Origin of the sequence: Geomobilimonas luticola, assembly GCF_018476905.1 — a bacterium.
Lineage (GTDB): Bacteria > Desulfobacterota > Desulfuromonadia > Geobacterales > Geobacteraceae > Geomobilimonas > Geomobilimonas luticola.
Window position 1 is genome coordinate 1 of record NZ_JAHCVK010000002.1, and the last position, 56,411, is coordinate 56,411.

Annotated in this window: 52 protein-coding genes and 1 riboswitch (1 of these 53 running past the window's edge); of the genes, 33 read left to right on the forward strand and 19 right to left on the reverse strand. The window is 58.6% G+C overall.

Going from position 1 to position 56,411, the window contains the following annotated elements; translation table 11 throughout:
• Nucleotides 1-470 precede the first annotated feature (470 nt).
• The 4 genes from KI810_RS06700 (at nt 471) to KI810_RS06715 (ending at nt 3,043) form a co-directional block, all read left to right on the forward strand.
• Nucleotides 471-710, forward strand: a complete 240-nt coding sequence (locus KI810_RS06700; protein ID WP_214174749.1) for a helix-turn-helix domain-containing protein — start codon at nt 471-473, stop codon at nt 708-710.
• A complete protein-coding gene (locus KI810_RS06705; RefSeq protein WP_214174750.1) occupies nt 707-1,912 on the forward strand; it encodes a type II toxin-antitoxin system HipA family toxin in 1,206 nt (401 codons plus the stop codon). Before KI810_RS06700 ends, KI810_RS06705 begins: the two co-directional genes overlap by 4 nt.
• Nucleotides 1,913-2,214: 302 nt before the next feature.
• Nucleotides 2,215-2,553 (forward strand): nucleotidyl transferase AbiEii/AbiGii toxin family protein, encoded by a 339-nt coding sequence (locus KI810_RS06710; RefSeq protein WP_246525349.1) that lies wholly within the window; start codon nt 2,215-2,217, stop codon nt 2,551-2,553.
• Complete coding sequence (locus KI810_RS06715) at nt 2,501-3,043, forward strand: YaeQ family protein (RefSeq protein ID WP_214174751.1); 543 nt, start codon at nt 2,501-2,503, stop codon at nt 3,041-3,043. The genes KI810_RS06710 and KI810_RS06715 overlap by 53 nt, the downstream gene beginning before the upstream one ends.
• A 147-nt stretch (nt 3,044-3,190) precedes the next feature.
• Here KI810_RS06715 and KI810_RS06720 read toward each other — a convergent pair whose 3' ends face one another.
• Entirely contained in the window at nt 3,191-3,790 is a 600-nt protein-coding gene (locus KI810_RS06720; RefSeq protein WP_214174752.1) for a TetR/AcrR family transcriptional regulator, read from the reverse strand.
• A 237-nt stretch (nt 3,791-4,027) separates the two neighbouring features.
• Between KI810_RS06720 and scpC the strand changes: the two genes are divergently transcribed.
• From scpC to gltX, 3 genes are all read left to right on the forward strand, one after another.
• Nucleotides 4,028-5,590 (forward strand): succinyl-CoA:acetate CoA-transferase ScpC, encoded by a 1,563-nt coding sequence (gene scpC / locus KI810_RS06725; RefSeq protein WP_214174753.1) that lies wholly within the window; start codon nt 4,028-4,030, stop codon nt 5,588-5,590.
• A gap of 196 nt (nt 5,591-5,786) precedes the next feature.
• Complete coding sequence (locus KI810_RS06730) at nt 5,787-5,954, forward strand: DNA gyrase inhibitor YacG (RefSeq protein WP_425513895.1); 168 nt, start codon at nt 5,787-5,789, stop codon at nt 5,952-5,954.
• Nucleotides 5,955-6,003: 49 nt separating this feature from the next.
• Nucleotides 6,004-7,404 (forward strand): glutamate--tRNA ligase, encoded by a 1,401-nt coding sequence (gene gltX / locus KI810_RS06735; protein WP_214174754.1) that lies wholly within the window; start codon nt 6,004-6,006, stop codon nt 7,402-7,404.
• A gap of 63 nt (nt 7,405-7,467) precedes the next feature.
• On the opposite strand, the gene KI810_RS06740 is transcribed toward gltX, so the two are convergent.
• Together KI810_RS06740 and KI810_RS06745 are read right to left on the reverse strand one after the other, a co-directional pair.
• Nucleotides 7,468-8,301, reverse strand: a complete 834-nt coding sequence (locus KI810_RS06740) for a response regulator (RefSeq protein ID WP_214174755.1) — start codon at nt 8,299-8,301, stop codon at nt 7,468-7,470.
• Between the two features lie 134 nt (nt 8,302-8,435).
• Entirely contained in the window at nt 8,436-9,653 is a 1,218-nt protein-coding gene (locus KI810_RS06745) for an ammonium transporter (protein ID WP_214174756.1), read from the reverse strand.
• Between the two features lie 268 nt (nt 9,654-9,921).
• On the opposite strand from KI810_RS06745, the gene KI810_RS06750 reads away from it, so the two are divergent.
• From KI810_RS06750 to KI810_RS06795, 10 genes are all read left to right on the forward strand, one after another.
• Complete coding sequence (locus KI810_RS06750; RefSeq protein ID WP_214174757.1) at nt 9,922-11,058, forward strand: acetoin utilization protein AcuC; 1,137 nt, start codon at nt 9,922-9,924, stop codon at nt 11,056-11,058.
• Nucleotides 11,051-11,899, forward strand: coding sequence for a hypothetical protein (locus tag KI810_RS06755; protein ID WP_214174758.1), 849 nt, complete (start codon nt 11,051-11,053; stop codon nt 11,897-11,899). The genes KI810_RS06750 and KI810_RS06755 overlap by 8 nt, the downstream gene beginning before the upstream one ends.
• Before the next feature lies 1 nt (nt 11,900).
• On the forward strand, nt 11,901-12,857 hold the full coding sequence (locus KI810_RS06760; RefSeq protein WP_214174759.1) for a tetratricopeptide repeat protein: 957 nt from the start codon (nt 11,901-11,903) through the stop codon (nt 12,855-12,857).
• 290 nt (nt 12,858-13,147) lie between these two features.
• Entirely contained in the window at nt 13,148-13,597 is a 450-nt protein-coding gene (locus tag KI810_RS06765; protein WP_214174760.1) for a hypothetical protein, read from the forward strand.
• Nucleotides 13,598-13,681: 84 nt separating this feature from the next.
• A complete protein-coding gene (locus tag KI810_RS06770; protein ID WP_246525351.1) occupies nt 13,682-14,557 on the forward strand; it encodes an ABC transporter ATP-binding protein in 876 nt (291 codons plus the stop codon).
• A gap of 108 nt (nt 14,558-14,665) precedes the next feature.
• Nucleotides 14,666-15,655 carry a DmsE family decaheme c-type cytochrome gene (locus tag KI810_RS06775; protein ID WP_214175171.1) on the forward strand — a complete coding sequence of 330 codons (990 nt, stop codon included), beginning with the start codon at nt 14,666-14,668 and terminating at the stop codon, nt 15,653-15,655.
• 35 nt (nt 15,656-15,690) lie between these two features.
• Complete coding sequence (locus KI810_RS06780; RefSeq protein ID WP_343213476.1) at nt 15,691-17,820, forward strand: hypothetical protein; 2,130 nt, start codon at nt 15,691-15,693, stop codon at nt 17,818-17,820.
• A 29-nt stretch (nt 17,821-17,849) separates the two neighbouring features.
• The gene (locus tag KI810_RS06785) at nt 17,850-18,794 is read left to right on the forward strand and encodes an ABC transporter substrate-binding protein (protein ID WP_343213477.1); all 945 of its coding nucleotides are present in this window, start codon (nt 17,850-17,852) and stop codon (nt 18,792-18,794) included.
• Between the two features lie 63 nt (nt 18,795-18,857).
• Nucleotides 18,858-19,241, forward strand: a complete 384-nt coding sequence (locus tag KI810_RS06790) for a response regulator (RefSeq protein WP_214174761.1) — start codon at nt 18,858-18,860, stop codon at nt 19,239-19,241.
• Nucleotides 19,242-19,280: 39 nt separating this feature from the next.
• On the forward strand, nt 19,281-19,673 hold the full coding sequence (locus KI810_RS06795; RefSeq protein ID WP_214174762.1) for a hypothetical protein: 393 nt from the start codon (nt 19,281-19,283) through the stop codon (nt 19,671-19,673).
• A gap of 10 nt (nt 19,674-19,683) precedes the next feature.
• Here the strand turns inward: KI810_RS06795 and KI810_RS06800 are convergent, their stop codons facing one another.
• Nucleotides 19,684-20,223, reverse strand: a complete 540-nt coding sequence (locus tag KI810_RS06800) for a YfcE family phosphodiesterase (RefSeq protein WP_246525353.1) — start codon at nt 20,221-20,223, stop codon at nt 19,684-19,686.
• 34 nt (nt 20,224-20,257) lie between these two features.
• Here KI810_RS06800 and sppA point away from each other — a divergent pair, with 34 nt between their 5' ends.
• Entirely contained in the window at nt 20,258-21,151 is an 894-nt protein-coding gene (sppA, locus tag KI810_RS06805) for a signal peptide peptidase SppA (RefSeq protein ID WP_214174763.1), read from the forward strand.
• Between the two features lie 59 nt (nt 21,152-21,210).
• Nucleotides 21,211-21,513: a ribosome assembly RNA-binding protein YhbY gene (gene yhbY / locus KI810_RS06810; protein ID WP_214175175.1), complete on the forward strand. Its 303-nt coding sequence runs from the start codon at nt 21,211-21,213 to the stop codon at nt 21,511-21,513.
• Between the two features lie 100 nt (nt 21,514-21,613).
• On the opposite strand, the gene KI810_RS06815 is transcribed toward yhbY, so the two are convergent.
• The 9 genes from KI810_RS06815 to KI810_RS06855 all read right to left on the reverse strand — a co-directional run bounded on the left by KI810_RS06815 (nt 21,614) and on the right by KI810_RS06855 (nt 36,514).
• Nucleotides 21,614-22,789, reverse strand: a complete 1,176-nt coding sequence (locus KI810_RS06815; protein WP_214174764.1) for a DUF3466 family protein — start codon at nt 22,787-22,789, stop codon at nt 21,614-21,616.
• Between the two features lie 71 nt (nt 22,790-22,860).
• Nucleotides 22,861-24,999: a cytochrome-c peroxidase gene (locus KI810_RS06820; RefSeq protein WP_214174765.1), complete on the reverse strand. Its 2,139-nt coding sequence runs from the start codon at nt 24,997-24,999 to the stop codon at nt 22,861-22,863.
• 15 nt (nt 25,000-25,014) lie between these two features.
• Nucleotides 25,015-26,325, reverse strand: coding sequence for a multicopper oxidase domain-containing protein (locus KI810_RS06825; RefSeq protein WP_214174766.1), 1,311 nt, complete (start codon nt 26,323-26,325; stop codon nt 25,015-25,017).
• Between the two features lie 41 nt (nt 26,326-26,366).
• Entirely contained in the window at nt 26,367-27,770 is a 1,404-nt protein-coding gene (locus KI810_RS06830; RefSeq protein ID WP_214175176.1) for a multicopper oxidase domain-containing protein, read from the reverse strand.
• 57 nt (nt 27,771-27,827) lie between these two features.
• Complete coding sequence (locus KI810_RS06835; RefSeq protein ID WP_214174767.1) at nt 27,828-29,822, reverse strand: Ig-like domain-containing protein; 1,995 nt, start codon at nt 29,820-29,822, stop codon at nt 27,828-27,830.
• Between the two features lie 377 nt (nt 29,823-30,199).
• The gene (locus KI810_RS06840) at nt 30,200-31,378 is read right to left on the reverse strand and encodes a hypothetical protein (protein ID WP_214174768.1); all 1,179 of its coding nucleotides are present in this window, start codon (nt 31,376-31,378) and stop codon (nt 30,200-30,202) included.
• A gap of 29 nt (nt 31,379-31,407) precedes the next feature.
• A complete protein-coding gene (locus tag KI810_RS06845; RefSeq protein WP_214174769.1) occupies nt 31,408-33,087 on the reverse strand; it encodes a hypothetical protein in 1,680 nt (559 codons plus the stop codon).
• A 344-nt stretch (nt 33,088-33,431) separates the two neighbouring features.
• Nucleotides 33,432-34,856 (reverse strand): sigma-54-dependent transcriptional regulator, encoded by a 1,425-nt coding sequence (locus KI810_RS06850; protein ID WP_214174770.1) that lies wholly within the window; start codon nt 34,854-34,856, stop codon nt 33,432-33,434.
• The gene (locus KI810_RS06855; RefSeq protein ID WP_246525355.1) at nt 34,853-36,514 is read right to left on the reverse strand and encodes a PAS domain-containing sensor histidine kinase; all 1,662 of its coding nucleotides are present in this window, start codon (nt 36,512-36,514) and stop codon (nt 34,853-34,855) included. Before KI810_RS06855 ends, KI810_RS06850 begins: the two co-directional genes overlap by 4 nt.
• A 210-nt stretch (nt 36,515-36,724) precedes the next feature.
• Between KI810_RS06855 and KI810_RS06860 the strand changes: the two genes are divergently transcribed.
• The gene (locus KI810_RS06860; RefSeq protein ID WP_214174771.1) at nt 36,725-37,078 is read left to right on the forward strand and encodes a hypothetical protein; all 354 of its coding nucleotides are present in this window, start codon (nt 36,725-36,727) and stop codon (nt 37,076-37,078) included.
• Between the two features lie 125 nt (nt 37,079-37,203).
• Here KI810_RS06860 and KI810_RS06865 read toward each other — a convergent pair whose 3' ends face one another.
• The gene (locus KI810_RS06865; RefSeq protein WP_214174772.1) at nt 37,204-37,773 is read right to left on the reverse strand and encodes a YXWGXW repeat-containing protein; all 570 of its coding nucleotides are present in this window, start codon (nt 37,771-37,773) and stop codon (nt 37,204-37,206) included.
• Between the two features lie 104 nt (nt 37,774-37,877).
• Nucleotides 37,878-37,954, reverse strand: a riboswitch (cyclic di-GMP riboswitch).
• Between the two features lie 162 nt (nt 37,955-38,116).
• Here KI810_RS06865 and KI810_RS06870 point away from each other — a divergent pair.
• Nucleotides 38,117-38,305 carry a ferredoxin gene (locus KI810_RS06870; protein ID WP_214174773.1) on the forward strand — a complete coding sequence of 63 codons (189 nt, stop codon included), beginning with the start codon at nt 38,117-38,119 and terminating at the stop codon, nt 38,303-38,305.
• Between the two features lie 39 nt (nt 38,306-38,344).
• Here KI810_RS06870 and KI810_RS06875 read toward each other — a convergent pair whose 3' ends face one another.
• Nucleotides 38,345-39,493 (reverse strand): deoxyguanosinetriphosphate triphosphohydrolase, encoded by a 1,149-nt coding sequence (locus KI810_RS06875; protein WP_246525357.1) that lies wholly within the window; start codon nt 39,491-39,493, stop codon nt 38,345-38,347.
• Nucleotides 39,494-39,663: 170 nt separating this feature from the next.
• On the opposite strand from KI810_RS06875, the gene KI810_RS06880 reads away from it, so the two are divergent.
• The 10 genes from KI810_RS06880 to KI810_RS06925 all read left to right on the forward strand — a co-directional run bounded on the left by KI810_RS06880 (nt 39,664) and on the right by KI810_RS06925 (nt 49,220).
• The gene (locus tag KI810_RS06880; RefSeq protein ID WP_214174775.1) at nt 39,664-40,758 is read left to right on the forward strand and encodes a class II fructose-bisphosphate aldolase; all 1,095 of its coding nucleotides are present in this window, start codon (nt 39,664-39,666) and stop codon (nt 40,756-40,758) included.
• Nucleotides 40,746-41,306, forward strand: a complete 561-nt coding sequence (gene rsmD / locus KI810_RS06885) for a 16S rRNA (guanine(966)-N(2))-methyltransferase RsmD (RefSeq protein WP_214174776.1) — start codon at nt 40,746-40,748, stop codon at nt 41,304-41,306. Before KI810_RS06880 ends, rsmD begins: the two co-directional genes overlap by 13 nt.
• 62 nt (nt 41,307-41,368) lie before the next feature.
• Nucleotides 41,369-41,854, forward strand: coding sequence for a pantetheine-phosphate adenylyltransferase (gene coaD, locus KI810_RS06890; RefSeq protein WP_214174777.1), 486 nt, complete (start codon nt 41,369-41,371; stop codon nt 41,852-41,854).
• Between the two features lie 24 nt (nt 41,855-41,878).
• Entirely contained in the window at nt 41,879-43,183 is a 1,305-nt protein-coding gene (locus tag KI810_RS06895) for an aminotransferase class I/II-fold pyridoxal phosphate-dependent enzyme (RefSeq protein ID WP_214174778.1), read from the forward strand.
• 74 nt (nt 43,184-43,257) lie between these two features.
• Nucleotides 43,258-43,455, forward strand: coding sequence for a DUF1858 domain-containing protein (locus tag KI810_RS06900; RefSeq protein WP_214174779.1), 198 nt, complete (start codon nt 43,258-43,260; stop codon nt 43,453-43,455).
• 467 nt (nt 43,456-43,922) lie between these two features.
• The gene (locus KI810_RS06905; protein ID WP_214174780.1) at nt 43,923-45,452 is read left to right on the forward strand and encodes a glutamate synthase-related protein; all 1,530 of its coding nucleotides are present in this window, start codon (nt 43,923-43,925) and stop codon (nt 45,450-45,452) included.
• A gap of 60 nt (nt 45,453-45,512) precedes the next feature.
• Nucleotides 45,513-45,962 (forward strand): 4Fe-4S dicluster domain-containing protein, encoded by a 450-nt coding sequence (locus KI810_RS06910; protein WP_214174781.1) that lies wholly within the window; start codon nt 45,513-45,515, stop codon nt 45,960-45,962.
• Entirely contained in the window at nt 45,959-47,236 is a 1,278-nt protein-coding gene (locus KI810_RS06915; RefSeq protein ID WP_214174782.1) for an NAD(P)/FAD-dependent oxidoreductase, read from the forward strand. Before KI810_RS06910 ends, KI810_RS06915 begins: the two co-directional genes overlap by 4 nt.
• Nucleotides 47,237-47,269: 33 nt before the next feature.
• Nucleotides 47,270-48,391, forward strand: a complete 1,122-nt coding sequence (locus tag KI810_RS06920; RefSeq protein WP_214174783.1) for a class II glutamine amidotransferase — start codon at nt 47,270-47,272, stop codon at nt 48,389-48,391.
• 82 nt (nt 48,392-48,473) lie between these two features.
• Nucleotides 48,474-49,220: a GltB/FmdC/FwdC-like GXGXG domain-containing protein gene (locus tag KI810_RS06925; RefSeq protein WP_214174784.1), complete on the forward strand. Its 747-nt coding sequence runs from the start codon at nt 48,474-48,476 to the stop codon at nt 49,218-49,220.
• A gap of 96 nt (nt 49,221-49,316) precedes the next feature.
• Here the strand turns inward: KI810_RS06925 and KI810_RS06930 are convergent, their stop codons facing one another.
• From KI810_RS06930 to KI810_RS06940, 3 genes are read right to left on the reverse strand one after another with little or no spacing between them, the layout of a single operon-like run.
• Entirely contained in the window at nt 49,317-49,634 is a 318-nt protein-coding gene (locus tag KI810_RS06930; RefSeq protein ID WP_214174785.1) for an Hpt domain-containing protein, read from the reverse strand.
• Nucleotides 49,631-52,459, reverse strand: a complete 2,829-nt coding sequence (locus KI810_RS06935) for a response regulator (protein ID WP_214174786.1) — start codon at nt 52,457-52,459, stop codon at nt 49,631-49,633. Before KI810_RS06935 ends, KI810_RS06930 begins: the two co-directional genes overlap by 4 nt.
• 1 nt (nt 52,460) lies before the next feature.
• Nucleotides 52,461-53,396: a substrate-binding domain-containing protein gene (locus KI810_RS06940; protein WP_214174787.1), complete on the reverse strand. Its 936-nt coding sequence runs from the start codon at nt 53,394-53,396 to the stop codon at nt 52,461-52,463.
• 253 nt (nt 53,397-53,649) lie between these two features.
• Between KI810_RS06940 and lepA the strand changes: the two genes are divergently transcribed.
• On the forward strand, nt 53,650-55,452 hold the full coding sequence (lepA, locus tag KI810_RS06945; RefSeq protein WP_214174788.1) for a translation elongation factor 4: 1,803 nt from the start codon (nt 53,650-53,652) through the stop codon (nt 55,450-55,452).
• 32 nt (nt 55,453-55,484) lie between these two features.
• Entirely contained in the window at nt 55,485-56,150 is a 666-nt protein-coding gene (gene lepB / locus KI810_RS06950) for a signal peptidase I (protein ID WP_214174789.1), read from the forward strand.
• A gap of 123 nt (nt 56,151-56,273) precedes the next feature.
• On the opposite strand, the gene KI810_RS06955 is transcribed toward lepB, so the two are convergent.
• Nucleotides 56,274-56,411, reverse strand: the end of a protein-coding gene (locus tag KI810_RS06955) for an OmpA family protein (protein ID WP_214174790.1). 483 nt of this gene lie beyond the right edge of the window; 138 of the gene's 621 nt are visible here — the last part of the coding sequence; the start codon falls outside the window, past its right edge; the stop codon is at nt 56,274-56,276.

Sequence of the window (56,411 nt, forward strand, 5' to 3'; positions counted from 1 at the left end):
CAACATGTTTAAATAATTAATTAAATTAACAGCTTACTGAATCTGCTAGAGGCCTTCGAATCCCGTTTCCCGCTCCATTAAAAACAAGGACTTAGTCGATTACGGCTAGGTCTTTTTTATTTTGTTGTAGCAATATTGTAGCATTTGGTTGGAAATATACTCCATGAATTGTCATATAGATCAGTATGGATCTGTGCAACAATCCAAGTGATTTTTTATGGCTCGGATCTCTCGAACGTACTGGGCAACAACACTAAGAATTACTCGCTTCGGCCCCGCATTTGTCTCACTTGTTTCCTTTGTATCCGTTTTTGTATCCGTTTCAAGTAAAAAGCAGATAAAAACAGCTAGATAGATGTCGGTTGTTTTTGTCACTTGCGTGCGGAATGAAAAGTTACACCTTAAAAACAGTATTATATGCAATACATTTTATTATTGATTGAGTTAATTGTATCGTATATAATGCATTCATGCTTTTCGATATAGGTGAAGAAATACGCAACGAGCGCAAGCGCCGGAAGATATCCCAGGAAAAGATGGCGAAGGACCTGGAGATGAGCCGCGCCACGATCAGCCAGATCGAATCGGGAACCGTTCAGGAAATTGGTGTCCGCAAGCTGATCAGGATACTGGAATATCTCGATCTGGAACTCCGGGTGCGACCTGCGGGGGCACCGCCGACGCTGGATGAGCTGAGGGACGAGAAATGAGTGCGAATACCTTGGCCGTATGGTCTGGAGACTACCGGGCCGGTCTTCTGGACCGGACTCTGGATCAGCGCCAGTATGTCTTTGCCTACGATCAGGCCGCAGAGTCACCCGATGCCCAGGTATCGCTCACCATGCCGGTACGCCTGGAAAGCTGGCTGAGCCGGGATCTCCACCCGGTTTTCCAGATGAACCTGCCGGAAGGGGCGCTGCTTGAGGCTGTCCGGCGCGCCATTGCCAAGCTCGCCGGTGAAGACGATTTGACCATTCTTCGCGTCATCGGCGGCAATCAGATCGGCCGGAACCGCTTTTCCCTGCCGGAAGATACGTCTGCCGGTATTGTTGAATCTGCCGAATCGCTGGATGAGCTGTTGTCCTACCCGGACACCGAGGAGTTGTTTCACGACCTGATAGCGAAATATGCCCTCCGGTCCGGAGTTTCCGGTGTACAGCCGAAGGTCATGCTGGACGCTACCGAACGTGGAACTGCTGCCGTTGGCGGTTACATCGTGAAATCCTGGGGAGCCGACTATCCGCAACTGGGGGCGAATGAATTCTTCTCCATGACCGCAGCCAAGCGGGCCGGTTTGCCGGGGCCGGAATTCCATCTCTCGGAAAATGGCGGACTGTTCGTGATGAAGCGGTTTGATCTTACCGTATCGGGCGGAAATTCCCTTGGCTTCGAGGACATGTGTTCCCTGCAGGCATTGGGTACCGTCCAGAAGTACGGCAGTACCTACGAACGGGTAGCGCGGTCGATCAAGGATTTCGTGTCGGGAGAATTCCTGCAGGCGGCCCGGGAGCAGTTTTTCGCTTCACTCGTACTTTCCTGCATGATCAGGAATGGCGATGCCCATCTGAAGAATTTCGGGGTGCTGTACGAGCGGCCCGGGCAACCGGTCCGGCTGGCGCCGGTGTATGATATGGTGACAACCGTAGCCTACATTCCCCGGGATGTCCCAGCGCTCTCCCTGGCAGGCACCAAGAAGTGGTGGTCCAGGAAGATCCTGGAGAAGTTTGCCTTGGCCCACCTGGCTTTGCCGGTGGGGAAAGTCGGGCAGATCTTCGAAGAGGTTGCCGAGGGCGTGACCGATACTCGCGGGATGTTGTCTCCGTATATGGAGGAGCACCCGGAGTTCCGGGACGTGGGCAGCCGTATGCTCGCAGCCTGGGATGAGGGAGTTACGGATACCTTGTCACCATGAAGTGAAACGACTTTCCTTTAGGCATCAATCTCAATCTTTAGTCCCCTTCTGCGCGGTGCCCTTTTCAACTAAAATCTGTTTTACTACATAGTATGTCTAATAAACATGGTCATACTGTGTTGAAATGCATTATATTGCCATCAGTGAGGAGATGGTGCTCATGACGAATGCCCAGTTGCTCAATAGCATTCCCTATGAAGAGTTTGATTGTCAGACTCTGCTTGATGCTGTTCACGAGTATGCCCGGCCACGGATGAAGATTTCCGCCATGCTGGGCAGCCGGTGGGACGTTTTCCTATCGCATGATTTCGCTGGAAAGCATTCCGTACCGGCATGGACCGGGTAGAGCTTTGGTCAAGGCCTTGCGGGAGATCATCCAGGAAGTGGCGTTGCTCGGACTCTGGCGCGCCAAGTTCTTCGAGCACGCCGCCTTTTACGGTGGGACAGCCCTGCGTATCCTGTACGGACTCGACCGATTCTCCGAGAGTTTGGATTTTTCGCTGCTGGAGCCGTCAGACGATTTCAATCTGGCGCGGTTCACGGCATCGCTTGAAGATGTATCAGAAATTTGGGAGAAAATGTTCAGTCATGGCACTACCATCCACAGTCTACAAGGCATCTGTCCAGCTCTCCGACGTTGACCGCGGCGTTTATGAATCGCTACAGGCGACGGTCGCCCAGCATCCGTCGGAAACGGCGGAGCGGCTGGTCGCCCGGGTGCTGGCCTACGCCCTCTTCAGTGAACCGGAACTGGCCTTCACCAAGGGGCTCAGCGCCACCGACGAACCGGACCTGTGGGTAATCGGTCCCGACGGGCGGACCCGGTTATGGGTCGAGGTCGGCCTGCCCGACCCGGAGCGGATCGTCAAGGCGGGCCGCCATGCTGAGCGGGTTGCCCTGCTCCCCTGCGGCAAGGGGCTTGCCGTATGGGAGCAGCAGCACCTGTCCAGGCTGGCAAGGGTGGCCAATCTCACCGTCGTCAGCATCGACCAGGCGTTCATCAACGTTCTGGCAGCACAGCTGGAACGCTCCATCGTCTGGGGGGTCACCATTACGGAAGGCATTCTCTACCTGACCATCGGCGGAGAGACCCGGGAAACTGCCATTCAGGTAAAGATGGGGAGCCGGTGAACAGATAGGGGATATACATGGCAGACGTGCACAGCATTGCCGCTGGTACTTAATCTTTCGGCGGCGTCCGGCATCCGTTGCGAACGGGAGATCTCGATGCCATGCACGAACTTCTCAAGGGAACCAGCTCCGGCGGGGTTTGGGTGGCTAGGGGGGAGAAGCGAGTATCCCCCGGGTGAATATGTCAACGTACTGCCGTATCAGTTCCTCGTCCTTTTCGGTGGAATGGCTGATCAGTTCCTCCGTGGCGAGGGTGCTGAGGAAGAAGTAGTTGACCATGCCGGCAAGAGCGAGGACGGCGTTGGCGGCATGGAGTTCCTGCCGGAACTGCCGGCGGTTGATTCCGTCCTCCACGACCTCGATCAGGATCCGGATGACCTTGGCGATGGAGGGGCGGACGATGGTGGCGAACCAGGGGGTGGGGTTGGTGAGTTCGCTCGTGTAGAATCGAAGGAGGTACGGGTTGTCGCGATGGCGCCGGATGGTCCAGCGAACATATCCCTCGATCACCTCCAGCGGCTCGGCCCCCTGTTTCCTGATTTCCTCGATCTGGTCGAAGCAGGCGAACTGTTCCTGCAGCACGGCGGAGTAAAGTCCTTCCTTACCCCCGAAATAGTAGGAGATCATGGATATGTTCGCCTCCGCTGCCTGGGAGAGCTCACGGACGCTGACGCCGTAGAGCCCCCGCGCGGCAAACAGCCGTATTCCAACCTCCATCAACCTGCTCCGGCAGTCCCCTTTGGTCATTCCCTTTCCCCTCCCTGAAGGTAGCTGCAAACCTACCCAATGTTGTTTCCCAAATCAAGTTTTTTGAACCTTCACCGATAGAACCTCCATCCACGTGCCCCTTTTGAGCCGCCAACACTGGAATGCACCAATTTTACAGGGAAATGGTATTGCAAACTCCGGAACGTGGTGTTAGTATACACCTCGTTCAAACGTTTGTTTGAAAAAAATCGCTATACCGAAGGAGGATCGGGGCAGATGTCGGAATTGCACAAAAGAATCAGAAGAAAGAGCCTGCACGACAAAATCAGACCGGTGGAGGATGTGATCCCGTTATTCAAGCATGGGATGAGTCTCGGCTGGTCCGGATTCACCCCCGCCGGGTACCCCAAGGCGGTCCCCATTGCCCTTGCCGACCATGTGGAGAAGAACGGCCTCCAGGGGAAACTGAAGTTCAATCTTTTCATCGGCGCATCCGTTGGCGTCGAGACCGAAGACCGCTGGGCGTCGCTGGACATGATCGATCGTCGCTGGCCCTACCAGACCGGCAAGAATATCCAGGCGGGGATCAACGAGGGGCGCATCCGGATGGGGGACCGGCATCTTTCCATGTTCGCCCAGGACCTGGGGTACGGCTTTTACACCAAGGACAACGGCGGACGGCTGGACATCGCGATCATCGAATGCTCGGCCGTCACCGAGGAGGGTGGGCTGGTACTGACCGCGTCCTGCGGGGCGGTGCCGGAAATCGTCCAGATTGCCGACAAGATCATCATCGAGCTTAATACGTCCATCCCGAGCTACGAGGGGCTCCACGACATCATCGAACCGGTCAGCCCTCCCAACCGGCTCCCCTATCTCATCAGCCGCGTCGACGACCGGGCCGGCTCCCCCTACGTGCGTATCGACACGGACAAGGTCGTTGCCATCGTCGAATCGAAGCTGCCGGACAACGGCCGCTCCTTCAGCGAGCAGGACGATACCTCGGAAGCCATCGCCAGCAACATCGTCGATTTCTTCAAGTTCGAAGTGGACAACGGCCGCCTGCCGAAGAGCCTGCTGCCGCTCCAGTCGGGTGTGGGGTCGATCGCCAATGCGGTCATCGGCGGCCTGGCAAAGGGACCGTTCAGCGGATTGAATGTCTGGACCGAGGTGCTTCAGGACACGATGCTCGATTTCTTCGATTCGGGGAAACTCGATTTTGCCTCCACGGTTTCGCTCTCCTTTTCCGTGGAAGGGTTCAAGCGCTTTTACGGAAACTGGGAAAAGTACAGCGGCAAGGTGCTCATGCGCCCCCTCTCCATCGCCAACCATCCGGAGCCGATCCGCCGTCTCGGCTGCATCGCCATGAACACCCCGGTGGAGTTCGATATCTACGCCCATGCCAACTCGACACTGGTCGGCGGCACCCGGATGATCAACGGCATCGGGGGGTCGGGCGACTTCCTGCGCAACGCCTACCTCTCCATCATGCACACCCCGTCCGCCCGCCCGACCAAGACCGACCCGACCGGGATTACCTGCGTGGTGCCCCATGTGCCCCACGTGGATCACACGGAACACGACCTGGATGTCCTCGTGACAGAGCAGGGGCTTGCCGACCTGCGCGGCCTTGCACCACGGGACCGGGCACAGCTGATTATCGACAAGTGCGCCCACCCCGATTACAAGCCGCTCCTCCAGGAGTACTTCGATATGGCCAAGAAGGATTGTCTTGCCAGGAAGGCGGGACATGAGCCCCAGTTGCTCGACCGGGTGTTCAAGATGCAGGTGAACCTGGCAAAGAACGGCACGATGAAGATCGACAACTGGGATATCTGATCCCGGCCCGTCATTCCGCAGGAAGCCGGAAGGGTGCGTTCCATCCAGAAAGGTATTGATTTACACCCGTGATGGATGGTAAAGTTTCGGTCGCTTCCGGCTCTTTCCCTTTCTTTCATCCCCGTACAACGAACCCCCCGGACGCTGCGGCGCCCGGGGGGTTTTCTTTGAGGTGCCGCACATGGTAATGCCCAAAATGGTGAAATGCCCCCACTGCGGGAGGGATGGGGAGTGGACGGACAACCCGTTCCGCCCGTTCTGCTCCGAGAGGTGCAGGATGACCGACCTAGGGGGATGGCTTTCCGAAGAGTATCGCATCGCGGGGGATGAGCGCCCATCTGGAGAAGATCAGGAAGAGGAATGACTTGATTCCGTGTAATCCGTGGACAGCACTGTCCATGAAGGAGTATCAAATGTCCGACGTACGACTCCGTTTTGCCCCCAGCCCCACCGGCTACCTCCATGTGGGGGGTGCCCGCACCGCACTGTTCAATTGGCTTCTCGCCCGGAAGGAGGGGGGGAAGTTCATTCTCCGCATCGAGGATACGGACGTTGCCCGTTCGACCCAGGAGTCGGTGGACGCCATCCTTGACGGGATGCGCTGGCTCGGACTCGACTGGGACGAGGGACCATTCTACCAGTCGGACAATTTTCCGCTCTACAAGGAGTTCGTCGAGAAGTTGCTTGCGGCGGGCAAGGCCTACAAGTGCTACTGCACCGCGGAAGAGCTCGAGGCGAAGCGTGAGCGGGCGCTCCAGGAGGGGCGAAAGCCGAAGTACGACGGTACCTGTCGGGAACTGGCCGGCGAACAGCCTGACAAGCCGTACGTGGTCCGTTTCCGGGCACCCCAGGAAGGGGTGACCGCCTTCGACGACCTGATCAAGGGACGGATATCCTTCAACAACGAAGAGCTTGACGACCTGATCATCCAGCGGAGCGACGGCACCCCAACCTACAACTTCGTCGTGGTGGTCGACGATGCCAGCATGGGTATCACCACCGTCATCCGGGGGGACGACCATGTGAACAATACCCCCCGCCAGATACTCCTCTACGAGGCTCTCGGCTGTCCGGTCCCCCGCTTCGCCCATGTTCCCATGATCCTGGGGGCCGACAAGACGCGCCTTTCCAAGCGCCACGGGGCAACGAGCGTCATGGCCTACCGTGACATGGGATTCCTCCCCGAGGCGATGGTCAACTACCTGGTGCGGCTCGGGTGGAGCTACGGTGACGAGGAGATCTTCAGCCGAGATGAGCTGGTTGAGAAGTTTTCCATCGAAAATGTTGGCCGTTCTGCGGGGGTGTTCAATCCGGACAAGCTCCTCTGGCTCAATGCCCACTACATTAAAACCGGCGACCCCATACGGTTGGCGGGGCTGCTTCTTCCCTTCCTCGCGGAGCGGGGAGTGGACCCGACTGCCGGCCCCGATCTGGCGGCGGTGGTGAAGACCCTCCAGGAGCGGGCCAGGACCATGCTGGAGTTGGCGGATGGAGCGGTTTTCTACTACCGGCAGGAGTTCGACTACGACGAGCAGGCGGCGGCCAAGTTCCTGAAGCCTGAGGTGGCGACTCTCTACGAGGCGCTTCTGGCGAAACTGGCGGCCCTTCCCCACTTTTCCCACGACGGAATCGAGGTCGCCTTCAAGGAGTTCTGTGAAGAACAGGGGATCAAGATGGGGCAGATCGGTCCGCCGGTGCGGATAGCCCTCTGCGGCGGTACGACGTCACCGAGTATCTATGAGGTGATGGAGGTGCTGGGGGAGGCGGAAACGAGGCGGCGTCTGGAACGGGCCCTGGCAAAACTTCGCGGGTAAGTTGGCAGGAGTGGATGGTCGGATCGAGAAGGGCCGCTGGATATACCCAGCGGCCCTTTTTTGTCATTTGAACTTTTTCAGGAGATCCAGCGCCCGCTTTACCCGGGACACGACCCGGATCGGCTGGACCGGCTTCGGGATGAAGTCGATGAAGCCGGTTTCCAGGGCCTTCTGTTCGTCCTCGCCGGAAGCCTTGGAGGTGAGGAGGATCATGGGGATGTCTTCCACGGCGGGATTTCCCTTGATGGCCCGCATGAGGCCATAACCATCCATGCGCGGCATGACCGAATCGCAGATTATCAGGTCCGGCCTGTTGGTCAGGGCCATTTTCAGTCCGTCCAGGCCGTCGTGGGCGACCTCTACCTCGTACCCTTCTTTCTGCAGCGCTACCTGGATGATGGTGGCGATGGGCTGGGAGTCGTCGATAACGAGAATCCTGGTCTTGCTCTCGCCGGTTTCTTTACCCCGCAGATAGTGCTTCTTGAGGGCCTCTCCCACTTCCTGGCGGGTTGCCAGGACCGGAAAGATCTTTTTTCCCGATTTTTTGGCGAGGAAGTCGAAGGTATCGTTGTCGAAGGGGTCCGTGACTGCGATGGCCAGCATGCCGTCCTTTTCCTTGATGGGGAAGAGTTGCTTCTGCACGGCCAGGTCCTCCGGCACCAGGTCGAGCAGGTCCTGGGAGAAGGAGGCGCCGCTGAACCCCTTGACGGTCTTGAAGCCGAACTGCTGGGCAAGGGCATCCACCAGTTCCTCGTCGGTGATGACCCCCATCTCCTCTAGCACGAGGCCGAGGCGCTTGCCGCTCCCCTTCTGTCGGTCCAGGGCACGCTCCAGGGTTTTGACGGTGATGATCCCCGCCTCCACCAGCAGGTCTCCAAGCTGTTTCTTTACAGTCATAAGAAACCCCTAATTTAATTAAGCAATTTTACTGTCAGTGGTCACAATATAAGATAATTCAGCGCATTTGTTAAGGAGAAAATGCAAAAAGGCCCCGCAGGACCTTTTTGCTGTAAGTCGGCCATCAGTCGAGACTAACGGACGTGCTCTTCCGGATAGGCCCCAATGCTGTGAATCGACAGGTCCGCGCCGGCAAATTCCTCGTCTTCGTTCAGGCGGATACCGACGGTCTTGGAGAGAACGCCGTAAACGATGAAGCTGCTTGCCAGGGCAAAGATGATGGCGGCCAGACTCCCCAGAAGCTGGGAGACGAAGGATACGCCACCCATCCCTCCCAGTCCCTTGAGGCCGAAAATCCCCGCCGCGATCCCGCCCCAGGAACCGATGATGCCGTGGAGCGGCCAGACACCGAGTACGTCGTCGATGCGCAGTTTCTCCTGCTCGATATGGAAACCGTACACGAAGATCACCGCCGCGATGCAGCCGGTGGCAAATGCTCCAAGGGGATGCATGATGTCGCTCCCGGCGCAGACAGCGATGAGTCCGGCCAGGGCACCGTTGTGGACGAAGCCGGGATCGTTCTTCCCCGCCACGAGGGCGGCCAGCACGCCGCCGATCATGGCCATGAGCGAGTTGACTGCCACCAGCCCCGATATCTTGTCCAGGTGGCCGGCACTCATGACGTTGAAGCCGAACCACCCCACCGCCAGAATCCAGGAGCCGAGAGCGAGGAAGGGGATGTTGCTGACCGGGATGGGGTGGGATTTGGTCCGCACATAGCGTCCCATGCGCGGGCCAAGGATCAGCACCGCCGGCAGGGCGAGCCAGCCGCCGATGGAGTGTACCACCACCGAACCGGCATAGTCGTGGAATTCGGCGCCACCCACCGACTTGAAGAAATCCTGGAGGAGGGAGGCGTTCTTACCCCAGATGAGGGATTCGAAGAGCGGGTAGGTGATGGCGGCAAAGATGGCGCCCGCCGCCACCTGTGGCCAGAACTTGGCCCGTTCGGCAATGCCGCCGGAGATGATGGCGGGGATACAGGCGGCGAAGCAGAGGAGGAAGAAGTAGTGGACCAGGTCGTACCCCTGGTTGGCCATGATGTCGCCGGCCGGTTTGAGGAACGAGATGCCGTAGGCGAGGGGGAATCCGATGAGGAAATAGAGGATGGTGGAAACCGACCAGTCGGTGATGATTTTGACAAAGGCGTTGACCTGGTTCTTTTTGCGGACCGTCCCCACCTCGAGGAAAGCGAAGCCTGCGTGCATGGCGAACACCATGACCGCACCCAGCATGAGAAACAGCACGTCGGTGCTGCTTTGCAGCGTTGTCACCGTTGACATTGCATCCATTGACATACCTCCCTGGTATAAGAGCGCGCACCCGCCGTTGGGTGATCTCGTGCAGAACATAGCAACCTTTTTGCCAACAGTATAACCTGCTGAAATGCTGTGGGAAAAATTGCGGATGGCATGATTGCATGGGCATAATTGCCCGTTTATTCGGCATGTCTGCCACATTATGAAGCTGTACGATGCGGAATTAGGTGTTGACGGTAATCGGGTAACGATGTAAATTCACTGATATTAAGGGTTTTCAACCTGTTCATGGGCTTTCGCGATGAAAACCGCTCTCATATATTCCAAAGATTTCAGCACGTATTGCTTCGGTGTGGACCACCCGTTCAAACTCCAGCGGTACCGGCTCGCTTTCGAACTCATGCGGGCCTACGGGCTGACAGACGGTGCAGGGAAGGTGGTGGGCGAGTATCCGGTCGTTGGCGACGAGGACCTCCTCTCCTTCCACGCTCCCGATTACCTGGCGCGGCTCAAGGAATTCAATGCGGCCAGCGAGCCCCGGGCGGATTTCCTGTATGGCCTGGGGGATGTGGAAAACCCCGTTTTCCCCGGTTTTTTCGATTGGGCATGCCTGGGAACGGCGGGAACGGTCGAGGCCGTACGACTGGTCACGGAGGAGGGGTTCGACTGCGCGTTCAATCTGGCGGGGGGGTGGCACCATGCCCACCGGAGCAGGGCGTCCGGCTTTTCTTACGTGAATGATGCGGTGGTGGCCATCAACAGGCTTGTGGCCAAGGGAAAGCGGGTTGCCTACCTGGATATCGACGCTCACCACGGGGACGGTGTGCAGGAGGCATTTTACGATACCGACCGGGTCCTCACCATTTCGCTCCATGAGAGCGGCATCTATTTCTTCCCGGGAACCGGTTTTGAAAACGAGACGGGGACCGGGAGGGGTAAGGGGTATGCGGTCAATGTTCCGTTACTCGGGCATACCGACGACGCCCTTTTCATGAAAGCGTTCGATGAAGTGGCCTTTCCCCTCATTGCCGCCTACGACCCGGATGTGCTCGTCACCCAGATCGGCGCCGACACGTTCCGTACCGATCCCCTGACGCGTCTGGAAATCACAACCCACAGCTATTCCTACATCATGCGGAAGCTCAAGGCGCTGCGAATCCCCTGGGCGGCCGTGGGGGGCGGGGGGTACGACATGATCAACGTGGCACGGGCCTGGACCATCGCTTGGGCGTGCATGAACGGTGTCGAACTGTCGCCGCGACTGCCGGCCTCCTTCGTAGAGCTCATTGCCCCCCTGGGTTATGGGAACCGGATGCTCCTCGACGCCATGCACTGGTCGCCGGAGGACGACCGTAACCGGGCCCTCGATGCGGTGGAAAAGAGCATTGCCGCCATCCGCGCGACGGTTTTCCCCGTCATCATCGGCTGTCATGGCTAGGCTCCCCGGCAATTCGCCGTTGACCAGCGCCGACGGGGTCCCCCTGTTCCGCCTGGCCGATATCAACGCCCTGCCGGCAGCGGAAAAGGATCGCATTTACGGCGGGCTCATCCCCTCCCGTTTGTTCGAACTGTTTTCTATCTCCCCCCGTACGCTCTGCGGCCCCGACGGAGAGAGAAAGGTCACGGTGATCGCCCCGACGGGGTTCTCGTTCATGCGCATGGAGGTGCGACTCCACCCCGATGATCGGGACACGGTGTTTTTTCTCGACATTGCCGAAACACATTACCGGCAGATGGATCTGGCGTTCTGCATCATCAGCGATCCCCGTGCCCCCCGATTCGACGTGGATGTGGACAGCGCCGGGCGGAACAATTATTTTGCCACCCACGGCCGAAATCTTGCCGAGGAAGAGCAGGCCATGGCAGCCGGGCTCTTTCCCAACCAGACCCGCCGGGGATTGCGGATGTTCGGGGAATTCTTCACCCTGTTCGAACGGTTCGTGGACTCCCTCGGGATGGAAATGATCGTGGCGGAGCCCCTGACCTACGACAACGCCGTTCGCTACGAGAAGTACGGGTTCGACTACCTGACGGGGCGGCGCCTCATGGAGGCGATCGACAGGTCGTTTCAGCCGGGAGGTGAACTTACCCGTCGCCTCGACGGGTCCACGCCGTTTCGCCAGCCAGGGCAGGAAAAGACCGTTCGCGGCCGGAGCTGGGCCATACACGACGGCATCATGGACGAGCCCTGGGATGATGTCCGCATCTATAAAATGGTCGGCGAGTGTGCCGGCATTGACACCTTTCCCGGAAGGGAGAACGAGAAGGAGATGTTGTGAAATGAACAGTTCGAAACCTGCACCCGTCAAGGGGATTACGTTTTTTACGCCGCCACCCGGAACAGTGGTCAGCGGTCTGGACGGAAACGTGCGGATAACCTGCGGCGAGTTTCCCCTGCCGCTCCTCGATGAGGATTTTGCCTCGATGGACGGTGAGGGACCGACTTACGACATGGTGGGACGGGGAGTCTACCACGTCCTGCGGGCTGACCCCGACTGTCTCCATGGAGCCCGTTATGCCGAAATGCTCCGGGATGCCTATCCCCATTACCTGGCCGAGCTTGCCACCCATATCGTCATGCTCGACAAGAAGGACGTGGAGATATCCTATCTCGACCGCAAGATCAACTACCTGAAGATATTCGCGCTGCTGGAACCGGACAATGGGCAGTTGCAGTATTCCATCGGAACGACCTACATGGAGAAGGGGCTGCGGCTGTCCGCCCTCCATCTGGCCACGGTGACGATCTACCGGGCGGAGCGGTTCCTGAAACGGGCACTCGAACTGGCGCCGACGGATGTCAATGTCCTGCACAAGCTGGGGGAGTTCTCGTACCTTGTCGGTCGCTACGACGATGCCGTCCGTATCTGGTCCGATGTCCTCGGGCGACTGGATGATCCTTCCGCAAAGCTGTCCAGAAGCCGTCTGGAGCGTGTGACGGCTGGCGTTACGCCACGGATTCCCGTGGTCGATTATCTGGAGGCGGTACGGGTGGCACTGGAATGCCTGGAGCGTCAGGAGGCCCAGGAAGCCGCCGCGATCCTCCTGGATGTGCTGGATGATGCGGTCTTTTGCCAGGAATTTCCCCTGGCTGAAATCCCCTATTTTCTCGGACTCTGTTACCGGGAGATGTCCATGCCGGCGTATGCCGAGGAGTACCTGCAGGAAGCGCTCAAGCTCGATCCGGAGCATGCCGACGCCCGCCGTGTTCTGGAAGAAATCGGGCAGCACTCCTGAGTACGAGGCGGCATGTGCGGACATTCTTTGTGTGAGGAGCGGTCATGTTCGGTTTCAGTGTCGCGGACTGGATTTTTATCGGCGGAGTGCTGGTGGTGATAGGTGTCTGTGTGGCCATCAGCGACATGCGGAAAAAGAAGCCATGAAGGGCAGGTTTGCACGGCGTTGCTGATGGAGAGGGATACCAGGCGGGGCAGGGGATGTTACTGCGCTGTAAATCTTCCCTTGTGTCGCCGTCTGTCTGCTGATAGACTGTTCATGATTCTTATGTAATAAGCCAGGGGCAGGGAATGATCACTGTGGATGAACACGACGACGAGGTGCGCCGGCCCCTGGGAATCACCCTCCTGGCCGGCCTCTACCTGTTCTTTTTCATCCTTTCCGCCTCCACGTTCGGGCACCCGTTCCCTTTTTTCGGCCACATTCATACCGGTTTTGCTGCCAAAGCCCTCGTGCTGGCGGACAGCCTCGTCTGTCTCTACCTTTTCCTGGGGGTTTACAAGCGTCAACTGCTCACCTGGTATTTTCTCATAGCCTACAATCTCTTCGAGATAGCCAACACGATCTTCAACCTGTCGTTCATCTCGACCGCCGAACTGGAACAGCTGGTGGGAGAAAGGGTGGACCAGGAGGCACTGGTCATCAATAACGTTGCCGCTGCCTTGGCCATTCTGCTTCTTACCCAGTACATATACCGGCACAGAAGTCTCTTCACGAACCGGCAGAAATATCTCTTCTGAGATCTGTGGCAGTCAGGCTGTTGCCCTTTGGGTGAAGTTTCTGCTATACTATCCGCCCCCGGGTAAAAAAATAAGGATTACGGCATGTTTCCGAAGATGTTGAAAGACGACAATCTGCTCGATGGCGGGATTTTCCACAAGCTGATGCATGGCCTTACCGGCTCGATTTTTCAGGATGACGGCTGCGAGTGCAGGGTGAACCTGAATGATACCCGTGGCGTAAGCATCAGAATAGAACATCTGAACAAGTACTACGGGAACAACCATGTCCTCAAGGATGTGGACCTGGAAATATTTGCCGGCGAGACGTTTTCCATCATTGGTCCGTCCGGCACCGGCAAAAGCGTTCTGCTGAAGCATGTCGTCAAGCTGGAAACTCCCGACAGCGGCGAGATATACATAGACGACGTGGCGGTATTCTCCAGTTCGAAAGAGTCGGAGCGGGATTATCGCTACAGCATGGTTTTTCAGTCGTCGGCCCTTTTCAACTCGCTGACGGTGGGGGAGAACGTCGGCCTCTGGCTCAGGGAAAAGCGGGTCTGCAAGGAGGCCAGGATCAGGGAGATAATCAGGGAAAAACTTGCCAAAGTCGGACTGGAGGGGACGGAGCAGTTGCGTACCTCGGAGTTGTCCGGCGGCATGAAAAAACGGGTGGCCATTGCCCGTTCCCTGGCGATGAATCCGGACCTGATCCTCTACGACGAACCGACGGCGGAACTCGACCCGGTGACCACCGATGAACTGGCCAATACGATTCTCAAGTTGAAAGAGACAACGAAGAACACGACGGTCATTGTCACCCATGACCTGAACTTTGCACTCTACATATCGGACCGGATCGGCATGATGCATGACGGTCGCGTCATCGAGGTCGGCACCCCGTCCGAGATCAAGGCGAGCCAGAATCCCATCGTCAAAAGCTTTATCTTCACCACCACCAAGGGGATCAAGGGTGACTGACCCGAAGGCTTTTCGTGGCCCCCCCGAGCTGCCGTCTGCCAATAAGGGGCTGACAAGCTCTGCCCCCGAGGAGAGGAGGATCCGAACGTGCGCCGCTATCTCCCCCGCATGATACTGCTCTGCACACTGTCCCTGCTTGTTGTCGCCTGTGCCGCAATAAAGGACAGCAAACCGATCATGCCCATCCGTCAGTACGAAATGATGCTTGTCGGTCGCATGGACGCGGAGTATGTCGGTACCGACAACTGTGTGGCAAAATGCCATCGTCATGACAAGATCACCGACGATTTCAAGCACAGCGTCCATGGCGAACAAATCAAGCCGGAAACCGGCCTGCCGCTGGTCAACTGCGAGTCGTGCCACGGCGCCGGCAGCCTTGCCATCGCCAACCTGGAGGACGATCCTGAACTCAATGATGCCCAGAAAAAGAAGTGCGATACGACCACGTTTCTCGACATCATGAACCTTCCCCCCCAGGCCCAGTCCCTCATCTGCCTCAAATGCCACTCAGCCGCATCGACGCCGAGCCTCACCCACTGGAACGCAAGTGCCCATGCCATGAATGACGTCGGATGCTTCGATTGTCACAAACTCCACAAGGGACCCCAGCAGAAGGTGAACCGGGACGAGATGTCCGCGCTTTGCTACGGATGCCATCCTGAAGTGAAAGCGGAAAACCAGCTCTTTTCCCATCATCCGTTGCGGGAGAAAAAAATGGCCTGCGTGGACTGCCATGAGCCACACGGCTCCGTGCAGGGCAACCTCCTGAAGGGGATGACCACCAAGGAGACCTGCACCCGGTGCCACATGGAAAAGCAGGGCCCCTTCGTCTACGAGCATGGCGATGTGATGGAAGATTGCGCCAACTGCCACACTCCCCACGGTTCGGTCGTCAACAATCTCCTGAATGCTGCCATGCCGTTTCTCTGTTATCAGTGCCATGGCGGACACACCCTGGCGGACACCAATGATCTTCAGGTTCCCACGCCCGGCGTCAAGCAGTTGTTTGCCAATCGTTGCACCGATTGCCATTCGCAGGTTCACGGAACGGACACCCCCTTTCCCGCCGGCGCGGGTAACGGGACCTTGCGGCAGTGAAGGCGTTGTCGAATTTTTCGCAAAGGAGCTCACTCGTGATCGCCCCTATACGATTCGTCCAGATGCTTTTGTTGGCGGCACTCCTGGTGATGGTGACAGCGCTCCCTCTCCGTGCGGAGAATGCAACGGACGCAGAGCGGGAAGCCGTTACCGAGAATGTGCTCTTGCCGGAAGATGACGGTGAGGAGATCGAACCGGTATCACCGGAAACGTCGCTCCCGGAGAGAAGCAAGGTGGAAACCCATACCATCGTGGGTGCCGCTGCAGGTTACCGTTTTTTCAGCATCGACGAAGACGGAGGTCGGGCGGCCCAGTATGAGTACCTCCATTCCAGTCCCCTGTTCAATGCTGGCATAAATTCCCTGGGGATGGACCACAAGTTTGTCCTGGAGGGGATGTACCTGAATGAGAACGATTATCACGGCGATCTCTATTATGATTACAAAGGTGCTTACCGGTTGCATCTGCGTACCGAATCGCTCTTTCACAACCTGATTGCGGAGCGGTTCTTTGCCCCCGATATCCCCAATCTTTTCGGTGCGGACTACGTTGCACGGGATCTGGCCTCTGACGCCCGTTACGGGCTCAGTGCCGAACAGAACCTGGCGGAGTTCCGGTACAAGCTGAACGATTACCCGGTGCACCTGAATCTCGATTACTGGCGTCTCGTCAAGAGCGGAAGTTCCCAGCTCATTTTTGCCGACCATGCATTCGAGCCGCTGGGGGTCGTCAACACCGTCACAGCAACATCACGGGCGGTCGAACGGGTGACCCACGAAGGGAACCTTGGGGTGGACGCTCACCTGGGACCGGTGGACATCATTTACGGATTCAAGATACGGCAATTCGGCAACCGGTCCGAAACCCCCCGGGATTTCTATATAGCGCGGCCGGTGTCCGACAACGAGTTCATTCCCCGCCTCGGCGGTTACCAGCAGCACAACGACGAGCCGGATAGCCGCTACTATGCCCATACCGTCAAACTCCACACCTCACTGACCGGGGGGATCGTCGGCGCGGCTTCCTACACCTTCGGCAAGCGCGAAAACCGTTCCTCCCTCACCGACATCGGGGGGGCGAACCAGGCGAACGACACCCTGCAGAACGTGGCCGGCGATTTCGTCTACACCCCCTGCATGTGGTTCTCGGCAGCCCTGAAATACCGGCACCAGGAAGTCGACCGAAGCAGTCCGTCAGCCATAACCAGCCTTTTTGCCGATACGCCCGGTCATGTTCTGTCCGTCAGGCCTGCCATAGACATGAATCGGGATGTGGTCACGGCTACGTTCTCGGTGAGGCCAAACGCCCTGGTAACCTTCAAGGGCGAGTACAAGGGGGAGTTCACCCAGCGTGAAAACCTTGAACCCTGGGTTCGACCGGGGATTGCGTCGTCTCTGGGGCTGCCGGAAAACACGGCGATCAACAGGGGGACGTTCACCGTGCTCGGTCGTCCCATCAAGGGGTTGCGGCTCAAGGCCCTCTACGGCTACACTTCGGTCAGCCATCCTGCCTATGGCCGCTCATTCGAGGAGAAGCATGAAGGTCAGCTGCTTGCCACTTACACGTACCTGGCCAGGGTGGGTGCGACTGCCTTCTACCGCATCGCGAAGGAAAACAACGAACAGGCAGCGATGACAACCCTTTCCCTGTTCGCCCCCTCGGTCACGTACGAACTGCCGCGCCACAAGCGGACGAACAATGCCACGGTCAGCGTGTGGGTTTCCCCGTTCGACCAACTCACGTTGTCGGCGAGCTACAGCCTGCTGCGGTGGAAAGCCGACCAGTCGGTGCTTTTCTCTGCGACGCAGCCGGGGAGTAATGGTGCGACTGCGTATACAAACCAGTCCCAGGTGTTCTCCCTCAATTCGGTCTATCGTTACAACGACAGGCTGGATCTTTCCCTGGCACTGCAACAGGTCCATTCCCGAGCGGATTTCGACCCGCTCTTTCTGGCGCTCAGCCCGACGGAGACCACCCTGGGCTTGCAGGACGGCAGCAAGGTCAAAACCACGGAAAGCTCGGTGTCCGCACGGGCGGACTACCATCTCAGCAAGAACCTAACCTGTTCCGTCGACTATTCCTACCGTGATTACGACAACAGGTATGCATCCCTGTACGATGGTACGGTGCAGATCGTGACGGCCCAGGTGAGTGCAACATGGTGAGTAACGTTTTACACATGTCAGGGAAACTGGTGCGTATAGTGCTTGTCGCCGTGGTTCTGTGCATGGTGACGCTGCCTGCCCATGCCGCAGGCAAACTGGTGGCGGCGGTTCTGACCAGTGACCTTCCCCGCTACCGGGAAGCCCATCGTGCCTTCATCAAGGCCCTTGCCCTGAAAGGGTATGACCAGAGCAACGTTGACATCATCCTGCAGAGTCCCAACCCCGATCCCATCTCGTGGTCGAACACGATCAGGAAATTCAACGCCATCGGTGCCGACCTCATTGTCACCTATGGAGCTCCGGCCACCCAGACCGCCATGCGGGAGGTGGAAGAGGCGCCGGTTCTCTTCGTGGACGTCTATGGGCCGATTGAGACCGGTGTTACCCGAAGCCTGACTACCACCGGCCGGAACATGACCGGTGTGAGCTCAAAGGTCCCGATGGTAACGCTCGTCAAAGCCGTCATGGATATCAAGCCGGTCAAGACCATGGGTGTGCTCTACAATTCACGGGAAGCCGGGTCAGTCGTGCAGCTGAAGGAGATCAAGCGGGTGGCTTCACAGCAGGGTTTTGCCGTTGTGGAAGCCAATGTCTCTTCCCATGCCGGGCTCGATGCGGCCCTGAATTCTTTCCTTTCCAAAGTTGACTGCATATACGTGGCCGAGAGTTCCCTCGCCTGCCGCAGCTTCGAGAAGATTGTCCATCGTGCGAACGAGTATAAGATCCCGGTTATCTCCCAGATGCCCGAGGCTTCCGACAAGGGGGCACTGGTGGCACTGGAGGTGAATCCCGCGGAACAGGGACAGATTGCCGGCGACTATGCGGCAAAAATCCTCGGTGGCAGGAAGGCGTCCCAGTTGCCAGTTCTTACGCCCAAAAAGGTCGATCTTGTCATCAATCTGCGGGCGGCCAGGGCGCTTGACCTTCACGTCCATTTCCAGGTTTTGAGCCTGGCGACCAAGATTCTGAAATAATAGCTGCCCGCCGGGGGGGGCGACCTGCCCGGGAAGCCGGCAAAGAAGTGCGACGAGGAGTGGATGGGGAAGATCCTGATAATTGACGATGATGAACTTTTCACCAAAGTACTGAGCGGTTATATTCATCAATACTATCCGCTTTTGCAGGTTGAAACCTGTACCAATCCGCTTCTTGCCTTGCCGGCCATGAAGAGGGGGGATCTGGCACTGTTGCTGGTGGATCTTGAGATGCCCTACCTGGACGGCAACAAGATTTTCAGGTTTGCAACCGAGGCGGGGATCGACAAAAACCGGATTGTCATCCTTTCCGGACGGGATGCGGAGTATCTCCATGAGCACTTCCCCATGGGGACCTGTCTCGCCGTGCTCAACAAGTATGAGGCCAAGCAGAAGGCTGTACTCGACATGATTTTCAATTCCTTGCAGCGCAAGGCGGTAAGCTGAGGCAGAACGATAGAGAGCGCGTCGGAACGAGGGTGAATAATGGCAGCGAAGAAGATGGTGGTGACGTTTTATCGGCAGAATCATATTCGGCCGGATTGGCGGGTAGATTTTTCAGGTCATGGGTTTGACCTGTATTTCGTGGAACTGGCGGATGACCTGGCGCGGTTCGGCATCGAACTCTCCGTAGTCCACAACCACGACATAACGATCGACATCAACAGCTATGCCGACCTGTTGAACGCGGTGCGCATCTCCTCTCCCGCCGACGGGTTTGCCAGTATCTGCGTGGGGCATGTCATCGGCAAGAGTCCGAACCTGGATATTTACGAAGACATCAAGCGGGCGATCAACCGTCTCGCCTTTGCGCCCGAAACCATCGCGCCGGATGAGGAACATCGCCGGGTGTGCCACAACTGCGGGTGCGGCTGCTGAACGCCGACTACTATTCCACGGGGACGATTTCAGCAGCTATGTCGTTGCCGGTAATGGTGAGGATCGCGAAACTTTTGGCGCTGCACGCTTCGGCAAAGCAGCCGGGGTTAACGAACAGAATCCCATCCCGTTCGTCGATGGAGGCCACGTGGGTGTGGCCGTAGAGAACAACGTGGGATTGTGCGCTGCGGGCTTCCAGTTGGAGTTGGGATAGCCCGCTTTTGACGTTATGGCGGTGGCCGTGGGTGATGAGAATGTTCCTGCGGGCAAACGACATGCAGAGTTCTTTCGGGGCAGTGGAGGTCAGGTCGCAGTTGCCGGCGACCTTGATCACGGGACTGCCCAGGGCGTGCTCCATCAGGACCGCATCATCAACGACATCTCCCAGATGGATGACATGGTCGGCCAGACCGGCCCGGTCGATGGCACGTACCGCCAACGGGTAGTTGCCATGGGTGTCGGAAACAACGATAATTCGCATGGGACAAGCATAGGCAAATGACGTTCTGCCGTCAAGGCGATTTGTCCGGGTCGGCACAGCTTGGTACATTCACCAGGCCTTCCCGGCGGAATGTGGAGTTCACATGAAAAATAAATGGCTGTGGCTGTGGATTGCCGTACCACTCTGCATGATTCTTCTCTTCACGGTCTCGGTATATGTCGCATCCGTGCTGTTGGGGGAGAAGGGGCGTTTTGTCACGGGCGGGGGGGTAGGGCTTCTGGAAGTCCGGGGACCCATCCTGGAATCCCAGGAAACCATCCGGCAGATCCGGGAGCTGAAAGAGGACGGCAACGTAAAGGCGGTGGTCTTGCGGGTCGAGTCTCCGGGGGGTGGAGTCGGCCCTTCCCAGGAGATCTACGAGGAGATAAAGAAGCTGGCAGGAAAGAAAAAGGTAGTGGTGTCCATGGGGAGCGTGGCGGCATCGGGGGGGTATTATATCGCCGCCCCGGCTTCGGTGATATACGCCAACCCGGGAACCATAACCGGCAGCATCGGTGTGCTCATGAAGTTCGCCACCATGGAAGGGCTCATGGGGAAGATCGGCGTGAAGGCCCATACCCTTAAAAGCGGCGAGTTCAAGGACGTCGGTTCGCCGGTCCGCCCCATGACCGACAAGGAGCGGGCGATGCTGCAGGGGGTGATCGACAGCACCTACGGCCAGTTCGTCAAGGCGGTCGCCGAGGGGAGGAAGCTTCCGGTCGATGACGTCAAAACCCTCGCTGACGGCCGCATCTATACGGGAGAACAGGCGCATGCCCTGAAGCTCGTAGACAGGCTTGGCAATCTCGAAGACGCAGTCGCCGAGGCGGGGCGGTTGGCTGGCATCAAGGGAGAACCGCAGCTCATCAGGCCGAGCAAGAAGAAAAAGCTGCTGCTGGATATGCTGGTGGAGGAAAGCGCAGGAAAGATCGGCAACCTGGTGACGAGAGAGAGCGGTTTCAGCGTCAATTACGAGCTGGACGGCTTTGTCAGATAGCGTGTCCGACGCGAAGACAGCAAGTAGGAGTACCACAATTCAACGTGAAAGTGAGATGTATGGAACTGACTGGTAAGCAGAAACGATTTCTTAGGGGGCTTGGGCATGGACTCAAGCCGGTTGTTACGGTTGGGAAAAACGAGGTGAACGCCGCGCTCGTGCAGCAGACCGACGAGGCGTTGTCTACCCATGAGTTGGTCAAGATCAAGATTCTCGAAAGCTGTCTTCTGGACCGCCATGAGGTTGCGGATGAACTGGCGGCCACGTGCGGCGCGCAGGTAGCCCAGGTTTTGGGGCGCACCGTCCTTCTCTATCGCCCGGCGACGGAACCGAAACTGGAACTTCCCAAGGGGAGAAAATAGAAAGGTCTGATCGGCGTAATCTCTCCACTGAGACAGCTGAAACAGGAAGAGCCCGGCAAACCCGGGCTCTTCCTGTTTGAAGATCATCAGCCTCTGGTTGTCAGGGGGAAGAGGGGACGGCCACGAAGGCCCGGTCTTGCGACATGCCGACCACGTAGCCTCCGCTGTTGATCCCGTATGCCTGGCTTGTCACTCCCTGGGCGAAGATGGCGTTTGAAAGGGGTGTCGCTACATTGAGGGCGTTGAGTGCATGCCAGAGGGAAGCCGTGGAAGCAGGGGAATCCATCCATCCCGCTATCCTGCTGGTATCGTTTATGGCTGAGGCGCTGCTCCTCGCCCCGGCAGGACCCATATCCTTCACGTTATAGCCGAAAAGGCCGCCAAGTACCCCTTCGGTCCAGATGACGGCATGAACCTCGCCCGAAGCCGATTCTGATTCGCCGACGATCTGACCCGCCGCGTTCATGCCGAGGGCAACGCTGGTGACGTGCCCGGAGAGGACGCCCAGTTCGGTCGGATTGCCCACGGTGCCGTTGGCTGCCACCTGCCAGACGACCCCCCGCATGCTTCCTCCGGAGTTCTCGGATTCGCCGACGATCCTTGTGCCGTCTGCAGTGATGAAATAGGCTGCACTGGTGGTTCCACCCGATAGCCTCGGCAGCTCCAGCGGCGCGGATGTCACAGTGTTCCAGAGCACGGCAACGCTCTTTGCGGAGGCGTTCAGTGTCTCGCCGACTACTCTGCCGGTGGTGCTGATCTTGAAAGCGGCGCTGGGCCCCGTTGCGGCGAGCAGCTGCAGTTTCGTCGGGTTCTGGGAACCGGAAGGCCAGAAAACGGCGACGGTGTCGCTGTTGTCCGACGACTCGCCGACGGTTATCCCCGCCTCGTTGATCCCGTAGGCGGCACTGTAGGCATTGCCTCCCAGCGGGTTCAGTTCGATGGTGGGGGAGGGGGTGCCGTCTGCGGCCACGTTCCAGAGGACGGCCCGAAGCTCCTGGGTAGCACCGGTATCGGACATGCCGACCACCTGCCTGGTGCCGTTGATGTCCACCGCGGCACTGAACGTGGAGCCGGTTATCCCGGTTATCTGTCTGGTGGTGAACGAGGCGAATCTAGTCGCATCGTTGGGAAACGCGTCCTCCGTGTTGGGGACGCCGTCACCGTCAAGATCTGTTGCAGTCGGCGTAGTGCTGCTGCCTCCTCCCCCGCCGCATCCGGCAAGGGCCAGCATGAGCACAACCAATAACCCGAGTACTATTCTGGTAAATTCTTTCATAGCTTCATCTCCTTTTCCTTCAGAGTTACCTGACATAGTTCACTAATCAGTTGCATAATCATAACGACCGGTCACGGCTGGAAGTGGTACGTGGGACTGCCTGTCGTGTCCAGGAAGGGGCGCAGCGGGGGGAGCCCCTGGGCCTGCCGGCCGGCGGCACCTACCGCTGGGATCTCCAGGGTCCGGTCTGCGAGCACTCTCGTCCGCTTCGGATCTCCCGCTACCTTGGCCTCGTGCCCGTTGGGAACGAAGATCTGGGGGTGGTCGAAAGGTGCCTTTTCCTGGCGGACCCGCTCGTCAGTGAGGGAGAGAAGGAACGCAACGAGGGCATTGCGGTCGGCCTCCTTGCCGGCATCCTTGAGGCCGTTGATATCGTTTATCACCGGGTCGAGGTCGGCCATGTTTTCCTCGCGGAAGTTTCCTCCCCGTATGTAGAAGTCAACCACCTGCCGCAGGGTCGACATCCCGCCGTTGTGGAAGAAGGGGCCGGTCAGTTCCACGTTGCGCAGCCCCGGGGTCTTGAACGCACCGTTGGCCGCCACCCGGGTCACCGTGCTGGCAGTCGGCGGGCAGATATTGGGGGGGTCACCGATGAAATCGTTGACGCATCCCGGTTTCGGGAAGGTGAACGGTGGCGGCGGATTCATGACGTTCTGCCGGGAGAAGGAGAGGGGGTAGCCGAAGGGGTCGTTCGCCCCCCTGCCGATGTCTTCTGTCGTAGTCGTTACGCCAATGTTGTAGAAGCCGATGTCATAGGTGGCCTGGCCGCCGTCACCCATCACCATGACTTCGATCAGCCCCGGTTCCAGGGGGTTCCTGGCGTTGCTCACGGAGGCTGCGGTAAACTCGGCCCCCACGTGGCAGTTCGCGCAGCCGACTCCGCCGGAAAAGAATATGTTCAGCCCTTGCTGCTGCTGGGGGGTCAGAGCGGTTGGATCGCCGGCGACGAAGCGGTCGAAAGGGGTGTCGTCGGAAATGAGAGTCGCCTCGTACAGCTGGATTGCCAGGCCGAAGAAGAAGGCGAAATTTGCCTCCATCTGGCTATAGCTGCCGCCGGTGCCTACGGCGGCTGCCGCGCCGGCAGGGTTGATGGTTACATTCCCCGCATCGAGGTTGCTCGTCCGGGGCTGTTTGCGTGTGGCGGCTACCTTGCGTGCCGTGCCGGTCTGGAAAGAGACGGTCTGGGTCCCGTTCCAGTACTTGGGGTGGAAGGCTGCCCTGACCATGTCGGCGTAGGTGGTTGCCAGCCCCGCTGCCGGTTGTCGGGAAAGGGGACCGAGGACGCTGTCGGTTGCATGTACCACCTGTTTTGCCAGCGGAGGCAAGCCCAGGAGTTTCTTCCCCAGGTCGGGGAAGGACCTCCCCTGCCACGACATCTCGAAGTCGCTCATGGGGGGACCCACTGCCTGGGACGCAAGGGCAGAATTGTCGAGGCAATGGGCACGTTGCCCGGTCACCGGATCGACCAGCTGGTTCAGTTCCTGGGACTCAAGGGCCCCGCCGTTGTTGACGAGCACCCGGGCACTCACGTCCTGGATGCCGAAGGGGTTCTGGCCGTTGAAGAAGTGATTGGCCCGGCCGTCCCAGAAGTTGGCGAAGTTGAAGACCGCGTTGATGACGCTCGGGGTGTTTCGTGGTTCCACCCGCCGGATGTTGCGGCCGTTGCTGTCGAACACCGTGTCGCGCAGGGTCCGCCCGGCGTCGACGGCGTTTCCTTGGCGGACGCCGCCGAAGGAGGTGAAGGAAACCCCCTGTGAGGAAACCACATCATTGCGGTGCCCCGTCCTGCTCGCACGATTGTGGGGATCAGTAAAACGGGTGAAGGGGAAATCACCCTTTGCCAAGGTCCCGTTTGGCCGTCCCGCGAAGGAGGAGTCCCCCGCCAGGCTCCCCGGATTGACGGAGTTGTTCACCCTGTTGTCGGTGCCGGCGTGGAAGTGGCACGAGGCGCAGGCCGTGATGCCGTCACTTCCCACCTGCATGTCCCAGAAAAGGGCTTTCCCTAGGCGGATGGCTGCGGCTTCGTCGACGACGAATTCGGCAAGGTCGGCCGGTTTCGGTACGGGAACGCCTTTGAGAGAGGCGGGGTTGGCCCGTGCGGCAAGGGGTACTGTCAGGTCCGCCACGAGGAGCGCCGTCAGGAGGACTGCCGTGAAGGTGCGCCATCTGTTCCGGTGCATGGTGCCGTATAGTGTATTTCCACTGGTCATGGTTTCCCTCGTGCGTCAGCTCGTGATGACAACCGGAACGGTTACGGTGCGGAGCAGTGCCTGGGTCACCCAGTGCCGGTATTCAATGGTGACGCTGTAGGTTCCGGCAGGGACGGAGGTGTTCAGCAGCAGGTCCCAGCGCTGGGCGGTGGAAAGTCTCATCTCGCCGCCGAGGCTCGAAAGCCCGAAGGGGTTGGCGTACTGCACGAAGGGGGTGCGTCCCAGGGTCCGGCCGTCCATGGCAATCACTTCGGGGTTGAGGGGTGAGGGGAAGCGGACCGTCACCACGGTGTAGGCGGCGTTCAATACCCTGAAGAGGATTGTTTCCCCCCTCGTCACGGTCGGCGAGACCGCGGGGTGGGTGATGACGTTCTGCTCGACGGGGCTGGCGAAGACGCCGGAAACCAGGAAGAAATCAGGGTCGAAGCGATGCAGGTTCACATCTGTGTTGTCGGCACTGGTGATGAACTCGTTTCCCACCCTGCCGATGCCGGCGCTATGCCCCATGGCTATGACGTCCTCGTGCCAGCGGCTGTCCATGTCGTCGATGACCCAGAGGACTTCCTTGTCGTAGTTCCTAAGACTGTCCTGCCGGTAGACCATGCCGGAGCGCCCGTCAAGGAAGGGGGCTCCGGGAACGTCCGGGTCGGAAATGAGGAGGCCGTACATCCCCATCTCGAAGTGGAGCACGGTGTTCTTGTGGCAGTGGTAGAAATAGGTTCCGGCGGGGGGGGCGATCCACTGGTAGGTGTAGCCGCCGCCGCCGACGAGAAAGGTCGCATGTCCGACGCCGTCGTTCATGGGTGTCGGCTCGATGCCGTGGTGGTGGATGGTGTGGCTGCCGAAGCGGGGACCGAGGTGGGAATGGACGAGTTCGCCTTCCCTCACCCGGATGGTGGTGCCGGGAAACCAGGGGACGTTGGTGTTCCCCGTTTCGTTGAATCCCCATACCTCCATGGAGAGTCGTCCCCCCTTGGTTGCATAGGGGACCGGGAGCACGCCGCCTCCGGCGACATTGCTCCGGGTGAAAGTCCGTGCGGGGACCGGGAGGGGGTCAGGGGTCGGCAGGAGGGAGAGAGGGTCCGCAATGGGGGCAAGGACGTTGTTCCGGAAATTGGCGCTGAACATGCTTATCCGCCGGTCGTTGGGGGATGGCGCCTCACCGAGCAGCCTGTTGGGAGGGAGCTCGAAACCGGGCTTGGTATTGTTGGGGTCCATTAGTGCCATGCTTGATGGCTGGGCCACGCCGTGTTGCCAGAACTGGATCATCTCGTCGTAGTTAGCCTCGTTCAAGTGGTGGTCTCTATCGCGGGGTATGACTGCCATGGTGCTGTCTCCTTTTCAGGGCTTCTCGTTGGCAACGCGGTTTACCGTATGACAGGGCGTACGTCGAGCCGTTGCGGATTTGCCTTGTTCTGTGCGGTGATGCTTACCGAGCGGGAGGGAATCGCCCGCAGTGCGCGGCCGCTGAATGTCCAGATGCCGCCCACCTGGACGGTTGTCCTGCCGACCAGTTGGCTCTGGGGAGTGACGGCTCCCCCCGCGTAGATCTCCAGGATAGAGCCTGCGGGAAGGGAACAGGTCCCCTTGAGGGTGAGCTTGCCGAACTTGATTCTCAACTCCGCCTTCTCGACTTGGATGGTAGCGTCGCCGGCGCTGATGTTCCCCTCGATCATGAAGTGGGTGAGGAGCCCGCTCGGATAGTTTCCCGCTGCGGCGGTCTGTGACGGTTCGGTGTGGCAGTGCATGGGAAAGTCCAGGGGGAATACCTCGTCGCTCACCCCGCTGATCATCCGGTTCCAGGTCTCGTCGGGGATATCCGGTGGCTTGATGAACGGAATGACGACATCCTTGCCCGACAGGGGGGGGAGGCTCCACACGTCCACCAGGATCAGGTTCTGCTGTACGGTCAGCCCGCCGTTGCCCAGGTTGCTGTCGGTCAGGACGTAGACGTGGTTGCCGTGCAGGTGCATGGAGTGCCATACGAGTCCCGCATTGAGGCAGCGGACCAGGGCAGGTTGCCCTACGCGGCCCGAAACCGCGATGTGGGGGTCGTGGGAGGCGAAGAATCCGCTCTTGCCGCTGATGGTGAAGTACTGGGGGACGTAGTTGCCGGCAAAGGTGGCGCCGCTCATGGCCGGGTTTGCCGCGGCCTGGGCGTTCTTGACCGGGTCGTAACTGTTGACGAGCCATATCCAGGAGCGGGCCGGGTCCCAGGGGTTGCCGGGGAAGTGGTTCGTGGTGCCGAAATGCTCGAAGAGCTTGGTGACGTTGCTCGTCGCGTTCGAATAGGGGGTGAACGGTATCCGTGGCATCGACACGAAAGCGCCGTGGAGTCCCATGACCCTGTTGAGGGGGGCGTTCAGGTGGTCGAGGTAGAGGTAGGTGCCGGCCGGGGGGGCCGGGAACCGGATGTTGACCGTTGCGCCGGGGTTGATGGTTGTTGTGGCGGCGGGGATTCCGGGGATGCTGAAACCGTGGACGACGCTGTGCCGGTTGGTGATGCGGATATCCACCTCGTCCCCTTCGACGGCCGCAATGACCATGCCGGGGACTCGCGGAACGTCTCCTGCCATCTGGAAAGCCCAGACCGGAATCTGCACCTTGTCGGTCATCTCGTGGAGTGCCTCGACGATTTCAAGGTTGAGGACCTGCGTCGCGGCGACCGCTTCGCTCCCGCGCCAGAAAAGCTGTAATCCCGCGGTGCCGAGAGCCACTGCCGCCAGGCCGCTCGAACTGAGTTTGAGAAAATCTCTTCGTGAAATTGTCATGCCGATACTCCTTCCGTACAGAGTGAATCACTGGCCTCCCGGGGAGGCTGAAAGTGCTCAGCGCATTCCGACCGGCACCGCTTTAAGGGTTATCCCGTTGGCGGACGTGATACTGACCGATGCGAACGGGCCGGGGCTCACCCTGGCCGGCCCGCGGAACGACCATGTGCCGTTGTTTCTTACGGCCGCCGTGCCGATGAGGGGGCGGATGATCCGGCCGCTCAGTTCTCCGGCACCGCCGGGCGCTGCTGCCGTACGGATCGAGACGTAGACGGAGCCGTCCAGCACTTTCGCCACTGCGTCGGCGAAGCTTGAAACCCCTTCCACCGGTCGCGGCTGAAGGTTGGCAGGGGTGAGAGTGCCGGCGTAGAGGGTGGTGAACGGCCCGTCGAACGCGCTGTCGTAAAGGGTGAAGAGGGCTGGACCGTCGGGGGTGGTGAGCCGCAGGTCGATGGTGGTTATGGCGGAGGCCGGCATGGTGTCAACGTTCAGGCGGAATTCCATGGCGGTGTCGCTTGCCCTGAGTCCGATGCCGGCTTGCGCCCCGGTCGCTCCCGCAAGGGAAGCACGGGGTCCCCCGTGAATGGTCACACTGTTTGCGTCCACATCGGTGCTGGTTCCCGTCAGATGCCACCTCCCCGTACGGGGGCGGAACTCTGCCCGCGAAGCGACTAGGTCCTCGACCATAACGGTCACGACGGCCGGCTCGGAGATGAGTCCGCCGGTATCCTGAACCACATAGCTGAAGCTGTCTTCTCCGGTAAAGCCGGTCGCCGGAGTGTAGGTAAAGGTCGTCTTGCCAGTGGCCAGATTGGTGGTGCGAACGACAAGGCCACCTTTTGAGGTCACGAGGGGGGCAGAGCGGACAATGGCGCCATTGGCCGCGAGAACCCCCAGCGCCTGCGGGTTGATGCCATGCACGTTTCCGGTACCGACGGGATCCGTGTCGTTACGCACAACGTCAATGGAAACGCTCTTGTTGCGGGGGGTCGCCGCCTTGTCCGCGACTGCCGACGGTCTCACGTTGGGACCGTCATTGAACAGCTTTCCCATCACCTGGAACCGGTCGATGGTGACGGTCTGGGTGCCGTTTGCGGCATTCAGGATGAAACCGGCCGGTGGGTTAAGTAGTTCCAGGGTAACGGCGTTGCCGAAAGGAGCAGCGGCGGGTGCTGCCGTCACTCCCTGAATGATCGGGACTGCGTCGGTTCCCGGTTCGGCGAGATAGGTGGAACCGTTCACGGAAAGGGGACCGCCGGCACGGATCACCGGGTCGAAAGGAGAGAGGACAGGCGTCAGGAACGGTCCGATGCTCCGTCCCGTCTGGTCGACTATGCCGACGCTCACGTTGGGAGGGGTAGGGGCCGGCGGAGAAAGCGGCAGGGGGCCGTTGGCAAGGGCCTGGGTGAAGTCCAAGGGGGTTGCGATGCCGATGTCCTGGGTCTGGATGATCTCTCTTCCCGTTCCCAGGTCGCCGGGCGCCACGACATAGTCGCGGGTCCCGTAGGGATGTGTCAGTCGATAGGTGCCAGCAACGGGAACATTGATTCTTACTCTGATCCGGCCGAAGGCCACCTGCTGGTCTTCCTCCGGGATGCCGAGGGGATTGCCGAATGCCGCTTCGAGAGCTGCCACCACCAGGATGTCGCCCCCGACAGCCGGCGTGCCGTTAGAAAGGCTCGAATAGGTGCCGACGGCGGTGGCGTTCCACCAGAAAGCCTCTGCCCCGAAGTTGCCTGGGAAGGAGAAGGGGTTCGACGGAAATGGCTCAGCCGTTATACAGGGGGTAACGATGCCGTTGGCGGCAATGACCGGTTTGTCGAGGCAGAGTTCCAGTTTTACGCCGTTGGTGTCCCGGTACCAGACGGGGAAGCCGTGGGCGAGGTTTACCGCAACGTTCGCCGGGTTGCCACCGGCGAAGACCTCGGTCAGAGCGTTGGGGGCCAGTGGTGCCGGCTTGCCCGAAACGGCGGCCAACTCTCCCCGCACAGGCCCGCTGGCAAGGAGTAACAGCATGATTGCTACAGGCACCGTTTGTTTCAGTTCCTGCATAAAAGGTTTTCTCCTTCCGATCAGTCGTCGGGCTTCATCCCCGAAGGGGAAACATCTTTGCACCCTTTGCATCTCCACAATTACACAAGGTGTGCCACGGGCAAATCAATCCGCAAATCGGCGTAATTCAAGACAGTTGCATGTCGGTAACACAGGGACCTCGGGGTAAAGGGGTGAAAGCCACCGCAAAGAAAGGTTGGCCTCTCGATGTAATTTAATCAACGACTACGGGTGGTTACGTCTATTGCGAAACTGTCGGGTGTAAGATTTTTTTACAATGCCAGTTCTGCGTTCTCCTGAAGCGAAGGTGGCAACGGAGCAAAAAAAAACGGAGGATGCGTCGCGGCATCCTCCGCTCATATTTCAGATGGTGGCCGTCAGAATGAAGCTGTCAACGTGGAGGTGATGCCGGGAATGACACCTCCGAGGCTTCCCCCCGTGAGGACGCTGTCCACCGCAGTGAAGCCGGTCAGAACGAAGTGGGCAGGGGTTGCCACGCTGCCGATCGTTTTGTTGAGGTTCATGGTTGCGAATTCTCCCGTTCCGAAACCGGCTATGTTCACGAGCACCAGCTTGATGGTGGCCGGATTCGTCACGGTGGCCGGTGCAAAACGTGCCGTGAACTGGGGTGCGTTGGTGCCGGTCGTCACGGCAACGCCGGAGATGAACACGGCGGCCGGATCCACTTCGCCGGTGACGGCATCGATGAGGGGAACCGAAATGCCGGGAGGGAGATTCACCACCACTTCCACCCCTCCGATCCGGGCAGGCGGGGTGAGGGTGCCTGCAGACGAGATTTTCAGGGTCGCCTTGCTGGCAGTAGTGTTTCCGGTAATCCCCGATTTGTTGCTGGCGCTCTGGATAAAGGTGGTGCGAGCGGTGTCCAGTGCTATCAGGAGCTGGCCGGTGACGGGACCGCTGAAGTCGGTGACGGACTGGCCGAGACTCCTTCCCGTGTTCTGCATGTATCGGGAAACGGCCGCGAGAGCCATGCCGTACTCCCGGCGAGGTGCGGGCGCCGTGGCCGAAGCGGTTGTCGTGACGTCAATCGGCAAGGTGCCGACGATGTCGTTCACCCCGAAGAGGGATCCGATATCGTTGTTCGCTACGCGGATAGCCGCATCGGTGAGAGAGCCGGCTGCCAGGGCCTTCTGGACGGCCATTTCAGTGAGGGCCGTTACGGCTGTCGTTACGGTCCCGACAGCGGCAGGGACCATCGCCCTGAGGTTGATGCCGAGGGGGAGCGTGCTTCCGGTCGCTTCGTCCGTGTAGTTTCCGCCGGTAATATCTACCAGCACCGGGCCGGAATAGGTTCCGATGTTTACGGCATAGGAACCGTCGGTCCCGGTTGTGCCGCTTCCCAGCGGGGCTGGGTTGACCACCCCGTTCTGGATGGCGAATACTCTTATCGTGCCGCCGCTGATGGGCCCCTTGGAAGCCACTCCGGACACGACCGTCGCAACGGGGGTGCTGCCTCCTCCCCCTCCGCCACCACAACCGTACAGCGCCAGGAGAGAGAGGGATACTGTCAATGCCAGTAAATATCGTGTGTTCATGGTTTCACCACCCTTTCGTTTGAATTGCATTACCAGACCGGGTCAAGATTGACGGAGCGGCGCAGGAGCACCAGCACGTCGGACACATTCACCTTGCCGTCCGGCTTGACCGCGTTCGCAACCAGAGGGGCCACGTCCGCGGCGACCCGTTCTTCTGGAGTCGGCTGCACCATCCCCACCGCGATTCTGAGTGCCTTAAGGACGTCGGTCAGGTTGATCGTACCGTCTTCAACCACGTCGCCGTTGCGGACGAATTTGACGTTGACGAGATGGTTAGCTCCCAGGGAAGAGAGGGTGAGGGTATTGTTGGAGACGCTCTGGAACGCACCGTCAACGAGCACCCGGGGGAAGTAGCCCGCTTCGGGAGTGAAGGTGAACTGCTGGCTTGCGCCGGCATTGACATTGACCGTTCCGGGTGCCGGGATGACCGTTCCCGCGACGCGGGTGCCGCCGGATGTCACGCTGGTCGCCGTTTCGATGGTAAGGGCATATTGTGCGGTGCCGGAGAGGGCGACTGAAACCGGCGGGGCATTTACCGCATCATCGGCGGTGATGGCTATTGTCGCGTTCCTGGCGGCAGTGGTGGACGCAGCCGGATTGAATGCCACCTGGAAGGTACAGCTGGAAGGGGTGGCGGGTGGGGCCTGGAGGGTCGTTCCGGTGCAGGTATCGGTTCCGGGAACGACGGAGAAATCGGTGGCGTTCGTTCCCGCGAAGGAGAAGAGTCCGGCATTTGTCAGCCCAACGGGGGTGCTGGTTAGATTTGTGACGGTGAAGGGGATGGTGGCCGGCGTTCCGACCAGGGCCGTAACCGGCGCAGCGGCCGGGAAGGGGGTCACGTCGATGCCGATCTTTTTGCCCGCCACGGTGAAGAGGTTTGTCTCCCCGAGAATGACGGACGTTGCGGGGTTGAATGTCCCGTCGGTAACCGTGTCCACCTCCACCCTGATGAAGTTGGTGCCGGCCGGACTCCCTGTGACGGCGTGGGGGATGTTGGGGTCGCCTATGAAGCGCTCATTGCCGACAATGATGGGCTGGCCAGCGTCCCAGGCCAGGAAAGGCCCGACATTTACGTTTGGGGGGACAAGGTTGGCAAACGGTCCGCCGGTGGCGCCGATGCCGAGGTCCTCGGTGAAGTTGATGGCCTTGATCCCCGCGGTCACATTGCCGAATTCCCTGACTCCGTAGGGATGAGTGATCCGGTAATCACCGGGGGTGACAACATCCATTCTTATCCGTGTCCGGGTGAAGGTGATCTGTTGACCCTGCTGGACGCCGTTCAGGAATGCCGCTTCGGTGGCCGCCCTGTAGTCGAAGCTGCTACCGTCAGTCAGGGGCGCCGTTCCTTTTGCGCCTCCCAGGAATCCTTCGGCGATGAAGTAGAACGGTTCGCTCGGGAAATTGAGCGGCGTGGGAAACGTCACCGGCAGTGCCGGGTTGAACTGGACCTCATCGCCGGCGACGGGGAGCACGCACATGATCGTCCCCGCCCCCCCCGTGGGGGAAGCAGCCTGGGAGAGACACGGCACGAGTGCGAGGCTGGTTGTGTCCCGGTACCAGGTGGGGAAACCGTTTGCAACGTTGACCGGTCCTGCTGTGAGCGCGGTTGCGGCGTTCACGTCGGCGCTCTGCGCTGGTGAAGACGTCAGTGCTAACGTCAGCGCAAGCGATAGGGTTGGAAGAGCGAAAATCTTGAGTGCCCTGTTCATACGCGATCCTCCTGTTAGTTGTATATTCAGTGCTTCAGCTTAGGGAGACGTCTGGCGGATTTCGCCAATGCTCGACTACTATCCATGTATCATGCCAACCTTGTTAAAGTGTAAATTGTCGAGACATTTCGGATTGTTATGATGCAGGGGGGAGGGGAAAGGGATGCCCGCGCCGCACCTGGACGACGGGTGCCGGGGAGCCGGAATGGCGCGGAACAGGCAGCTTGAATGGTGGGAGTGGAAGGGTCGTGTATGTAAAACTATTTTACAGAGGTCGGAAGGGATGGTCCGGGTTAAGCCAAGGGGCAACGGTGTGAAATTAATGGACAGAATTGATCGTCAGGTCACGAGGGTACTTCATTGTCATTCCTGAGCTGAAGACGCTTGTTCAGGGTCTGTCTGGTGATGCCGAGCATGGTCGCTGCGATTCCCTGGTTGCCACCGGCCCTCTTCATCGCCTCGTCGAACAGGTATTCCTCCACATCACGGACAGTGGGAAACCGACCGAAAAGGGAGACAAGGGGGTCGTCGGACAAGGATTCACGGGGGTGGGAGGGGGGCAATGACGCCCCGCTTTCAACGATCACCCTGCGGAAATTTTCCATGGAAAGGACCCCGCCGGTATGGCGCGCGACGGCGTCAAAGACCATGGCCTGGAATTCGCGCACATTTCCCGGAAAGGTGTGGACCGCGAGCAGCGTCACCAGTTCTGCAGGGGGGGTTGGCTTCTTTCTTTCCAATTCCTGCGCCGCGAGAGCGAGAAAATGATCGAGAAGGAGCGGAATGTCTTCCATCCGTTCTCTCAAGGGGGGAATTCTGACCTGATGGGTGCAGAGACGGTAAAAAAGGTCGTTGCGGAATTTCCCTTCCTCCATCCGTTTGCGCAGGTCGCGGTTCGTGGCGCAGACGATACGCGCTTCACTCTTGCGCGCCACGTCGGAGCCGACGGGATAATACTCCCTTTCCTGAAGGAGCCGCAGGAGCTTGATCTGTGACGCACCGTTCAGGTCGCCGATCTCGTCGAGGAGGAGGGTTCCTCCGGCTGCCTTGGCGATGAGTCCCTCCCGGGGCTGGTCGGCCCCGGTAAAAGCACCCTTTCTGTGCCCAAAGAGCGTGTCGGAGAACATGTTGTCATCGAGTTCAGCGACGTTCACCGCCACATAATTCCCCTTGAGCCCGCTCAGCTGGTGCACCGCCCTAGAAAACAGCTCCTTTCCCACGCCGGTTTCGCCGGTGATAAGGATCGGCTGGCGGGACCGGGCGGTGATCTCCAGATACTGGAAGACCGCCCGCATTTTCTTGCTGTCGGTGACGATGGCGGAGAATGCTTCGGGATGGTCGAGCCGGTCTTCGAGGAGGCATTCCTTGAGGGAAGAAAGTTCCTGGGAGAGAGAACCTATTTCCCGTGCCTTGGCGACGGAAGAAAGGAGTCGTCCCGACTCCACCGGTTTGACCAGGTAGTCGAAGGCCCCCGCCTTCATGCAGTTGACGGCGGTTTCGGTTTCGTCTACCGCAGTCATGACGATAACGGGGAGATCGGGATGGCGTTCTGCGATGAGCGGCAGGAGATCGAGTCCCGATTGATGGGGCATGAAAAGGTCAAGGACGATCGCAGCTGCACCATGTTCAGCCAGAAAGGGGAGAAGTGCGCGACTGTCGCTCAGGGTAACGACGTTGCCATATCCGTTTCCCAGCAGGATAAGCTTCGATGCCTTGAGGATGTTTTCCTCGTCATCGACCAGCACGATAGGCAGGTGATCATTGCTCATATCTCGGTATCCCCCGGTTCTTTGCAAAGTGCCGCCGGCAGGCGGACGGTAAAGGTGGTCCCTTTTCCGGGGAGGGACTCGAAATCGAGTTGTCCCTTGTGATCCCGGACTATCGAATAGCAGATTGCCAGGCCGAGCCCCGAACCGCCGCTATCCAGGCGGGTGGTGAAGAATGGATCGAGCACCCGGTCCGCGATGTCGTCGGGAATCCCCTGTCCCTCGTCGGCGACCTTCAAGACTACCCAGTTATGTTCGGTATCGAAGAAGGTGGTGACCGTAACGCCTTGCTCCTCCGAGGGCAAAGACTGGAGCGAGTTGACGATCAGGTTCATGATTACCTGTTCCAGTTGCTGTGCGTTCCCCGTAACGGGGGGGAGGGACTCTGCCAGATCAAGTCTGAAATTGCGGGTGTGTTTTCTGATCTGGTGGTTGAGGATGGAAACCGACACGGACACCGCCCGGTTAAGGTCCGTTCGGTCGCTGAGGGTTGACGTCCCATTCCGGGCAAAGTCCTTGAGGTTGTTTATGATGTCCCTTATTCGGATGGAGCCGTCCCGTATGCCCGAAACAACTTCGGGGAAGTGCTCGATCATCTGTGAACAGGGTATTCCTCCCACCATGAAATCTCCGTTTGTTTCGCACTCTTTCCTGAGGATCGGATAGATATCCTTGCAGGCCCTTCCGAGGATCTCGGAGTTTATCAGAATGAAGTTGTTGGGGTTGTTGATTTCATGGGCGATGCCGGCTACAAGCACTCCCAGGGAGGCCATTTTGTTGGTGTGAATGAGTTTTGCCTGGATGAGGCGTGTCTCGTCCTCGAGCCGTATTCGCGCCGAGATGTTCCGGATCGAGCAGTAGACCAGATCAACGTTCTGGATGGTAACCACTTTCCCCCGGATGGACACTACGATTTCGCTACCGTCTTTGCGCAGATGGTTGATCCGGTCGATCTGGAGCCGGTCTTCCCTGGTCACCGCCGTCATGATCTCGCAGAACCGTTCCAGGTCGGGTTCTTTCACGAAACAGGACGGACCTTGTACGAACAGCTCCTGCTTTGTGAATCCGTAGAGTTTCTCTGCCACCGGGTTGATGTCGATGATCCGGCATGAGCCGGGCTTGAATAGAATTATGGCATCCTCAGTCTGCTGAAATAGCTGCCGGAAACGTTCTTCACTCTTCTGGAGAGCTTCTTCGGCCCTGGTCCGCTCCGCAATCTCCGTCTCCAGATTCTTTACGGCGGCAGTAAGTCGGGCAGTCCGGTCGTCTACGAGCGATTCTAGGTTGAGTTTGTACTCCAGCAGACTTGCCTCTGAAAGTTTTGTCCGTTCGATCTGGTTTTCCAGGGGTTTGAAGACAAAGGAGCGGAGAATGGGGGCTAGAAAGATAAGAAGGATTATCGAATCCAGGACCATGGTGAGGAGTTGCGGCGTTGCCGGGAAGAAATGGAGGACTACCATTACACCCATCTCGGTGATAAAGATAGCGAGGGCGATGACGACTATCAGCCGGGAGGGAGTTTGATAAAGCTTCTCCCGCCAACCACCTCTGTTATCCTGGTTTGCTCCGCAGTTTTTCATGAAGTTCATCTGGTATCCGGTTTCCCGCCCCTCCCCGGGGAGCGCTGCAAGGGAAGGTTGCACTGTGCCATGGGCTGACATTTCTTGTCAATCCTGTAATTACACAGCATTACCGGTTCTTGCTGTCTATGGGTTAAAAAATATTACACCCCTCAACTAGAAGGGGGTTCGTATAAATCTTCCGTTATGTCTGCAGGTTGGAGCGAGTATGTGCGCCGAGAAAACGGTGGCATGGTTTGTGTAAAAATACCTCGCATCAATCATGTCCGTTTGTCGGGGTACTAGCTTAACATGGCCGAGACATCACTCATCGCTGCGACCCTCGGGCTCTCCTCACCATGGAGGATATCCGGAATCGATTTTTCCGACGAGGAAAAGCGGATGGATATTTATGTCGAGTTTACCCACGGCGGCCCACTCTTGTGTCCCCATTGCGGCGCCTCTGCCCGACTGGGTGAAACGGCTCGTGAGGTCTGGCACCACGCAAACTTTTTCTGTCATGCCGCCTACCTTCACGTTCGGGTCCCTTCTCTGCTCTGTACCGCTGACTGCGGCGTCAGCAAGCTCCCGCTACCCTGGGCGCGGCAGGATTCCTGCTTCGCACTGCTCGTGCAGGGAACAGCACATAGGTTCCCCCGTCTGTAACGCAATTACATTCACCTGTTTTTGCAATCCTGAATGATGCCTGGATGAAGGAATCGATACGCAAAAAGGGACCGCTCCTGCGGTCCCTTTGCACGACACATTGATACGAAAGATCGGGCGATGGCTCAGTCGTCGTGCCCCCGTCCCTTTTCTTTCCCATGGCGCTTCCGCTCTTCCTTTTCCCATTTTTTTTCATCCTTCAACTCTTCCTTGCGGTGCTTCTTCCACGCCTTGTCGGGACGGAAGTATTTCCCCCGGTAATGTTCGCGGTCGTCGCGGTAGTGGCGATACTCCTCGTCCCGGTAATGACGGATCTGTTCATAGCGGTATTTGTGCAGGCCGGGGGGGAGATGCCGGTCGGACACTACGACCCACGGGCCGTTGTAACTCCGTCCCCGGAACCATGTGCCTCCGTTGTATAGATAATAGCGGCCGGAGATGTACACCATGTCGTAGGGAATGTCGATGGCAACGTGAAAGCCGAGTTCAGGGGGGGCGAGAAACACCGGCGGTTGCTGGATGATGATCTGTGGGGGGGCGGGAGCATAGACTGGTGGTGGCGGTGCATACACTGGTGGTGGCGGCGGCAGGGGCGACCCTCCCCGGATATTGATGTCGAAGCCGACATCTGCCCCGAAGGCGGCGCTGGCGGCAAGCGAGAAGGTAAGGGTAACGGTTAGCAACGTACGTTTCATGACTGGATAACCTCCTGGATGGAATCGTTCCCGTCGCCGGGAACGTGGGGCTTGCGGATGTCACAAAAAAAGCCGCATTGCCGGTGTATACCTGTTAAAGATATTTCGGCAACCCGGCTGTCTTCGTGAGACCCTGTAGGCTTTCCGTCCCACCCTCGCGGGTGGTTTAGTATTATCGTGTATCCACGGTACGGTGGCGTTCCGATGTTCTGAATAGCCTATGTTAACGGCGGAAGTCAAGGGTTTTCGTGGCGGGGTATGCGCAACGTGCTTTTCGCGGATTCCGTGGCATAGTATAGACTGCAGGCAGGTGTCAATTCGTGAACGAGAGGAGTTGTCGTATATGGCCAGGACTGTCTGGGTTGATCGTGATGAATGCATCAGTTGCGGACTGTGCGTGTCACTGCTGCCGGAAGTGTTCCGCTTCGAAGGGGGGAAGTCGGAAGCGTACAATCCGCTCGGCGCGCCGGAAGAAAAGCTCCAGGAGTGCGTCGATGGCTGCCCGGTTGGGGCTATACACTGGAAGGCTTGAGTCGGTTCCGGGAAAGGGGCGGGCCGTAGTTCGCTCCGGTCACACGCGTTCGTAGGGCTCGAACAGACGTTTGAACTCATCCAGGGCGTAGCGGTCGGTCATGCCGGCGATGTAGTCGCAGATGACACGCTCCCGCCCCGCCACTTCCATTTTGCGCAGGTATTTGCGGGGTAGAAGGGTAGGGTGCTTGACGTATGCCTCGAACAGATGTGAAAGATAACGTTCCGCCTTTACCCTCATCCGTTCGACTTTGTAATGACGATAGAGGTTCTCCAGCAGGAACCGTTTCAACTCCTTGTTCTTCCTGGCCAGGCCGGGGCTCAGGCTGACCATCGGCCGATTGACCCTGCGCAGGTCGTCAAGGCTTTCGATGCGGGCTTCGGCGATGGCGGCCAGTGTGGTGACGGTGAGGTCGTTGATGAACGTGCCAATGAGGGCGCTAATGGTCTGGTACTTCTTGCGCTCGGCATCGATAGACGGGTATCTTGTGCAGACGGCGCCGTAGACCTCCTGCCACAATTCCACCTGCTGCAGCTGGTCGAGGGTGATGTAGCCGGATTTCAGCCCATCGTCGATGTCGTGGTTGTTGTAGGCGATCTCGTCGGCGAAATTGATGAGTTGCGCCTCGATTGTCGGCACGACACCAGGCTTGAAGTCGGCAATGATCTCCACGGGACGGTCGTACGGGGAGGAGTGCTTGATGATACCCTCCCGCACCTCCCATGAAAGGTTGAGACCATTGAACCCGGGATATTTTTCCTCCAGTTCGTCCACGACCCGCAAGGACTGGAGATTATGCTCGAATCCGCCGTGGCTTTCCATGAGGCGGTTGAGTACCTCTTCTCCGGTGTGGCCGAAGGGGGTGTGTCCGAGGTCGTGGGCAAGGGCCAGCGCCTCCGTGAGCTCCTCATTGAGTTTGAGTCTGCGTGCAATGGCCTTGCCGATCTGGGCCACTTCCAGTGAATGGGTGAGGCGGGTGCGGTAGTAATCCCCTTCGTGGTTGACGAATACCTGGGTCTTGTACTCCAGGCGCCGAAAGGCGGCGCAATGGATGATCCGGTCCCGGTCCCGTTCGAAAGCAGGCCGGTCGTCGCGCAATTCTTCGGGGTATCTTCTCCCGAGGGAGTTGACACTCCGGGCGGCGTACGCGGCCAGGTCAGGCCGTTCCACGGCTGCAGTCGAGATCATGGGCATCTCCCCGAACTTGTATCTACACGTCACGCTTGTGCGGAGTCGTATTTAAACCCGCCCCGTGAGGGGTGTCAACAACAAAGATTGCTTGACTCGATTTCAGGCAGCATGATAAATTTAAAACCTTTTTAAGAATGCTTAAGGAAATATCCAATGGTAGAGAAGCAATGACAAACCGTTTGCTGGAGCGGGTTCCCGACACAATCAGGAAGAAACTGGGGACGCAGAGCGGGGTGTGTCTGCTCAACGGCCGGGAGGTTTTTGCCGCCCTTGCGGGCGAAGAGCAGATCATCATGGCGTGCAATGCCCGGATAAAGCATGTCATTCCCGGTATCTTGCGTGCTGCAGAGGAGCTTGATGCCGTTGTTGCATTCGAACTGACCAGGACCGAGGGGGGGGTAGACGGCGGCTATACCGGCCAGACCCCCGAGCTCTATTTCGCTACGGTGACGGAGTACGCCGAACAGTGCGGTTTTACCAAACCTTTCCTTATCCATGGCGACCATATTACGGTAAAAACCACTGATGTTGCAGAATTCGCGGAATCCGAACGGCTCCTGACGGCCCAGATTGCGGCGGGGTTCACCTCCTTTGCCATCGATGCGTCCTTCAATTCCCTTGCCGCCAATATCGATATCGTGTCACGTCTCGCCCGGCCGGTGTGCGAAGCGGGTTTCGGCCTCGAAGTGGAGCTGGGGGAAGTGCGGCCGGTGGGGAGCGAGTCAAACCTGACGACAGTGGAGGAAGCGCGGGAGTTCCTGGCCGCCCTTGCTGCAAGGGGTGTGCGACCCCAGCTTCTGGCCATCGACAATGGGTCCAAGACGGGCAACTATCTTGACGGACAGATGGTGAGCATAGATCTGGAGAGAACCAGGGCCATCTACGACGTTGCCGTTGCGGCAGGCCTTGCCGGTCTGGTGCAGCACGGCATCACCGGCACCCCCCTGAGAATTGTGGGGAAGCTTGCCGAATACGGGGTCCGCAAGGGAAATATCGGCACCCTCTGGCAGAATGTGGCCCATGCGGGGCTCCCCCTCGATCTCATGGACGCCATGCGTCACTGGGCAAGGGAGAACCGGCAGGACATCAAGTACGCGACCCGCGTCTTCAAGGCGGAGATCGACGCCATTCCGGAAGAGAACGCCCGCCAGATCCAGGAGATGGCGTACCGGGAGGCGAAGGAGTTTATTACCGCCTTCCGTTCCGTGGGAAGCGCCGGCAAGCTTGGACGGCTGCTGGGGAGCGGGCAGTGCGGGTCATAAGCGGTTCCGCCCGGGGGCGCCGGCTTTTCACCCCGGCGAACCACCGGGTAAGGCCAACTGCAGACCGGGTAAAGGAGGCACTGTTCAACATTCTGGCCGGTGCGGTCGATTTTCCCGGCTGCCGGGTGCTCGATATCTTCGCGGGGACCGGCAACCTCGGCATCGAGTCCCTCAGCAGAGGGGCCGGCATGGCGGTGTTCGTTGACAGCCACCGGGAGTCCGTAGCGCTTATCAGGAAAAATCTCTTCCTTGTCGGGTTTGATTCACGGGGGCGCATCATCGAGCGGGATGCCGTGACGGCCCTGGGAATGCTCGAAAAAGAAGGGGAGCTGTTCGACCTGGTGTTTCTCGACCCCCCCTATGACCAGGGTCTGGCGGAAAAAGTCCTCAACAGCCTGGCCGGTTCGCCGTTGCTCCATGCCGGCAGCCTGGTGGTGGTGGAGGTTTCCAGTCGGGAGGATCTGCCGGATGCTTTTGACAGGCTTGTCCGGTTCGACCGGCGTGTGTACGGCGATACCGCACTGGTGTTCTTTTCCCTAGAGGAATAGCCCCCGTGGGTCTGCATTCACGTCGTCCCAATTCAAGTACTTATGTATGGAAAAGGATGAGCATGCCACGAAAAATTGCCGTCTATCCCGGTTCCTTCGATCCCATAACCTTCGGTCACCTGGACATCATCAATCGAGGTCTGAGGATTTTCGACAGCGTGGTGATTGCCGTGGCGAAAAATTCCACGAAAAATGCCCTCTTTACCATCGAGGAACGGATCGAGCTCATCAGGGAAGTGTTGAAGGGGAACGACCGGGCCAAGGTTGACACCTTCGACGGCCTTCTGGTAGACTACGTCCGCGCCCAGCAGGCCACAGTCATCATCAGGGGGCTGCGGGCGGTGTCGGACTTCGAATACGAATTCCAGATCGCCCAGATGAACAGGAGCATCACCCAGGATGTGGAAACCCTCTTCATGATGACCTCCGTTCCCTACAGCTACCTCTCGTCGTCCATCGTCAAGGAGGTCAGCTCCCTGCACGGTCCGGTGGACGGACTGGTGCCGCCGCTCGTCAAGCAAGCGCTTATCAACAAGTTTTCATCATAACACTCACAAACAAGGAGACCCTGCATGAATCCGTTAGCCGTAGAACTCAACGAGATGCTCAAACAGAGCAACCCTTATGTGCTGGAGATGCTGTCCGACCTGGGCAAGAACCTTTTCTTTCCCAAGGGAATCCTTACCCAGTCGGCTGAAGCCAAGGAAAAGGCCCACAAATTCAACGCCACCATAGGGATTGCCACCGAAAAAGGCGGCCCGATGTACCTCCAGTGCATTCAGGACAAGCTCTCCGCCTTCGACCCGAAGGACATCTACCCCTATGCGCCGCCGGCCGGCAAGCCGGAACTGCGGGCACTGTGGCGGGAGAAGCAGCTGCGGGAGAATCCGAGCCAGCAGGGGAAGCACTTCAGCAACCCGATCGTCACCAACGCCCTCACCCACGGCCTCTCCATCGTTGCCGACATGTTCGTCGACAACGGCGACCATGTGATCCTGCCGGACATGCTCTGGGGGAACTACAACCTGACCTTCGGCACCTGCTCCGGCGCCGTCATGCGGAAGTTCCCTACCTTCACCGTGGCCGGCGGCTATGACGTCGACGCCTTCAAGGCCGAGCTGAAAAACAGTGCCGAGGAAAAGGGGAAAGCCGTTGTCATCCTGAATTTCCCCAACAACCCGAGCGGCTACACCCCGACTGTCGCCGAAGGTGACGCCATCGTCGCCGCCATCAAGGAGGTCGCCGAGAGCGGCTGCAACGTCGTCGCCGTCACCGATGACGCCTACTTCGGCCTCTTCTACGAGGACAGCCTGAAGGAGTCGCTCTTCGGCAAGCTCGCCAACCTCCACCCGCGCATCCTGGCGGTCAAGCTTGACGGCGCCACCAAGGAGGAGTTCGTCTGGGGCTTCCGGACCGGCTTCATCACCTTCGCCGACGGCAACAGCTTCGAGAACGAGCGGGTCATGACCGCTCTGGAGAAGAAGGCCATGGGGATCATCCGTGCCCGGATCTCCAACTGCCCCCATCCTTCCCAGACCTTCGCCATTGAGGCGCTCCGCTCCCCGAAATTCCTCGAACAGAAGGAGGAGAAGTTCCAGGTGTTGAAAGGGCGTGCTCTCAAGGTTAAGGAAGTGCTCAACAGCGGCAAGTACGATTCCGCCTGGACCTACTACCCGTTCAACTCCGGCTACTTCATGTGCCTCAAGCTGAAGACCGTCGATGCCGAGAAACTGCGGGTCCACATCCTTGAAAAATACGGCGTCGGCGGCATTTCCATCGGCAAGACCGACCTGCGTATCGCCTTCTCCTGCATCGAGGAGAAGGATATCGCTGAACTGTTCGACATCATCTACCAAGGGGTGCAGGACCTGGCCTGATCATCCTGTTTCGGGCAGCTTGATGAGCAAGGGGGGGAGACTCGGTCTCCCCACCCTTGCAGCAGGGAGCTCACATGATTACGAAAGAGATGACGATTGGTGAAATAATGCGCCGCTATCCCCAGACGGTGGAGGTTTTTGCCCGCTTCGGCCTGGAGTGCAGCGATTGCCAGATCGCCGACTTTGAGGAAATCGGGCATGGAGCAGGTGTCCACAAGGTTGATGTCGATGAGCTTCTTGCTGATCTCAACCGGGCCGCAGGGGTACAATAGACCGTAGGTTCCATTAACGAGGCAATCGCTGCCCGTGGTATTTCATCAGTCCGATGGTTATCCGGAGTCCCCTGGTTACCCCCTCTTTACGTTGCAGTTACCTTCCTTTAGTGCCGTTCCTCCTATCCGCCCTACCCACTTCCATAGATTATGCCCTTAGGTGATGCCACCATTTTTCCTGTCGTTTGTTGACTGCTCTGACAGTTAGATTATAGTGTGTAATTCGTGTACGTAAAAATTACATTGTGTGAGTACTCACTGTTCCTGCAAAGGGGGGAGCAGTGGCGTGGTAAATGATGTGTCTTGGACGGCAGATTTCGGATGCAGTATAAAACAATCAACAATTACAGCTTGTTGTGGCATGGCTTGCTGTGTTGCTTCTGTGTGGCACGCAAATCGCAGTAGTGGAATCCTGTAGATTTGTCAGCAGTGCGGAGAGTTTCCGCGGTGCATACGGAGGTTGCAAGGTGCTCTACAAAAGTGTTAACGAGTCATTCAACGAGTTCCTCATCGACCGGGCCGATGCGAAGTGCATCCGCTGCAAGGTCTGCGTGAGGCAGTGCGCCTACGATGTCCATGCCTATCTTTCTGGCGAGGATGCCCTGACTGAGGACAACAGCCTTTGTATCGGCTGTCGTCGTTGTTCGGCCCTTTGTCCGACCGGCGCCATTACCATCAGGTCCAACGAGGAGAGTTTCAAGGCAAACGCGTCGTGGTCCAGTGCCCATATCCGTAACCTTTACGCCCAGGCCGATACGGGAGGGATTCTTCTGGCCGCCATGGGTAACCCGGCCAAGTACCCCATCTACTGGGATCACCTCCTCCTCGATGCTTCCCAGGTGACCAATCCCTCCATCGATCCGCTCCGCGAGCCGATGGAGCTCCGCACGTATCTGGGGAAGAAGCCCCACGTCGTCGAAGTCGTCAGGGACGAGAAAACCGGCAAGGCGAAGCTGGCGACCAAGCTGTCTCCCCAGCTCAAGCTGGAGTACCCCTTCATCTTCTCCGCCATGAGCTATGGCGCCCTTAACCTCAACGCCCACAAGGCGATGGCTGCCGCTGCCCAAGAACTCGGCACCATCTACAACACCGGCGAGGGTGGACTTCACAAGGACCTCTACCAGTACGGCAAGAACGTCATCGTACAGGTTGCCTCGGGGCGTTTTGGCGTCAGCGAGCAGTACCTTAATGCCGGGGTCGGGATCGAGATCAAGGTGGGGCAGGGTGCCAAACCGGGAATCGGAGGCCATCTGCCGGGGGAAAAAGTCAACGACCAGATATCCGAGACCCGCATGATACCCATCGGCTCCGATGCCATCTCGCCGGCGCCGCACCATGACATATACTCAATCGAGGACCTGCGCCAGCTGATCTATGCCCTCAAGGAAGCCACCAACTACGAGAAGCCGGTGTCGGTAAAGATCGCCGCCGTTCATCACGTGGCTGCCATCGCCTCCGGCATCGCCCGTGCGGGTGCGGACATCATCACCATCGACGGTTTCCGCGGTGGTACCGGCGCGGCCCCCCAGGTGATCCGCGACAACGTCGGTATCCCCATGGAACTAGCTCTGGCGGCGGTGGATGCACGCCTGCGGGACGAGGGTATCCGCAACCAGGTATCCATCGTGGTCGGTGGTGGCGTCAGGAACTCCAGCGATGCCATCAAGGCCATTGCCCTGGGTGCCGATGCCATCAACCTGGGAACATCCACCCTCCTCGCCCTGGGATGCACCCTCTGCCAGCGCTGCTATACCGGCAAATGCCCCTGGGGAATCACCACCAACAATCCGTACCTCGCCAAGCGGCTCAACCCGGAAATCGGCGCGGAGCGGCTGGTGAACCTGGTTCACGCCTGGGGGCACGAGATGAAGGAAATCCTCGGAGGGATGGGGTTGAATGCGCTGGAGTCGCTGCGCGGCAACCGGTACAAGCTGCGGGCCGTGGGGTTGTCGGATCAGGCCATGAACCTGCTGGGGGTCATGCCGGCCGGGGAATAAATAGGACCTATGTGACTTATGGGTCCCATGGGACCTGTTAAACGAACTATGAGGAAGAGCATGAAACGTATCTACACCATAGAAGATGCATGTATCGGCTGTCACCTGTGCGAGGTGGGGTGCATAACCGAGCATTCCCAGTCCAAGGACCCGGTCCGGGCCTTTCTCCATGAGCCGGTCCGTTCCATTTCACGCTGCACGGTGGAGGAGTTGGACGGAGGGGTGATTTCCCTCTCTACCACCTGCCGCCACTGCGATGAACCCGACTGTCTGCGGGCCTGCATTTCCGGGGCAATCCAGAAGAACGATGCGGGAGTAGTGCGGATCGACACCGAGCAGTGCGTCGGCTGCTGGTCCTGCGTCATGGCCTGTCCCTACGGAGCCGTGCAGCGGAACCTTGCGAAGAAAAAGGCCAACAAGTGCGACCTCTGCCCTGACCGGAAGAGCCCCGCCTGTGTGGATGCCTGTCCCAACCGGGCGCTGGTGTACAAGGAGGGGAGCCAGAAATGAACTACGTGATCATCGGCAATTCGGTCGCTGCAGTCGGCGCCATTCGTGGCATTCGCGGGGTGGACGACAAGGGGAACATCACCGTCATCTCCCGTGAGCGGCACATCGCTTACGGCCGACCCCTCATCTCCTATCTGCTCGGCGGGCTCATAACCGAGAAACGGATGGCCTACCTGCCTGAGGATTTTTACGAGAAGAACCGGGTAAACCTCCTTCTGGATGCAGAAGTGGTCGGGGTTGACAGCACCAGGAAACAGGTGAAGCTTGCAGCCGGCGATACTATCGGGTACGACAGGCTCCTCGTCGCCACCGGCGGCGATCCGTTCGTCCCCCCCATCGAGGGGCTTGCCGGCAAGGAACGGATCTTTACCTTCACCACCTGGGATGACGCCGAGAAACTGAAGGGGATCGCGGCCGACATGGAGAGGGTAGTAGTGATCGGCGGGGGGCTCATCGGCCTCAAGGCAGCCGAAGGGATTCACCTCCTCGGCAAGCAGATAACCATCGTGGAACTGGCAGACCGGATACTGTCCGCCGCTTTCGACCGTCCCGCGGGGCGGGTGGTGGCCAAGAAGATGAAGGCCAACGGCATCGACGTCATTACCGAGGACACGGTAGTGCGGATCGAAGGGGAGGGTGCGCGGATAAGCGGTGTCACCCTCAAGTCGGGGGACTATATCTCCTGCGACACGGTGGTAGTGGCCATCGGTGTCCGCCCGGCCGCAGGGTTCCTCAAGGGGAGCACGGTGGACGTGAACCGGGGGATCGTGGTGAACGACACCATGGAAACTTCGGTGAAGGGTATCTATGCCGCTGGTGACGTGGCGGAGGCGAGCGACTTCTTCTCCGGCCAGAAAAACCCCATGCCGATCTGGCCGGACGCCTATATCCAGGGTGACGTGGCCGGTACCGCCATGGCGGGGGGGAAGAAGACCTACGGCGGTGGCCTGGCCATGAACTCCATCGAGCTGTTCAAGGTTCCGACCATCTCCATGGGTATTACCAATCCGTTGGAACCGAAGGAATTCGATATCCTCACCTATCAGGACATGGAGAACTACCAGTACCGCAAGATCGTGCTGCAGGACAACCGCCTGGTCGGGGCCGTCCTGGTGGGCCAGGTGGACCGGGCCGGCATATTCTCCGGCCTGATCCGGGAGAAGGTCGACGTGACGCCGTTCAAGGAGCAGCTTCTGGCTCCCGACTTCGGCATTATTCACCTGACAAAGGAAATCAGGAACACCCTGTTCGCCCCCTACGGCAAAGTCGCCTGATCGGGCTTTAACGAGAAAACCATAGAGGAACCCATGAAGAATAACCTGAAGCCAACCCATAGATTCGAAAAGGACATCTCCAACTGCGGTCTGACCGGCTTTATCTCCAAGTCCGGCAAACTGGTGGAGGGAAGCGTCATCATCAAGTCAATCGCCCTTATGCATGATCGCGGGAATGGCCTGGGGGGCGGTTTTGCCGCCTACGGCATCTACCCGGACTTCAAGGAGTTCTTTGCCTTCCACCTCATGTACGAAAGCGGTATGGCCCTCCAGTTGACGGAGGAGTACCTTGCCGAGCATTTCCTTATCGACCATCACGAGGAGATCCCGACCCGGCGGAATGCGGCGATCACCAATCCACCGGCATTCCGGCGCTACTTCGTCAAGCCGCTGGAGACGGCGGAATACAAAGAAGCGCGCGAGTTCCAGAACATGACTGACGAGGACATCATTGTCACCCACGTCATGCGGATCAACAACGAGATCGAGGGTTCCTTTGTCGTGTCGTCCGGCAAGAACATGGGGGCCTTCAAGGGGGTGGGGTATCCGGAAGAGATCGCCGACTTCTTCCGCCTGGAGGATTACAGCGGCCATATCTGGACTGCCCACAACCGTTTCCCGACCAATACCCCCGGATGGTGGGGCGGCGCACACCCCTTCACCCTTCTGGACTGGTCCATCGTCCACAACGGCGAGATATCGTCCTATGGCATCAACAAGCGCTATCTGGAGATGTACGGCTACCTCTGCACCATGCTTACCGACACCGAGGTGGTTGCGTACATGCTCGACCTTCTCATCCGCAAGCACGGTCTGTCGCCGGAACTGGCCAGCATGGCCCTGGCTGCGCCTTTCTGGGACATGATCGACTCCCTTCCCGAGGACGAACGCCAGCTGCTGACCGCCATCCGCCAGGTATACGGCAGCGGTCTCCTGAACGGTCCCTTTGCCATCCTCTTTGCCAGCAACGAGGGACTCATCGGTCTCAACGACCGGGTCAAGCTTCGGCCGCTGGTCTGCGCCACCAAGGACGATTTCGTCTATATGGCGTCTGAAGAGGCGGCAATCCGCGAGATATGCTCCCAGCCCGACCGGGTCTGGTCGCCCCGCGGTGGAGAACCGGTCATCGCCCGGCTGAATCCGGGAGTCATTTAACTACAGGAAAAGGTAAAGGTAGAGGTAAAGAAAAGTCTCGCCTTTACCTCTACCTCTACCTGCGACGTAAGGAGCATACACCATGAAAATCGACGCTCAGGGCGTTTATTACAAGGACCTGAACAACCAGATCCGTTCCGCCGTTGCATCAGGCGCCGACAAGATCGAGTTGGTCAACGTCAACGGGCAGTATTTCATCGGCGATGGGATCAACCGGCCGGTTACCATCACCATCAAGGGGGTGCCGGGGAATGACCTGGGGGCCTTCATGAACGGTGCGACCATCGTTGTCAGAGACAACGCCCAGGACAACATCGGCAACACCATGAACGCGGGAAAGGTGGTCGTCCACGGCCACGCGGGAGACGTCCTCGGTTACGGTATGCGGGGGGGGCGGATCCATATCCTCAAGGATGTGGGATACCGGGTCGGCATCCACATGAAATCCTACCAGGAGAACAAGCCTGTTCTCATTGCCGGCGGCAAGGCGGGCGATTTTTTCGGCGAGTACATGGCGGGAGGCGTGCTCGTGCTGCTGGGGATGTTCAGTGACGACCCCGCGAAACCGCTCCACGGGTTTTGCTTCGGTACGGGAATGCACGGTGGTACCATCTTTGTACGGGGTGGGGTCGACGAAGCGAAGCTGTCGCGTGAGGTGGGTGTGTTCGAGCTGACCGGCGAGGACCGGCAGGAGCTGGAAGGGTATGTGAAGGAGTATTGCAGGGATCTCAAGCTCGATGCGAAGGAGATCCTCAGGGAAAATTTCGTCAAGGTCCTTCCCAGGAGCAAGCGCCCCTACGGCAATCTCTACTGCCCCATGCCGCGGTAGTGGAAGAGACAACGCAGACAATGACACCGGTTGTGCGCATGCGCAGCCGGTGTTTTTTTGTGTGTGCGGGTGCCGGTCGTGGGGCGGGGAAGCAGGCTAGACGTAAACTATTTCCACCTTGGCGAGATAATGTTCCAGTTCGCCGGTGAGGCTGCGCATGGCGTTTTCGTTCTGGCTCAGGGCGGCTTTTTCCAGGTCCTGGCCGATGCGGGACAGTTCATCAAAACCGTAACTTCCTCCGGACCCTTTGATGTTGTGCCCCAGTCGCTTGACCTGCTCGTAATCCTTCCCATCCAGGGCTGTCATGATGTCGGCGATGTTTTTCTTGCGCAACTCGAGAAAGAAGGGGATCGCTTCCTGAATCTCCGCGTCAATTTTCACCACGATCCGATCGGATTTGACAGAGTTTTTCATATCGTACCACCTGCTGTATTCACTATCGTTTCGATGAGTTTGTCCTTTCTGACCGGTTTGGAAATGTGGAGATCGCAGCCTGCGGCCAGGCAGTTCTGAATGTCCTCAGTTGAAGTAAAGGCGGTCAGTGCAATGATCGGCGTGGGGGTGAGATCCCGTTCCTTTTCCAGTTGACGGATTGCCTTTGTGGCGCTGAGTCCGTCCATGATCGGCATCTGCATGTCCATGAGGACCATTGCGTACGAGCCGGTCTTGAATTTTTCCACCGCAACAGCTCCATTTTCCGCCTCGTCCAGTTCGAAACGGGTGCTTTTCAGGAAAAGCCTGAATATCTGCCGATTGTCTTCCGCATCTTCGGCCAGGAGTATCCGGACCATATCCTGGGAGGGTGTTGGCGTTGCGTGCGTCTCCTTGCGCATCGCAGGCCTGTGTCCGGCCTGGGGGAGGTGAAGGATTTTGGCAATGGTTTGACGGAGTTCGCGCCGTTTGAGCGGTTTCAGCAGATGGGCTGTAATGCCGAGTTCGTAGAGTCGCCGAATGTCGCTCGATGGGTGGTCGGCGCTGAGCATCATGATGGTCCTGGTCAGGAGTGTCGGGTCCTGCAGCAGCAGTTGTTCCATGACCTTGATGCCATCCGAGGCAGCTAGCCGGCTGTCCATAAGAAGCAGACGGTAGGGTTCGCCTGCTTCACGTGCAGTATGCAGTGCGGCCAGCGCCCCGTCACTGTCGGCGGCCGTATCTGCCTCTGCTCCCCAGCAGGCCAGTAATTCCCGTGTGACCGCTCGGGCACTGGCGTTGTCATCCACAATGAGCGCCTTGATGCCCGCCAGGTGGCTGGTGGAGAATTCGCTGTCGGGGAGCGCCGCGGGCTGAACTTCGAGCCGGACGGAACCGAAGAACGTGCTCCCTCTGCCGACCTGGCTTTCGACCCAGATTTTCCCTCCCATCTGTTCGAGAAGCAGTTTGGAAATGGCCAGGCCGAGGCCGCTTCCACCGTATTGGCGCGTGATGGATGAGTCTGCCTGGCTGAATTTGTCGAAAATGGTGTCGATTTTATCGGGGGGGATGCCGATCCCCGTGTCAGATACGGCAAACAGGATTTCTGCATGTCCCTGCTCGACGGCACTTGTTTTCACCTCAAGGCGTATTTCGCCCGAGGCGGTGAATTTGATGGCATTGCCGATGAGATTTGTCAGGACCTGCCGCAGGCGGTTGGGATCACCCTGCAGAAGCAGGGGAGTGTCCGGATCGATCCTGCAGATCAGTTCCAGTCCCTTTTCATGCGCTCTGACAGCCAGCATTTCGTTGGTCCGGTCGATGACTTCTTCCAGGTCGAACGGGATGGTTTCGAGCTCCATGCGGCCTGCCTCTATCTTGGTGAGATCGAGAAGGTCGCGAATGAGTTCCAGGAGGGTCAGGCCGGAGCGGTGGAGGATGCCCAGGTATTCCTGTTGTTCGGGAGTCATGTCGGATTCCCGCAGCATATCCGCCATGCCGATGACCGCGTTGAGCGGCGTACGGATTTCGTGGCTCATGTTGGCGAGAAAGTTGCTTTTTGCGCGATTGGCAACTTCCGCCAAGTCCTTGGCATGGAGCAGTTCCTGCTCGGCCCGCTTCCGTTCGACGATCTCTTTCTTCAGCCCTTCATTTGACCTGGCCAGCTGCCGGGTTCGTAACTGAACGGTTTCTTCGAGGCTCTGGTTCAATTCCTCCAGTTCCTCGCTCTTGAGCTGCAGTTCCCGTTCCGTCTGTTTCAGGCTGCTGATGTCCTGCGCGGCGCAGATGATTCCCTGCAGGGTGCCCGTTTCGTCGAGCATCTTCGCCAGGGAGGCGAGGACCGGGATCTCCCGGCCGTCCTTTCTGCAATATGCCTGTTCGATCCCTTCGATGAAGCCGTCCTGGGCCAGCATGGTCGCCTGTTCCCGGTTCAGGAATTCCTGGTTCCGGAATAAAAATACTTCTGCGGGTTTGCCGATCAGCTCTGAATCGGAGTAGCCGAGCAGTTCGCAGAAAGCCCGGTTGACCGTCTGAATGGTATGATCGGGGGAAAGAACGACCAGTGCGTCATGCATGGTGTTGAGAAGGCGGTCCATGTACTCTTTCGAAACCGTGGTCCGCTGGAGATTTTCGGCCATCAGGTTGAACGCCTCTGCCAGTTGCCCCACCTCATCCCGTTCATTGATGTGGATACGGTGAGACAGGTTTCCCCTCCCGACGGTTTCTGCACCGACGGCAAGGGCCTGGAGTGACCGGGTAAGGGCTCTGGCAAAGAAAACCGCGATGAGGCTCACCAGGATAATCGCGCCGACAATGATCCTGGTGGTCCAGCCGGTGATGTTGTCGATGCTTTTCTTGATGGAGTCCGCAGACATGCCGCAGTGCACGATACCCAGTTCACCCTTCATGACCGGGACGGCAATGTCGTAGACGAGTCCCTTCTCCGTATTCAGGGGGACAATGCTGTAAGGCTTGTCTGCGGAAATCCGGTTGACGGTGAGGAGGTCCGTGGGAAAGGTTTTGCCGAAGGTCTGGGCAACAACTTCGTTTTTCTGGTTCACCGCGAAGATATAGGTCAGGTCGTTCTCGCTCGCAAGATAGTCCTCGGCAAGCATTTCCACAAGGATGGTGGATTCGGTCAGGAAGGGGTTGGTGGCGACCTCGGCAAAATGTCGGGCTATGGAGACGCCGCGCAGCTGCAACTCCTTCACGAGCCGGTCATGCACGGTCGTCTGGATGAGCACGATGAATATCACCCCCAGAAGAGACAGGAGGCTGATGACGCCGAGGAGGAATTTACTCCGTATGCTTACTGGTTTAATGGACACGTTATTTTGCCGTTCTCCGGGCAATCCAGGCATTCATTTCGCGTATCGAGTCGTAGTCACGGTCGTTGCCGTCGACAAACCGGTCAACCATCATGCCGGCGAGGATTTCCCGTCCGCGTGGGCTCTCGTGCATACGTAGCAGGGTTTCCCGCAGCTGACCCTTGATTGCCGGGTCGACATCCTTCCGCACAACGATGGGAGGTATGCCGTAGGGGGGGGACGTGGTCACGATCCTGGTCTTTGCCGTCAACTCCGGGTGTTGCCACTGGGTATAATCCCAGATAAGGCTGTCTACGGCGGCACCGTCCACCAGTTTTTTGGCAACGGAGTTGATGGACTTGTCGTGGCCGTAGGTGAAGATATGTTTGGCGAAATAGGAATTGGGCGTTTCGTTCATCCGGGAGAGCATGTAGGTGGGGACCAGGCAGCCGCTGTTGGATTTGGGGTCGGTAAACGCGAAGGACTTCCCCCGAAGGCCTGAAAAGTCGCGGATCGGGCTCTCCTGGGGGACGATGATGTAGGCGTGATAAAACGGCTTGCCATGGACCAGGGGGACGGCCAGAAGTTCCAGGCCGAACTTCTGATGTCCGTCCACGTAAGGGCCGGCACAGATAAACGCCACATCCAGCCCACCCGACTCCAGCAGTTTGTTGACCTGATCGTAATTTTCCCGGTCCACCAGCTGGATCGGCCGGTCAATTTTCTCTTCCAGGTAGTCCTTGAGCTGTTTGTAGTAGACGTACCCTTCCTTGGGCGTGATCATTGCTCCCATGCCGAGGCGCAGCGGTGTACGTACCGAGGTGGAGGAAACGCGCTTGAGAACGCGCTGTTGATCAAGGCGTACCTCCTGCGCGTTTCTGTCGGAGCAGCCGGTAAGGGTCATGACTGACATCACGGCCAAATGGCAGAGCAACAGCCGGGTAAAAAGACGGGGCATGATGGCAATTCCTTTCGCCGTCAAACGACTGGCAACGGCTTGCAATCGAATTGTCGGTACAGATTGTAGTTACTATCGAGGATAATTGCAATATTTATACCTCCTTCCCTTGCCGTATCCCCTGGCGCCTGGTAAAAATCCGGCCCTAACTCATGACGTCCCGCAACGGCAGAGGTGCAGGGAGAAAACCCTTTACAAGCCTTCGGCAATTAATATATCATTCATCGGTTACACTCAGACAGGCAAAGGATTTATGAAGATAGACCATATACGCAATTTTTCCATAATCGCCCACATCGACCACGGCAAGTCGACCCTTGCGGACCGTTTGCTGGAGTATACCGGTGCCCTGTCCGACCGTGAAAAGCAGGACCAGTTCCTGGACAAGATGGACCTGGAGCGGGAGCGGGGGATCACCATCAAGGCCCAGACAGTCCGCCTCGTCTACCGGGCCGACGACGGCCGCGATTACGTCCTCAACCTGATCGACACCCCGGGCCACGTTGACTTTACCTATGAGGTCTCACGATCCCTCACTGCGTGCGAGGGTGCGCTCCTGGTCGTCGATGCCTCCCAGGGGGTCGAGGCCCAGACCCTGGCCAACGTCTATCTTGCCATCGACACCAACCTGGAGGTCTTTCCGGTTCTCAATAAGATCGATCTGCCGGCGGCCGAACCGGAGAGGGTCAAGCACGAGATCGAGGAGATCATCGGCATCGACGCCCATGACGCGGTTCTGGCAAGTGCCAAGGAGGGGATCGGCACGCGGGAGATACTGGAGGAGATCGTCTCCAAGATCCCCCCCCCGGCGGGAGACCCGGGGAAACCCCTGCAGGCGCTCCTCTTCGATTCCTGGTACGACCAGTACCAGGGGGTCATCGTGCTGGTCCGGATCATCGATGGAACGGTGAAAAAGGGGGAGAAGATCCTCCTCATGTCCAACAAGAAGAGTTACGAGGTGCTTAAGGTCGGGGTATTCTCGCCGGCCATGTGCGAGGTGCCGTCACTCACCGCTGGAGAAGTCGGCTTCCTCATCGCCGGCATCAAGGATGTGCAGGACGCCAAGGTGGGTGACACGGTGACCCACCTGCACAACCCGTGCGCCGCTCCTCTCCCCGGCTACAAGGAAGTGAAGCCGATGGTCTTCTCCGGCCTCTACCCCATCGATACCGCCCAGTACGAGCAGCTGCGCGATGCCCTGGCCAAGCTGAAGCTGAACGATTCATCCTTCTCCTACGAGCCGGAAACCTCCCTGGCGCTGGGATTCGGTTTCCGCTGCGGCTTCCTGGGACTTCTCCACATGGAGATCATCCAGGAGCGGCTGGAGCGGGAGTTCAATCTCGATCTGATCACTACCGCCCCCACCGTCGTCTACCGGGTTCACAAGGTCGGGGGGGAGATGTTCACCATCGAGAGCGCCAACCAGATGCCGGAACCCCAGCACATCGACTTCATCGAGGAGCCGTTCATCCTGGCCTCCATCCACGTTCCCAACGAGTACGTAGGGGGGATACTGGCCCTGTGCGAGGAGAAACGGGGGGTACAGCGGGAGATCAAGTACCTTACCCCGACCCGGGTGATGGTAATCTATGAACTGCCGCTCAACGAAGTGGTCCTCGATTTCTACGACCGCCTCAAGTCCATAACCAAGGGGTACGCCTCCCTCGATTACGAACAGCTGGACTACCGCCGGAGCGAACTGGTGCGGATGAACATCATGATCAACGGCGAGGTGGTGGATGCCCTCTCCCTCATCATCCACCGGGACAAGGCCTATTACCGCGGCCGCGACCTGGTGTCCAAGATGAAGGAGTTGATCCCCCGCCAGATGTTCGAGATCGCCATCCAGGCGGCCATCGGCAACAAGGTTATCGCCCGGGAGACCGTGAAGGCAATGCGCAAGGACGTGCTTGCCAAGTGTTACGGCGGAGACATCACCCGCAAGCGGAAACTCTTGGAGAAGCAGAAGGAAGGGAAGAAGCGGATGAAGAACATCGGCAACGTGGAGCTCCCCCAGGAAGCGTTTCTCGCCATCCTGAAGGTTGAAGACAAGTAACAAAAATTTTACCCGCAAAGGATGCATCCCCAATGGACGAGTACAAGGATACTTCGGCAGGAGCGACCGACAGCGCCGAGCCCCAGCCGATTACGAAAAAGCACATCGTGCGGGAGTATGCCGAATCGATCATCATAGCGGTAATCCTGGCCCTCATTATCCGCACCTTTGTGGTGCAGGCCTTCAAGATCCCCTCCGGCTCTATGGAGGATACCCTGGCCATCGGCGACCACATTCTGGTGAGCAAGTTCATATACGGCACCAAGATCCCCTTGACCGACAAGCGGATACTTAAAATCCGCGACCCGCGTCGGGGTGACGTGATCGTCTTCGAGTATCCGGAGGACCCGAGCAAGGACTTCATCAAGCGGGTTGTCGGCACGCCGGGGGACGAGGTGCAGGTGATCGACAAGAAGGTCTTCGTCAACGGCAAACCCTACGACAACCCCCATGAGGTGCATAAGGAGAAGGATGTCATCCCGAAGGAGCAGAACCCGCGGGACAACTTCGGGCCGGTAAGGGTGCCGGAGAACTCCTATTTCGTCATGGGTGACAACCGGGACCGTTCATACGACAGCCGTTTCTGGGGTTTCGTGAAAAACGAGAAGATCAAGGGACTTGCCTTCATAAAATACTGGTCGTGGGACAAGGACAAGTTCCGGGTCAGGTGGGGGAGCATCGGGAAGCTGATCGACTGAATCGACTGACACGGTCGAGTACAGGGGAAACGAATAAGGCCATTCGGAGAAAACATCCGGATGGCCTTTTCCGTTACGGTCGGGGGACGTCACGCTTTATAAGGGTCCTGGAGGAGAGGAGGGTCAGCGTACAATGACTTCTACCCGCCGGTTCCGGGGTTCAGGTGTTTCGTCGCCGGTCATGATGAGTAGATTTCCCTTGCCGTGGGAACCTGTTTCGATGATTGCAGGGGTTGCCCCCAGCGATTTCAGCAGGTCGGT

What these genes read in the sequence shown, in the direction of transcription:
- KI810_RS06700 (WP_214174749.1), top strand. Translation starts at nt 471, where the DNA reads ATGCTTTTCGATATAGGTGAAGAAATACGCAACGAGCGCAAGCGCCGG.
- KI810_RS06705 (WP_214174750.1), top strand. Translation starts at nt 707, where the DNA reads ATGAGTGCGAATACCTTGGCCGTATGGTCTGGAGACTACCGGGCCGGT.
- KI810_RS06710 (WP_246525349.1), top strand. Translation starts at nt 2,215, where the DNA reads ATGATTTCGCTGGAAAGCATTCCGTACCGGCATGGACCGGGTAGAGCT.
- KI810_RS06715 (WP_214174751.1), top strand. Translation starts at nt 2,501, where the DNA reads ATGGCACTACCATCCACAGTCTACAAGGCATCTGTCCAGCTCTCCGAC.
- KI810_RS06720 (WP_214174752.1), bottom strand. Translation starts at nt 3,790, where the DNA reads ATGACCAAAGGGGACTGCCGGAGCAGGTTGATGGAGGTTGGAATACGG.
- scpC (WP_214174753.1), top strand. Translation starts at nt 4,028, where the DNA reads ATGTCGGAATTGCACAAAAGAATCAGAAGAAAGAGCCTGCACGACAAA.
- KI810_RS06730 (WP_425513895.1), top strand. Translation starts at nt 5,787, where the DNA reads ATGGTGAAATGCCCCCACTGCGGGAGGGATGGGGAGTGGACGGACAAC.
- gltX (WP_214174754.1), top strand. Translation starts at nt 6,004, where the DNA reads ATGTCCGACGTACGACTCCGTTTTGCCCCCAGCCCCACCGGCTACCTC.
- KI810_RS06740 (WP_214174755.1), bottom strand. Translation starts at nt 8,301, where the DNA reads ATGACTGTAAAGAAACAGCTTGGAGACCTGCTGGTGGAGGCGGGGATC.
- KI810_RS06745 (WP_214174756.1), bottom strand. Translation starts at nt 9,653, where the DNA reads ATGGATGCAATGTCAACGGTGACAACGCTGCAAAGCAGCACCGACGTG.
- KI810_RS06750 (WP_214174757.1), top strand. Translation starts at nt 9,922, where the DNA reads ATGAAAACCGCTCTCATATATTCCAAAGATTTCAGCACGTATTGCTTC.
- KI810_RS06755 (WP_214174758.1), top strand. Translation starts at nt 11,051, where the DNA reads ATGGCTAGGCTCCCCGGCAATTCGCCGTTGACCAGCGCCGACGGGGTC.
- KI810_RS06760 (WP_214174759.1), top strand. Translation starts at nt 11,901, where the DNA reads ATGAACAGTTCGAAACCTGCACCCGTCAAGGGGATTACGTTTTTTACG.
- KI810_RS06765 (WP_214174760.1), top strand. Translation starts at nt 13,148, where the DNA reads ATGATCACTGTGGATGAACACGACGACGAGGTGCGCCGGCCCCTGGGA.
- KI810_RS06770 (WP_246525351.1), top strand. Translation starts at nt 13,682, where the DNA reads ATGTTTCCGAAGATGTTGAAAGACGACAATCTGCTCGATGGCGGGATT.
- KI810_RS06775 (WP_214175171.1), top strand. Translation starts at nt 14,666, where the DNA reads ATGATACTGCTCTGCACACTGTCCCTGCTTGTTGTCGCCTGTGCCGCA.
- KI810_RS06790 (WP_214174761.1), top strand. Translation starts at nt 18,858, where the DNA reads ATGGGGAAGATCCTGATAATTGACGATGATGAACTTTTCACCAAAGTA.
- KI810_RS06795 (WP_214174762.1), top strand. Translation starts at nt 19,281, where the DNA reads ATGGCAGCGAAGAAGATGGTGGTGACGTTTTATCGGCAGAATCATATT.
- KI810_RS06800 (WP_246525353.1), bottom strand. Translation starts at nt 20,223, where the DNA reads ATGTACCAAGCTGTGCCGACCCGGACAAATCGCCTTGACGGCAGAACG.
- sppA (WP_214174763.1), top strand. Translation starts at nt 20,258, where the DNA reads ATGAAAAATAAATGGCTGTGGCTGTGGATTGCCGTACCACTCTGCATG.
- yhbY (WP_214175175.1), top strand. Translation starts at nt 21,211, where the DNA reads ATGGAACTGACTGGTAAGCAGAAACGATTTCTTAGGGGGCTTGGGCAT.
- KI810_RS06815 (WP_214174764.1), bottom strand. Translation starts at nt 22,789, where the DNA reads ATGAAAGAATTTACCAGAATAGTACTCGGGTTATTGGTTGTGCTCATG.
- KI810_RS06820 (WP_214174765.1), bottom strand. Translation starts at nt 24,999, where the DNA reads ATGACCAGTGGAAATACACTATACGGCACCATGCACCGGAACAGATGG.
- KI810_RS06825 (WP_214174766.1), bottom strand. Translation starts at nt 26,325, where the DNA reads ATGGCAGTCATACCCCGCGATAGAGACCACCACTTGAACGAGGCTAAC.
- KI810_RS06830 (WP_214175176.1), bottom strand. Translation starts at nt 27,770, where the DNA reads ATGACAATTTCACGAAGAGATTTTCTCAAACTCAGTTCGAGCGGCCTG.
- KI810_RS06835 (WP_214174767.1), bottom strand. Translation starts at nt 29,822, where the DNA reads ATGCAGGAACTGAAACAAACGGTGCCTGTAGCAATCATGCTGTTACTC.
- KI810_RS06840 (WP_214174768.1), bottom strand. Translation starts at nt 31,378, where the DNA reads ATGAACACACGATATTTACTGGCATTGACAGTATCCCTCTCTCTCCTG.
- KI810_RS06845 (WP_214174769.1), bottom strand. Translation starts at nt 33,087, where the DNA reads ATGAACAGGGCACTCAAGATTTTCGCTCTTCCAACCCTATCGCTTGCG.
- KI810_RS06850 (WP_214174770.1), bottom strand. Translation starts at nt 34,856, where the DNA reads ATGAGCAATGATCACCTGCCTATCGTGCTGGTCGATGACGAGGAAAAC.
- KI810_RS06855 (WP_246525355.1), bottom strand. Translation starts at nt 36,514, where the DNA reads ATGTCAGCCCATGGCACAGTGCAACCTTCCCTTGCAGCGCTCCCCGGG.
- KI810_RS06860 (WP_214174771.1), top strand. Translation starts at nt 36,725, where the DNA reads ATGGCCGAGACATCACTCATCGCTGCGACCCTCGGGCTCTCCTCACCA.
- KI810_RS06865 (WP_214174772.1), bottom strand. Translation starts at nt 37,773, where the DNA reads ATGAAACGTACGTTGCTAACCGTTACCCTTACCTTCTCGCTTGCCGCC.
- KI810_RS06870 (WP_214174773.1), top strand. Translation starts at nt 38,117, where the DNA reads ATGGCCAGGACTGTCTGGGTTGATCGTGATGAATGCATCAGTTGCGGA.
- KI810_RS06875 (WP_246525357.1), bottom strand. Translation starts at nt 39,493, where the DNA reads ATGATCTCGACTGCAGCCGTGGAACGGCCTGACCTGGCCGCGTACGCC.
- KI810_RS06880 (WP_214174775.1), top strand. Translation starts at nt 39,664, where the DNA reads ATGACAAACCGTTTGCTGGAGCGGGTTCCCGACACAATCAGGAAGAAA.
- coaD (WP_214174777.1), top strand. Translation starts at nt 41,369, where the DNA reads ATGCCACGAAAAATTGCCGTCTATCCCGGTTCCTTCGATCCCATAACC.
- KI810_RS06895 (WP_214174778.1), top strand. Translation starts at nt 41,879, where the DNA reads ATGAATCCGTTAGCCGTAGAACTCAACGAGATGCTCAAACAGAGCAAC.
- KI810_RS06900 (WP_214174779.1), top strand. Translation starts at nt 43,258, where the DNA reads ATGATTACGAAAGAGATGACGATTGGTGAAATAATGCGCCGCTATCCC.
- KI810_RS06910 (WP_214174781.1), top strand. Translation starts at nt 45,513, where the DNA reads ATGAAACGTATCTACACCATAGAAGATGCATGTATCGGCTGTCACCTG.
- KI810_RS06915 (WP_214174782.1), top strand. Translation starts at nt 45,959, where the DNA reads ATGAACTACGTGATCATCGGCAATTCGGTCGCTGCAGTCGGCGCCATT.
- KI810_RS06920 (WP_214174783.1), top strand. Translation starts at nt 47,270, where the DNA reads ATGAAGAATAACCTGAAGCCAACCCATAGATTCGAAAAGGACATCTCC.
- KI810_RS06925 (WP_214174784.1), top strand. Translation starts at nt 48,474, where the DNA reads ATGAAAATCGACGCTCAGGGCGTTTATTACAAGGACCTGAACAACCAG.
- KI810_RS06930 (WP_214174785.1), bottom strand. Translation starts at nt 49,634, where the DNA reads ATGAAAAACTCTGTCAAATCCGATCGGATCGTGGTGAAAATTGACGCG.
- KI810_RS06940 (WP_214174787.1), bottom strand. Translation starts at nt 53,396, where the DNA reads ATGCCCCGTCTTTTTACCCGGCTGTTGCTCTGCCATTTGGCCGTGATG.
- lepA (WP_214174788.1), top strand. Translation starts at nt 53,650, where the DNA reads ATGAAGATAGACCATATACGCAATTTTTCCATAATCGCCCACATCGAC.
- lepB (WP_214174789.1), top strand. Translation starts at nt 55,485, where the DNA reads ATGGACGAGTACAAGGATACTTCGGCAGGAGCGACCGACAGCGCCGAG.